The organism is Pseudomonas sp. GM_Psu_1, assembly GCF_026544185.1.
GTDB classification, from domain to species: domain Bacteria; phylum Pseudomonadota; class Gammaproteobacteria; order Pseudomonadales; family Pseudomonadaceae; genus Chryseomonas; species Chryseomonas oryzihabitans.
This window is the reverse complement of sequence record NZ_JALNUX010000006.1, coordinates 336,510-393,469: the sequence shown is the minus strand read 5'-3', so window position 1 is coordinate 393,469 and position 56,960 is coordinate 336,510. Positions and strand designations below refer to the sequence as shown.

Annotated in this window: 48 protein-coding genes and 1 tRNA gene (1 of these 49 only partly in view); 17 read left to right on the top strand and 32 right to left on the bottom strand. The window is 66.5% G+C overall.

The annotated features are described in order from the left end of the window. The 11 genes from OXS31_RS13520 to glnE form a co-directional block, all read right to left on the bottom strand. Positions 1-276: the 5' end (the start) of a glycosyltransferase gene (locus OXS31_RS13520; RefSeq protein ID WP_027598557.1), read on the bottom strand. It extends 684 nt beyond the left edge of the window; only the first 276 of its 960 coding nucleotides appear in the window; it begins with the start codon at positions 274-276; the stop codon falls past the left edge of the window. After that, entirely contained in the window at positions 273-1,406 is a 1,134-nt protein-coding gene (locus OXS31_RS13515; RefSeq protein WP_027598556.1) for a glycosyltransferase, read from the bottom strand. Before OXS31_RS13515 ends, OXS31_RS13520 begins: the two co-directional genes overlap by 4 nt. Further along, entirely contained in the window at positions 1,403-3,145 is a 1,743-nt protein-coding gene (locus OXS31_RS13510; protein WP_027603040.1) for a carbamoyltransferase, read from the bottom strand. Before OXS31_RS13510 ends, OXS31_RS13515 begins: the two co-directional genes overlap by 4 nt. Positions 3,146-3,331: 186 nt before the next feature. Then, positions 3,332-4,753: a lipopolysaccharide kinase InaA family protein gene (locus tag OXS31_RS13505; RefSeq protein WP_267399485.1), complete on the bottom strand. Its 1,422-nt coding sequence runs from the start codon at positions 4,751-4,753 to the stop codon at positions 3,332-3,334. Beyond that, positions 4,750-5,505: a lipopolysaccharide kinase InaA family protein gene (locus OXS31_RS13500; protein WP_044342185.1), complete on the bottom strand. Its 756-nt coding sequence runs from the start codon at positions 5,503-5,505 to the stop codon at positions 4,750-4,752. Before OXS31_RS13500 ends, OXS31_RS13505 begins: the two co-directional genes overlap by 4 nt. Beyond that, entirely contained in the window at positions 5,502-6,233 is a 732-nt protein-coding gene (locus OXS31_RS13495; protein ID WP_027598552.1) for a lipopolysaccharide kinase InaA family protein, read from the bottom strand. The genes OXS31_RS13500 and OXS31_RS13495 overlap by 4 nt, the downstream gene beginning before the upstream one ends. After that, complete coding sequence (gene rfaP, locus OXS31_RS13490) at positions 6,233-7,039, bottom strand: lipopolysaccharide core heptose(I) kinase RfaP (RefSeq protein ID WP_108582549.1); 807 nt, start codon at positions 7,037-7,039, stop codon at positions 6,233-6,235. Before rfaP ends, OXS31_RS13495 begins: the two co-directional genes overlap by 1 nt. Next, complete coding sequence (locus OXS31_RS13485) at positions 7,036-8,154, bottom strand: glycosyltransferase family 4 protein (protein WP_150340668.1); 1,119 nt, start codon at positions 8,152-8,154, stop codon at positions 7,036-7,038. Before OXS31_RS13485 ends, rfaP begins: the two co-directional genes overlap by 4 nt. After that, positions 8,151-9,158: a lipopolysaccharide heptosyltransferase I gene (gene waaC / locus OXS31_RS13480; protein WP_267399473.1), complete on the bottom strand. Its 1,008-nt coding sequence runs from the start codon at positions 9,156-9,158 to the stop codon at positions 8,151-8,153. The genes OXS31_RS13485 and waaC overlap by 4 nt, the downstream gene beginning before the upstream one ends. Continuing rightward, positions 9,159-10,193, bottom strand: coding sequence for a lipopolysaccharide heptosyltransferase II (gene waaF, locus OXS31_RS13475; protein WP_027598549.1), 1,035 nt, complete (start codon positions 10,191-10,193; stop codon positions 9,159-9,161). 113 nt (positions 10,194-10,306) lie between these two features. Further along, positions 10,307-13,267, bottom strand: coding sequence for a bifunctional [glutamate--ammonia ligase]-adenylyl-L-tyrosine phosphorylase/[glutamate--ammonia-ligase] adenylyltransferase (glnE, locus tag OXS31_RS13470; RefSeq protein ID WP_074585024.1), 2,961 nt, complete (start codon positions 13,265-13,267; stop codon positions 10,307-10,309). A gap of 329 nt (positions 13,268-13,596) precedes the next feature. On the opposite strand from glnE, the gene aceE reads away from it, so the two are divergent. The 4 genes from aceE (at position 13,597) to msrA (ending at position 21,881) form a co-directional block, all read left to right on the top strand. Continuing rightward, a complete protein-coding gene (gene aceE, locus OXS31_RS13465) occupies positions 13,597-16,239 on the top strand; it encodes a pyruvate dehydrogenase (acetyl-transferring), homodimeric type (RefSeq protein ID WP_027598547.1) in 2,643 nt (880 codons plus the stop codon). Positions 16,240-16,267: 28 nt separating this feature from the next. After that, positions 16,268-18,253, top strand: coding sequence for a dihydrolipoyllysine-residue acetyltransferase (gene aceF / locus OXS31_RS13460; RefSeq protein ID WP_027598546.1), 1,986 nt, complete (start codon positions 16,268-16,270; stop codon positions 18,251-18,253). Between the two features lie 281 nt (positions 18,254-18,534). After that, entirely contained in the window at positions 18,535-21,141 is a 2,607-nt protein-coding gene (locus OXS31_RS13455; RefSeq protein ID WP_267399465.1) for an EAL domain-containing protein, read from the top strand. 80 nt (positions 21,142-21,221) lie between these two features. After that, positions 21,222-21,881: a peptide-methionine (S)-S-oxide reductase MsrA gene (gene msrA / locus OXS31_RS13450; RefSeq protein WP_007161945.1), complete on the top strand. Its 660-nt coding sequence runs from the start codon at positions 21,222-21,224 to the stop codon at positions 21,879-21,881. A gap of 124 nt (positions 21,882-22,005) precedes the next feature. Here the strand turns inward: msrA and rlmJ are convergent, their stop codons facing one another. Continuing rightward, positions 22,006-22,842, bottom strand: coding sequence for a 23S rRNA (adenine(2030)-N(6))-methyltransferase RlmJ (rlmJ, locus tag OXS31_RS13445; protein ID WP_042136848.1), 837 nt, complete (start codon positions 22,840-22,842; stop codon positions 22,006-22,008). A gap of 129 nt (positions 22,843-22,971) precedes the next feature. Here rlmJ and OXS31_RS13440 point away from each other — a divergent pair, with 129 nt between their 5' ends. The 3 genes from OXS31_RS13440 (at position 22,972) to OXS31_RS13430 (ending at position 29,927) form a co-directional block, all read left to right on the top strand. Then, positions 22,972-24,711 (top strand): potassium/proton antiporter, encoded by a 1,740-nt coding sequence (locus OXS31_RS13440; protein WP_027598543.1) that lies wholly within the window; start codon positions 22,972-22,974, stop codon positions 24,709-24,711. Between the two features lie 241 nt (positions 24,712-24,952). Beyond that, a complete protein-coding gene (gene mscK / locus OXS31_RS13435; protein ID WP_267399461.1) occupies positions 24,953-28,297 on the top strand; it encodes a mechanosensitive channel MscK in 3,345 nt (1,114 codons plus the stop codon). A gap of 169 nt (positions 28,298-28,466) precedes the next feature. Then, a complete protein-coding gene (locus OXS31_RS13430; protein WP_267399459.1) occupies positions 28,467-29,927 on the top strand; it encodes a protein adenylyltransferase SelO in 1,461 nt (486 codons plus the stop codon). Between the two features lie 202 nt (positions 29,928-30,129). On the opposite strand, the gene pncB is transcribed toward OXS31_RS13430, so the two are convergent. The 10 genes from pncB to OXS31_RS13380 form a co-directional block, all read right to left on the bottom strand. After that, positions 30,130-31,332, bottom strand: a complete 1,203-nt coding sequence (gene pncB, locus OXS31_RS13425; protein WP_027598540.1) for a nicotinate phosphoribosyltransferase — start codon at positions 31,330-31,332, stop codon at positions 30,130-30,132. Positions 31,333-31,415: 83 nt separating this feature from the next. Beyond that, positions 31,416-31,634 (bottom strand): hypothetical protein, encoded by a 219-nt coding sequence (locus tag OXS31_RS13420; RefSeq protein WP_027598539.1) that lies wholly within the window; start codon positions 31,632-31,634, stop codon positions 31,416-31,418. After that, entirely contained in the window at positions 31,631-32,329 is a 699-nt protein-coding gene (locus OXS31_RS13415; protein ID WP_027598538.1) for a lipopolysaccharide kinase InaA family protein, read from the bottom strand. The genes OXS31_RS13420 and OXS31_RS13415 overlap by 4 nt, the downstream gene beginning before the upstream one ends. 28 nt (positions 32,330-32,357) lie before the next feature. Further along, positions 32,358-33,044, bottom strand: a complete 687-nt coding sequence (locus OXS31_RS13410; RefSeq protein WP_007161937.1) for a class I SAM-dependent methyltransferase — start codon at positions 33,042-33,044, stop codon at positions 32,358-32,360. A 91-nt stretch (positions 33,045-33,135) separates the two neighbouring features. Next, entirely contained in the window at positions 33,136-34,425 is a 1,290-nt protein-coding gene (locus OXS31_RS13405; protein WP_027598536.1) for a HAMP domain-containing sensor histidine kinase, read from the bottom strand. Positions 34,426-34,427: 2 nt separating this feature from the next. Further along, entirely contained in the window at positions 34,428-35,102 is a 675-nt protein-coding gene (locus tag OXS31_RS13400) for a response regulator transcription factor (protein WP_007161935.1), read from the bottom strand. Positions 35,103-35,299: 197 nt separating this feature from the next. Beyond that, on the bottom strand, positions 35,300-36,940 hold the full coding sequence (groL, locus tag OXS31_RS13395; RefSeq protein ID WP_027598535.1) for a chaperonin GroEL: 1,641 nt from the start codon (positions 36,938-36,940) through the stop codon (positions 35,300-35,302). 39 nt (positions 36,941-36,979) lie between these two features. Then, positions 36,980-37,273, bottom strand: coding sequence for a co-chaperone GroES (locus OXS31_RS13390; RefSeq protein WP_007161933.1), 294 nt, complete (start codon positions 37,271-37,273; stop codon positions 36,980-36,982). Between the two features lie 189 nt (positions 37,274-37,462). Then, entirely contained in the window at positions 37,463-37,930 is a 468-nt protein-coding gene (locus OXS31_RS13385; RefSeq protein WP_027598534.1) for an FxsA family protein, read from the bottom strand. Positions 37,931-38,081: 151 nt separating this feature from the next. Then, entirely contained in the window at positions 38,082-39,089 is a 1,008-nt protein-coding gene (locus OXS31_RS13380; RefSeq protein WP_027598533.1) for a DUF481 domain-containing protein, read from the bottom strand. Positions 39,090-39,329: 240 nt separating this feature from the next. Between OXS31_RS13380 and OXS31_RS13375 the strand changes: the two genes are divergently transcribed. Together OXS31_RS13375 and OXS31_RS13370 are read left to right on the top strand one after the other, a co-directional pair. After that, positions 39,330-39,668, top strand: a complete 339-nt coding sequence (locus OXS31_RS13375; RefSeq protein WP_007161930.1) for an MGMT family protein — start codon at positions 39,330-39,332, stop codon at positions 39,666-39,668. 28 nt (positions 39,669-39,696) lie between these two features. Further along, entirely contained in the window at positions 39,697-41,418 is a 1,722-nt protein-coding gene (locus tag OXS31_RS13370) for an AmpG family muropeptide MFS transporter (RefSeq protein ID WP_267399455.1), read from the top strand. Between the two features lie 33 nt (positions 41,419-41,451). On the opposite strand, the gene OXS31_RS13365 is transcribed toward OXS31_RS13370, so the two are convergent. Both OXS31_RS13365 and OXS31_RS13360 read right to left on the bottom strand, forming a co-directional pair. Beyond that, positions 41,452-42,324, bottom strand: coding sequence for a mechanosensitive ion channel family protein (locus tag OXS31_RS13365; RefSeq protein WP_044342171.1), 873 nt, complete (start codon positions 42,322-42,324; stop codon positions 41,452-41,454). 98 nt (positions 42,325-42,422) lie between these two features. Beyond that, positions 42,423-42,902: a YajQ family cyclic di-GMP-binding protein gene (locus OXS31_RS13360; RefSeq protein ID WP_017640080.1), complete on the bottom strand. Its 480-nt coding sequence runs from the start codon at positions 42,900-42,902 to the stop codon at positions 42,423-42,425. Positions 42,903-43,025: 123 nt separating this feature from the next. Here OXS31_RS13360 and OXS31_RS13355 point away from each other — a divergent pair, with 123 nt between their 5' ends. From OXS31_RS13355 to OXS31_RS13340, 4 genes are read left to right on the top strand one after another with little or no spacing between them, the layout of a single operon-like run. Then, positions 43,026-43,940: a putative 2-dehydropantoate 2-reductase gene (locus tag OXS31_RS13355; RefSeq protein WP_108582542.1), complete on the top strand. Its 915-nt coding sequence runs from the start codon at positions 43,026-43,028 to the stop codon at positions 43,938-43,940. A gap of 43 nt (positions 43,941-43,983) precedes the next feature. Continuing rightward, positions 43,984-46,005, top strand: a complete 2,022-nt coding sequence (locus OXS31_RS13350) for an ATP-binding protein (RefSeq protein WP_027598529.1) — start codon at positions 43,984-43,986, stop codon at positions 46,003-46,005. Between the two features lie 21 nt (positions 46,006-46,026). Further along, a complete protein-coding gene (locus OXS31_RS13345; RefSeq protein WP_027603025.1) occupies positions 46,027-46,587 on the top strand; it encodes a cob(I)yrinic acid a,c-diamide adenosyltransferase in 561 nt (186 codons plus the stop codon). Further along, positions 46,584-47,648 carry an ion transporter gene (locus tag OXS31_RS13340; RefSeq protein ID WP_267399442.1) on the top strand — a complete coding sequence of 355 codons (1,065 nt, stop codon included), beginning with the start codon at positions 46,584-46,586 and terminating at the stop codon, positions 47,646-47,648. The genes OXS31_RS13345 and OXS31_RS13340 overlap by 4 nt, the downstream gene beginning before the upstream one ends. On the opposite strand, the gene OXS31_RS13335 is transcribed toward OXS31_RS13340, so the two are convergent. From OXS31_RS13335 to OXS31_RS13325, 3 genes are all read right to left on the bottom strand, one after another. Beyond that, a complete protein-coding gene (locus OXS31_RS13335; RefSeq protein ID WP_074585017.1) occupies positions 47,629-48,483 on the bottom strand; it encodes an ATPase in 855 nt (284 codons plus the stop codon). The genes OXS31_RS13340 and OXS31_RS13335 overlap by 20 nt on opposite strands. Positions 48,484-48,655: 172 nt before the next feature. Continuing rightward, positions 48,656-49,600: an NAD(P)-dependent oxidoreductase gene (locus tag OXS31_RS13330; RefSeq protein ID WP_267399440.1), complete on the bottom strand. Its 945-nt coding sequence runs from the start codon at positions 49,598-49,600 to the stop codon at positions 48,656-48,658. Positions 49,601-49,681: 81 nt separating this feature from the next. Continuing rightward, complete coding sequence (locus OXS31_RS13325) at positions 49,682-50,569, bottom strand: LysR family transcriptional regulator ArgP (RefSeq protein WP_027598524.1); 888 nt, start codon at positions 50,567-50,569, stop codon at positions 49,682-49,684. A gap of 99 nt (positions 50,570-50,668) precedes the next feature. On the opposite strand from OXS31_RS13325, the gene OXS31_RS13320 reads away from it, so the two are divergent. Together OXS31_RS13320 and OXS31_RS13315 are read left to right on the top strand one after the other, a co-directional pair. Next, a complete protein-coding gene (locus OXS31_RS13320; protein WP_007161919.1) occupies positions 50,669-51,268 on the top strand; it encodes a LysE/ArgO family amino acid transporter in 600 nt (199 codons plus the stop codon). A gap of 62 nt (positions 51,269-51,330) precedes the next feature. Then, positions 51,331-52,296 carry a HAMP domain-containing protein gene (locus OXS31_RS13315; RefSeq protein ID WP_074585015.1) on the top strand — a complete coding sequence of 322 codons (966 nt, stop codon included), beginning with the start codon at positions 51,331-51,333 and terminating at the stop codon, positions 52,294-52,296. A 9-nt stretch (positions 52,297-52,305) separates the two neighbouring features. Here the strand turns inward: OXS31_RS13315 and OXS31_RS13310 are convergent, their stop codons facing one another. Then, positions 52,306-52,920, bottom strand: a complete 615-nt coding sequence (locus OXS31_RS13310) for a pseudouridine synthase (protein WP_144947352.1) — start codon at positions 52,918-52,920, stop codon at positions 52,306-52,308. 63 nt (positions 52,921-52,983) lie between these two features. Between OXS31_RS13310 and OXS31_RS13305 the strand changes: the two genes are divergently transcribed. After that, on the top strand, positions 52,984-54,015 hold the full coding sequence (locus tag OXS31_RS13305; protein ID WP_267399432.1) for an MBL fold metallo-hydrolase: 1,032 nt from the start codon (positions 52,984-52,986) through the stop codon (positions 54,013-54,015). Positions 54,016-54,017: 2 nt separating this feature from the next. Here the strand turns inward: OXS31_RS13305 and OXS31_RS13300 are convergent, their stop codons facing one another. The 4 genes from OXS31_RS13300 to OXS31_RS13285 all read right to left on the bottom strand — a co-directional run bounded on the left by OXS31_RS13300 (position 54,018) and on the right by OXS31_RS13285 (position 56,726). After that, positions 54,018-54,479: a hypothetical protein gene (locus OXS31_RS13300; RefSeq protein WP_027598520.1), complete on the bottom strand. Its 462-nt coding sequence runs from the start codon at positions 54,477-54,479 to the stop codon at positions 54,018-54,020. Beyond that, complete coding sequence (locus tag OXS31_RS13295; RefSeq protein ID WP_044342161.1) at positions 54,476-55,105, bottom strand: SatD family protein; 630 nt, start codon at positions 55,103-55,105, stop codon at positions 54,476-54,478. Before OXS31_RS13295 ends, OXS31_RS13300 begins: the two co-directional genes overlap by 4 nt. 211 nt (positions 55,106-55,316) lie before the next feature. Continuing rightward, positions 55,317-55,652, bottom strand: a complete 336-nt coding sequence (locus OXS31_RS13290) for a protealysin inhibitor emfourin (RefSeq protein ID WP_007161915.1) — start codon at positions 55,650-55,652, stop codon at positions 55,317-55,319. Positions 55,653-55,664: 12 nt separating this feature from the next. Further along, the gene (locus tag OXS31_RS13285) at positions 55,665-56,726 is read right to left on the bottom strand and encodes a M4 family metallopeptidase (RefSeq protein WP_044342159.1); all 1,062 of its coding nucleotides are present in this window, start codon (positions 56,724-56,726) and stop codon (positions 55,665-55,667) included. A gap of 134 nt (positions 56,727-56,860) precedes the next feature. Here OXS31_RS13285 and OXS31_RS13280 point away from each other — a divergent pair. Beyond that, positions 56,861-56,934: transfer RNA gene (locus tag OXS31_RS13280), tRNA-Gly, on the top strand. The last annotated feature ends 26 nt before the right edge of the window (positions 56,935-56,960 follow it).

Sequence of the window (56,960 nt, the reverse complement as noted above, 5' to 3'; positions counted from 1 at the left end):
GATGAAATTCTGGTAGGCGTCGTGTTCCAGCTCCACCAGATTGGGCAGGCTGCGAATGAAGGAGATCTGCTTGAGCTGCTTCTTGAACCTCAGAAACAGCAGGATGCGGTCGTATTGCTCGGGCTGGGGCACGGCGCGGCGGAAATAGCCGCGCAGATCGGCCTGTTCCTCGTCGCTCAGCCAGCGCAGGTCGCAGTCGCAATGGGCGGCGATGCTGGCATAGAAGTGGTCCAGCAGGATGCGTTGCTCCTTCTGGACCAGGAACAGGACTTTCACGGCGCCGGGGCCTTGAAGGCGGCGACCATCGGCAGCCGCCAGAAGTCGCGGCGCACGGCCTCGTCGGAGAAGCGTTCGGCCAGGCGCTCGCGCATGTGCTGCACGCAGGCGCGTCTCTGGCTCGGCGCCAGGCGGCCCAGATGCTGCAGACCCTGGCCCAGGGCCTCGGCGTCGCCCAGGGGAAAGAGAAAGCCCACGCCTTCGACGATCTCCCGGGCGCCGCCGCAGGAGGTGGCGATCAGGGGCACGCCGGCGGCCATGGCTTCCAGCAGGACCATGCCGAAGGGCTCGTGGTCGGAACTCAGGGCGAAGACGTCGAAGGCCTTGAAATAGCGCCGGGCGCCTTCCACCTGGCCAAGGAACAGCACCCGGTCGGCGATGGCCAGTTCGCGGGCCAGATCCTTGAGGTCTTCTTCCAGGCGACCCTTGCCGAGAATCGCCAGCAGGGCGTTGGCCGGCAGATTCGGCAGGGCGGCGGCGAAGCCGCGCAGCAGCGTGGCCTGATCCTTGTCCGGATGCAGGCGACCGACGTTGCCGACGATCCAGGCGTCATGGGGCAGCTTGAGCTCGGCGCGGGCCTGGTCGGCCGGCAGGAGTTCGCGCTCCACCGCCTCGACGTCCAGGCGGTTGTAGAGGGTCTCGATGCGCTCGGCGGGCCAGTCCTTGAGGCGCAGGCGCAATTCGTCGCGCACCGCGTCGGAGACGCCCAGCAGGGTCAGCCGCTTGCTCATCAGCTTGGCGAACAGCCGCCGGCCGAGCCGGTCGTAGTCGCCAAAGGCATGGTGCACGCCGATCACCGGCAGATTGGTGGCGAGGCAGGCGATCCAGATCGGCTTGAAGCGATGGGCGATGACGAAGCGGATGCCCCGCGAACGGACGATCTCACGCAGCGCCTGGATGGCGCCGAGCTTGAGTCCGCGGACGTCCCGGGAAGAGTACTCCAGGAACAGCACCTCGTCGCTGCCGCAGCCGGCCGCCACCTCGGCGTCGGCGGTGCCGGTGAGAAAGACCGTGGTGACGCGATAGCCGCTGCCCGCGAAGAGGCTGGCGGTCTGGCGGGCGCAGTCGAGGAAGGGACCGTCGTAGCCGTGACAGAACTGCAGCACCCGCGGTTCGGCGGAACGCGTCATACGCCAGCCCCCTCCTTGACCACCAGGATGTCTTCCATGATCAGGTACTGCAGATCCGAGCCGAAGAACATGTTCAGGGCGTCGGTGGGCGAGCAGACCATGGGTTCACCGCGGCGGTTGAGCGAGGTGTTGAGGGAGACGCCGTTGCCGGTGAGCTTTTCCAGCTCGACCATGAGGTCGTACCAGCGCGGATTGTGCCGGCGCTCCAGCACCTGGGCGCGGGAGGTGCCGTCTTCGTGGACCACCTCGGGTACCCGGCTCTTCCACTCTTCATTGACCTCGAAGGTAAAGGTCATGAAGGGCGAGGGATGGTCGACCTTGAGCATCTGCGGCGCCACGGTGTCGAGCATGGACGGGCAGAACGGCCGCCAGCGCTCGCGGAACTTGATCTGGGCGTTGATGCGATCGGCCACGCCCGGCACGCTGGGGCAGCCGATGATGGAGCGACCGCCCAGGGCGCGCGGACCGAATTCCAGGCGACCCTGGAACCAGGCCACCGGATTGCCGGCCACCATGATCTCGGCGATGCGCTGGGGCATGTCGTCGATCCGCTCCCACTTGGGTGCGTTGGGATGGCGGGCGCAGGCGGCGATGACGTCTTCGTTGCTGTAGCCGGGGCCGAGATAGACGTGCTCCATCTTCTCCACCGGCACGCCGCGGGCATGGGAGACGTAGGCGGCGGCGCCGACGGCGGTGCCGGCATCGCCCGAAGCCGGCTGGACGAACAGCTCCTTGACCTCGGGACGGGCGATGATCTTCTGGTTGAGCTTGACGTTGAGCGCGCAGCCGCCGGCAAAGGCAATCTTGCCGGTCTGACGGATGATGTCGCCCAGGTAGTAGTCCATCATCTCCAGCGCCAGCTTCTCGAACAGCGCCTGCATGCTGGCGGCATAGTGGATGTAGGGATCGTCGGCGATATCGCCTTCGCGCTTGGGCCCAAGCCACTCGATCAGCTTGGGCGAGAAGTAGTAGCCCTTGCCCTTTTCCTTGTAGCGGCGGAAACCGATGACGTTGGCGTAGTCGGTGTTGATGATCAGCTCGCCGTTCTCGAATTTCGCCAGGCGCGAGAAATCGTACTTGCTGGCATCGCCATAGGGCGCCATGCCCATGACCTTGAATTCGCCGTCGAGCATCTCGAAGCCGAGGAATTCGGTGAGGGCGCCATAGAGGCCACCCAGGGAGTCCGGGTCGTAGAACTCCTTGATCTTGTGGATCTTGCCGTTCTCGCCGTAGCCGAAGAAGGTGGTGGCGTACTCGCCCTTGCCGTCGATGCCGAGGATCGCGGTCTTTTCGCTGAAGCCCGAGCAGTGATAGGCACTGGAGGCGTGGGCCAGGTGGTGCTCGACGGCTTCCAGCTTGACCTTCTTGAGGTCGAAGCCGAGCTGCACCAGGCACCACTCGATGCGCTTCTGGTAGCGGTGATAGCGGCGATTGCCGAACAGGATGGCGTCCAGGGCGCGATCCGGCGCGTAGGCATAGCGCTTGGCGTAGTGCCAGCGGGCTTCGCCGAAGAGGCTGATGGGCGCATAGGGAATGGCCACCACGTCGACGTCGGCGGGGGTGATCCCGGCCTGTTCCAGGCAGAACTTGGCCGACTCGTAGGGCATGCGATTCTTGGCATGCTTGTCGCGTACGAAGCGTTCTTCTTCCACCGCGGCGATCAGCTTGCCGTCGATATAGAGCGCGGCGGAGGGATCGTGGCTGAGGGCGCCGGACAGGCCAAGGACGGTCAGGGACACAGGTAAAGCCTCTGTACAGGGCGAAGCCAGGGGAGTTCGCCGGGGTTTCGCGAGGCCGCTGCAGGCCCGCCTCGCCTCAAAAACGGCGAATTATAGCCGTTCAGGCAGGCCACGGGTAATGGCCGCACGCCGGAGCGGGGCTTAGCGCACGGCGATTCAGCCCCGGTACAGATGGCGGCGCTTCGCTCAAGCCGGCGGCAGGCGCTCGTCGAGCAACCGGTGCAGGGCGCTGTCGGCCGGCCAGTTGCGCAGCAAGCGGGCACGGTCGCGGGCATAGGCACTGGCATAGGCGCTGTCGCTGCCGTGGGCCTGCAGGGCGTCGAGGTCGATCACCAGCCAGCGGCCGTCGTGCCAGATCAGGTTGGTGCCCTTGAAGTCGCCATGACCGAGGCGCTCGCGGCGCAGGGCCTCGACCAGCGCCAGCAGGGCGTCCAGCTCGGCCGCGGGCGGGGCGGAATCCACATAGGGGGCGAAACGCTCCAGCAGATTGGGCCCGTCGACGAAGGGCGTCACCAGGTAGGCGCGCCCGCGCAGGCCGAGGAAGCGTAGCTCGCGCACGGCCAGGGGCTCGGGGGTGGGGATGCCGAGGAACAGCAGCCGATGGCCTTCGCGCCAGCTGTGCCAAGCCCGGCTCGGTCGCCAGAAGCGCGTGAGCCAGTGGCCGAAGCCCTTGATGTTGTATCTCTTGAGCACCAGGTCCTGGCCCTGCCACTGCAGCCGGGCCACGGTGGCGGCGCCGCCGTCCTTGAAGGTCGGCAGGCCGGCCAGGGCGGCATCGGGATCGGCCAGCAGGCCTTCCAGACGACTCAGCCAGGTACGGCGCACGGCGATCAGGCCGAAGGCGCTGCGGGTGACGGCGAACAGGGTGCACTCCCGACCGCTCTTCTTCAGGTAGTCGGCCAGGCGCCAGCGGCGGATCTCGGCGGTGCGCGCCAGCAGGGCGTCGAGGCGCAGGGCGTGCTCGGCATTGACCAGCAGGTAGTGGATCAGCAGTTCTTCCAGCTGGGCATCCAGGGCGGCCGGCAACTGGGCGAAGAACACCGCCAGATTCTCCTGCACCCGCGCCTGGGACAGCGGTTGGCCGACACTCTCGGCCTGGATGTCCGCCGCATCTATGACCAGGGCTGCGCCGTCCTTGACCAGCAGGTTGTCCAGGTGCAGATCGGCCTGCCAGAGACCCTGGGCATGTAGCTGCGCCAGGGTGGCGAGGGCGGCGCCTAGCAAAGCATCCTGAGCCGGCGACAAGGGCGGTTCGGTGGCGAGCGGCTGCCAGAGCTGCTCGACGCTGGGCGCCGCCTCAATGAAGTCGAACAGCAGCCAGGCGCCCTGCCCGCCTGCCTCGCCGCTGTCCAGCAGCGCGGGAGTCGGCGCCGCGGCGGCCGCCAGCAGGCGACAGCCCTCGCGCTCGCGGGCGAATTGCCGGCTCGCGCGCTCGCCGACCAGCAGCTTGGCCAGCACCCGCCGGCCCTGCCAGCGGGCTGCGCCGACATAGCGCTGACCGGGCAGCACCCTGAGCAGCGACAGCACTTCCAGTTCGCCACCGGGCAGTTCGATGCGCAGCGGCAGGGCTGGCGCGCGGCCGGCCCTGGCCAATTGCTCCAGGGTCATGCCTTGCGCTCCTTGTGGCGGCGACGCCCGGCCAGACGCTGGCTCCAGTCCCGCACGGCGGCGCTGTCCAGCGACTGGTCCAGATAGCTCGCCAGCAGGCGGGCGATGTCCGATTCACTCCATTGCGGCGCGCGGCGCAGCAGGGGTTCGAGATCGCGCAGGCGATCGCGCCGGCCGAACAGCAGCGGCCGGGTCTTTTCCAGATCGATCAGCCGCGCGACCAGGCCTTCGCCCTGGCGCTGCAGGAACAGATGCTTGGGATAGAAGCAGCCGTGCACCTGGCCGGCGCCGTGCAGCTGCCGGGCCAGTTCACCGACGGCGACCAGCACCGCCTGGCGCTCGTCCGGCGCCAGGTGCGGCCAGACCCGCAGCCAGCTGTCCAGATCGCGCCAGTCATCCAGCGCCCGGGTCAGCAGGATGGCGCGCCAGCCCTGGTCGTCGCGGCGCTCGCCGTAATAGGCCAGCTCCAGTGCCGGGATGCCGAGCTCGGCGTAGCGGCGGATGTTGCGACTCTCGCGGGCGAAGGTCGGCTCGCCCAGCGGGCGGGCCAGGGTCCGGGTCAGGTAGTCGCGCTGGCGCTTGAGGTAGTAGCCATGACCGGCGACGTCCAGGCGAAACACCTGGCTGAAGCCGCCGCGCCCCTGGTTGGGTTCATCCACCGCGGGCAGCTCCAGCGCCCACAGCGCCGCGAAGCTGTCCAGACCCTGGCCGGCCAGCACGGCCCGATCCTCGGCCGCCCATACCTCGTTCATTCCCGCCCCTTGAAATAGTCCAGCACCTCGCGGATGCGCCCCTTGTCGTTGTCGCTGAGGCGCGCGCGACCGCGGTATTGCAGATAGAACCTGAGGCGCTGGGTGCGCGACAGCTGGTACTTGGCCACCTTGTCCAGGCAGGCCAGGTCCTTGACGATGCGCCAGCGCAGCCAGTGGCCGACCCAGAAGGCGCCGGCCGGGCAATCGATGAAATAGAGCACGCCCTGGCCATCCACCAGCAGGTTGCGCCACTTGAGATCGTTATGGACGAAATGGTGGTCGTGCAGGGTGCGGGTGGCCGCGGCCAGCTGGCGGCTGACGTTGTCGACCCAGACCCGGTCGCGCAGGCGTGGATCCTCGCGCCGGGCCAGTTCGGCGAGATCCAGGGTGTCGGGAATCTCGCGGGTGATCATGGCGCCGCGGGTGAACCCCCGCGGCGAACGCTCCATCCCCCAGGCCACCACCGGCGCGGTGGCGATGCCCCACTTGGCGAAGCGCTTGAGATTCTGCCACTCGGCCTTGACCCGCGGCCGCCCGACATAGCGCCGTAGCCCCTTGCCAGCGCCGTGGTAGCGCTTGACGTAGTACCGGATGCCGTCGCGCTCGATGCGCACCACTTCCGACAGCGGATCGCTGGTCAGGCGTTCGCCGGTCAGGGCGAACACCGCGTCCAGGGTCGCGAATTCGGGCAGGTGGGCGACGCTGGAATCGATGCGCCAGTCAGCCATCAGAGCCGGTCCCCGTAGCGTTCCTTGCGCTCCAGCAAGGCGGCGGCCTTGCGTTCCAGCCGCGCCAGCAGCGGGGCCTCGTCGCGCAGGATCTCGCGCAGCGGGCGCTGGAAGTAGCCGCGCAGGAAGCGCAGGAAGTCGCGCCGCGTCAGGCCGATGCCCAGGGCGGAGAAATACAGTCCGGCCAGGTCCTTGTCGCGCCAGCGCCGGGGCACCTGGGCGCGGCACTGGGCACGGTGCAGGTCGATCAGCCAGAGTCGCAGAGTGGCCACGGTGACCGGCTGGGCGGTGTCGAGCAGGAAATGGCAGATGTAGCAGTCGCGATGATTGACGCCGGCCCGGTGCATGGCGCCGGTCATGCGCGCCACCTCGGCGATCAGCGCCCGCTTGAGCGCCGGCTCGGGCGGCTGGCGGACCCAGTCGAGACTGAAGTCTTCGAGACTGACAGTGGGCGCCAGCTCCTCGGTGATGATGAAGGAGTGCTGGGTCGCCGGATTGACGCCGCGCTCGCCAAAGGCCACGGCGGTCATGGTCGGCACGCCGACCTGGTGCAGCCGCTCGATGGCCTGCCATTCCTGGCGCGCACCCAGCACCGGCTGCTTGGCCTGCAGCAGATTCTTGGCGATCTCGCCCCAGCCGATGCCGCGGTGGATCTTGACGAAGTAGCCGCGCCCGGCCACCTCGGTGCGCAGGGTGCGGCGGCCGTCCAGTTCGCGATAGACCTGGCCCTGCAGGGCCTCCACGGCGACGAAGGGATCCTGGCCGGCCCAGAGGCTGGCGAAGGGCTCACGCAATTCCAGGGTCATGCCACCCCCAGGATGACATCGGCGGCGCGCTCGGGCAGCGAATAGAGATCGGCGCTGTCGGCGAAGGCCAGGCCGTTGCGACCCTGCACCGCGCGGCGCTCGGGATCGGCCAGCAATTCGGCCAGCATCCGGTCCAGGGTCTCCTGGGCGAAGGGCGACGGCACCACCTCGCCGGCGCGGGCCTCGTCGATGTAGTGGGCATAGCCGCAGACGTCGGTGACCAGCACCGGCAGTCCGGCGACCAGCGCCTCCAGGAGCACGGTGCCGGTGTTCTCGTTATAGGCCGGGTGGATCAGCAGATCGGCGCCGAGCAGGAAGCGCGGGATGTCGCTACGCCCCTTGAGGATCTGGACGCGATCGCTCACGCCCAGGGCCTTGGCCTGCAGCAGGAAGGGCTTGGGATCGTCCTGGCCGATGGCGAACAGCCGGGTGCGCTTGCGCAATTCCCTGGGCAGCGATGCCAGGGCGCGCAGACTGCGATCCAGGCCCTTGGTCTTGAAGCCGGAACCGATCTGCACCAGCAGCAGCTCGCCCTCCTCCAGCCCGAATTCGCGGCGGAAGTCGGCGCGGATCTCGGCGGCATTGGTCGGCGCGCGGCGGTCGGCGGCGATGCCCGGCGGCAAGAGATGGAAGCGCGGCGCCGGCGTGCCGTAGTGCTTGACGAACAGCGGCTGCTGCACCTCGGAGATCATCAGGATCTCGGTGGAGGACTCGGGCGCGAACACCGCCCGCTCGTATTCGGCGAAGTGGCGATAGCGACCCCACTGGCGATAGAGCGGGTTGCGCAGGGTCTGGGCCTTGTCCTCGAAACAGGGATCGGCGGCGTAATAGACGTCCAGCCCCGGCATCTTGTTGAAGCCGATCACCCGGTCGACCGGATCGCGGGCGAGGTCGGCCTGCAGCCAGGCGTGGAATTTCTCGTTGCGTCGGTGATTGAACAGGGCGCTGACCCGGGCCACCCGCACATCGAAGCCCTCCGGTACCGGGCCTTCCCAGATCAGGGTGTAGACGCGAATGGCATGGCCGCGGCGCTGGCACTCCTGGGCGATGCGCAGGAAGTCCCGCTGCAGGCCGCCAAAGGGAAAGTACTTGTAGAGCACGAAAGCCAGGGTCATGCGGGGAGGTCTTCCAACAGCAGGGTTTCCAGTTCCAGTTCGACCCGCTCCGGGGTCAGGGCGGCCAGACTCGCGGCAGGCTGATCGCGCGGCTCGTCGGTGCCATCCAGGCCCACGGCGCTCAGGTGCACCTGGGAGCGGCCATAGGCGCCGACCTTCTTCGGACTGGTCGGGCCATAGAGCGAAACGGTGGGCACGTCCAGGGCGGCCGCCAGGTGGCCAAGACCGGTATCCACCGCCACGCAGGCTCGGGCGCCGGCCAGCACCTTGGCCACCCCGGCGAGATTCAGGCGCGGCAGCACCTGGACGCCATCCAGGCCGTCGGCGATGCAATCGGCCCGGGCGTGCTCCGCCTCGTTGCCCCACAGCAGCCGCACCGGCCAGTCCAGCCGGCTCATGCGTTCGGCCAGTTCGCGCCAGTGGGCCTCGGGCCAGTGCTTGCTGACCCAGGTGGTGCCATGCAGGAACACCACATAGGGCGTCTCGTTGGGCCCGGCCAGGCGTTGCCGATCCAGGCCGTAGTCACCCACGCCGGCCGGCAGCGGATAGTCCAGCGCCTGGGCGAACAGCTGGCGGATCCGCTCCAGGGCATGCTGCCCCTTGGCCACGTGATAGCGTTCGTCATAGAAGCGGCTGGCCAGGGGCTCGCGCGCGGAAGTGCGGTCGAGACCGGCCACCGGCGCCTCGGCATAGCGGGTCAGCCAGGCGCTCTTGAGCAGGCCCTGGGCATCGATCACCCGGTCATAGCGCTGCTCGCGCACCCGACTCTTGAATTCGCCCCATTCGCCACTGGCCCAGGCGGAAAAGGGCTGCTTGCGCCAGCGCCGCAGGGCCACCGGGATCACCTGGCTCACCGCCGGGTGCCAGGCGGGAATCTCGGCGAAGCCTTCTTCCACCACCCAGTCGAAGCAGATGCCGGGGATGGCCCGGGCCGCATCGGTCAGCGCCGGCAGGGTATGGATGACATCGCCGAGCGACGAGGTCTTGACCAGCAGCACGCGCATCTAGCCCACCTCGACCGGATCGGCGACCAGACGGCCGAGAGCGTCCTGCACCAGGCTCGGCTGCAAGAGGCGCAGGCAGTCGTAGTGACCGAAGCGACAGGTGCGGTCGAAGCAGGGACTGCACTCCAGCCCCAGGCGCACCACCTCGACCTGACTGGCCAGTGGCGGCGTGAAGCCCGGCGAGGTGGAGCCATAGACCGCCACCAGCGGGCGATCCAGGGCCGCGGCCACGTGCATCAGCCCGGAATCGTTGCTGACCACGGCGCTCGCACAGGAGAGCAGGTCGATGGCCTCGGCCAGGGAGGTGCGCCCGGCGAGGTTGCAGACATCTTCTTCGAAGCCGGGGGTGACCCATTCGCGGATCTCTTCACCGCCCGGGGCATCCTTCTGCGAGCCGAACAGCCAGACCTGCCAGCCCTGGCGCAGCCGGGCATCGGCCACGGCGGCATAGTGCTCGGCCGGCCAGCGCTTGGCCTCGCCGAACTCGGCACCCGGACAGAGCGCCAGCACCGGCCGGTCCAGACTCAGGCCGAAGCGTTCCAGGGCGGCGTCGCGGCTGGCGGGATCGATGGCCAGGCGCGGCTCGGGATAGGGTTTGGGCAACTCGGCACCGGGCGCATGGGCCAGCGCCATGAAGCGCTCGATCATCAGCGGATAGCGGGCCTTGTCCAGGGTGCGGATATCGTTGAGCAGGCCGAATCTCATCTCGCCGCGCCAACCGGTGCGCTTGGGGATGCCGGCGAAATAGGGCACCAGCGCCGATTTCAGCGAGTTGGGCAGGAGGATCGCCTGGTCATAGCGACCGCGCAGCTGCTGGCCGATGCGCCGGCGGGTGGCCAACTCGAAGGCGCCATGGCCGAGGGGAAAGCTCAGGGCTTCGCGCACCTCGGGCATGCGCTCGAGCAGCGGGCGACTCCACTCAGGGGCGAGTACGTCGATCTGGCAGTCGGGGTGCTGGCGCTTGAGGCAGACGAAGAGGGTCTGCGCCATCACCATGTCGCCGACCCAACTGGGTCCGATGATCAGAATATTCATGCTGGAAGGCGATCGGCACCTAGCGGGTGGCCGACTCCCACTCCCTCAGGCCCGGCCTGATCGAAAGCTCGCGCACGGACATCGACATCTTGCCTCTCCTTACTGATGACGGCCTAAAAGGTGGCCGGATTGCCGGACGGCGTGTCCAGCCCCAGGCCGTGCCAGATACGGCGTACTTCGTCGCGCTCGGCGAGAAAGCCGTCGGCCGGCACCTTACCCGGCTGCTTCTGCAGCACCAGGCGGTGCAGCGCGGCGCGGTAGGCCTTGTAGGCTTCGCGCAGGGCAATGGCGTCCGTGGCCGGTACCAGACCAGCCGCTTCGAGGGATTCCAGGATGCGGATGTTGTCGGGAAAACGCAGCAATTCGGGATGCTGCCACGACCAGGCCAGAACGGCATATTGGACCATAAATTCGATATCGACGATACCGCCGGCATCCTGCTTGAGGTCGAACAGCTGCTCCGGCCGGCGTGCGTTCGGCCCCAGTCCGCCGGCGGTCAGCGCGGTGCCGAGGTTGTCGAGCATCTTGTCGCGCATGCCGGCCACGTCGGCCTGCAGGGTCGCCAGCTCCCGTTGCCGACCGAGGATGCGCGCGCGCACCGCGTCGAAGCGCTCGCCCAGCCGCGGGCAACCCGCTACCACCCGCGCCCGCACCAGGGCCTGATGTTCCCAGGTCCAGGCCTCGCTCTGCTGGTAGCGCTCGAAGGCCTCCAGCGAACTCACCAGCAGCCCCGCCGCGCCGGACGGCCGCAGGCGCATGTCCACCTCGTAGAGGGTGCCCACCGGGGTGGTGGTGGTGAGCAGATGGATGATCCGCTGACCGAGGCGATTGAAGAACTGGGCGCCATCCATGGGCTTGGCGCCATCGGTCTCGGCCAGGGGATCGGCGTCGTGGATGAACACCAGGTCGAGATCCGAACCGTGGCCGAGTTCGATGCCCCCGACCTTGCCATAGCCGACGATGACGAAATCCGGCTGGCAGGGCGAGCCGTCGCGCCGCTGCGGCGTGCCATGGCGCTGCACCAGCTGGCGCCAGGCCAGGCCGAACACCTCTTCGAGGATCACCTCGGCCAGCCAGGTGAGATAGTCGCTGACCTTCATCAGCGGCAGGCTGCCGGCGATCTCCGCCGCCGCCACCCGCAGGCTGTGGGCGCGCTTGAAGTGGCGCAGCACGTCCATCTGCTGCTCCAGGTCCTCTTCGGGCAGGCGCATCAGGCGCTCGCGCAACTCGGCGGCCAGTTCCGGCTTCTGCGGCGGATGATAGAGCCGCCCCTCGTTGAGCAACTCGTCGAGCAGCGCCGGATAGCGGGCGATCTGCTCGGCCACCCAGGCACTGGCGCCACAGAGTTCCAGCAGCCGCGCCAGGGCCGGCGGATTCTCGCTGAGCAGGACCAGGTAGGCCGAGCGACGCGCCACCGCCTCCACCAGCGGCAGCACCCGCTCCAGCGCCCGATCGGGTTGCTCGTCGGCGCTGACCGCATCCAGCAGCCTCGGCATGAAGGCATCCAGGCGTTCGCGACCGGCGCGCTGCATGGCGCGCACCTGACCACTGGCGCGCAGACTGGCCAGCAATTCCAGCGCCTGCTCCGGCGCCTGGAAGCCCGCCTCGCGCAGTCGCGCCTGGGACTCCTCGGGGTCGAGCAGGTCCTCCCACAGCGGCAGCCAGCTGTCTTCCAGTTCGGCGCTCTGGGTCTCCTCCTCGGGATCGGCGATGGTCTGCTGGAAGTGCCAGTCGATGCGGCTGCGCCAGGCGTCGAGCGCGGCGCTGAATTCATCCCAGTCGGCATGGCCCATGAGAAAGGCCACCCGCGCCCGGCCCTGGGGATCCACCGGCAGGGTCTGGGTCTGCTGGTCGGCGATGGCCTGCAGCCCGTGCTCCACATAGCGCAGGAAGCAATAGCCCTCGCGCAACTCGGCTTCGGCCGCGGCCGGCAGATAGTCGCGCTCGCGCAGACTGGTCAGCACCCTGAGCAGCGGTCGCTGCTGCAGCGCCGGATCGCGTCCGCCGTGGATCAGCTGATAGGCCTGCGCGATGAATTCCACTTCGCGGATGCCACCCGCGCCCAGCTTGACGTTGTCGGTCATGCCGCGCCGGCGCACCTCCTGGCGGATCAGCTGCTTCATGCTGCGCAGGGCTTCGATGGCGGAGAAATCCAGATAGCGCCGATAGACGAAGGGCCGCAGCAGGGTCAGCAGCTCGGCGCCGCTGGCCTGGTCGCCACCGACCACCCGCGCCTTGATCATGGCGTAGCGTTCCCAGTCGCGCCCCTGGTCCTGGTAATAGAGCTCCATGGCGGCAAAGCTCAGCACCAGGGCACCGGCGCTGCCATAGGGCCGCAGGCGCATGTCGACGCGAAAGACGAAGCCGTCCACGGTGACGGCGTCCAGCGCCTTGATCAGGCGCTGCCCGAGGCGGGTGAAGAATTCCTGGTTGTCCTGCTCGCGCCGCGCGCCGCGGGTCTCCCCGGCCTCGCCATAGGCGAAGATCAGGTCGATGTCGGAGGACAGATTGAGCTCTCCCGCGCCCAGCTTGCCCATGCCCAGCACCACCAGCTGCTGCGGCTGGCCGCTGTGGCGTCCGGTCGGCACGCCGAACTGGCTGCACTGCTGGGCGTACAGCCAGGCGCAGGCCTGGTCGATGCAGGCATCGGCCAGGTCGCTGAGGTCGCGACAGGTCTCCACCAGATCGGCGCGGCGGGTCAGGTCGCGCCAGACGATGCGCACCTGCTGCAGCATGCGGAAGCGCCGCAGCCGCCGTCCCAGTTCGGCTTCGTCCGGGCAGTCGGCCAGGGCGTCGCGCAGGCGCTGCGCCATGGCCCCCGGCGCCAGCGACAGCGCAAGGTCGCCGCTGTCGACCAGCGCCAGGCAAGGCTCGGGCAACCGGCAGAATTGCTCGACGACGAAGTCACTGAGGGCAGCCACCCGTCGCCAGTCGGCGCGTTGCGCCGCGGACCAGTTCGCCTGGCGGGCCGCCGCCTCGGGCAGCGTGGCCAGGGCATCGGCCAGACGCCGGTCGGCGAGCTCGGCACATGCGACGAGAGTCGGAGGCAGATCGGGACGAAGGAGGGGTATCATGGGCAGTCCTGCGCAGGGACGGTCGAATCCCGCCACCCTGCCGCGAACCCCCTGCCAGGGACATTCCGACGGACCACCTGGTCCGAGCGGGAACCGTTTTCACGTCCGCGGTTCGGAGTTCGCGAGCCCTCGAGCAGCGCGTTCGACAAACGTCGAATTGTTTTTTATCGCATTACAGCTCGGAGCTGAAACGGATTTGAATTTGTAGTAAAACTACACGCCGATCGGAACCGTCCGGTCATAAATCCAAGAATTTTCGCTGCCCCCAAGAGGCCGGCGGCGACCCTGAGGCGACCGATTTTGGAAGCCTTTCCGCCCTGGAGCAAGCCATGCAAGATCTCGATCCCGTCGAAACCCAGGAATGGCTGGACGCCCTGGAGTCCGTCCTCGACCACGAAGGCGAGGAGCGCGTTCATTATCTGATGACCCGCATGGGCGAACTGGCTACCCGCAGTGGTACCCAGCTGCCCTACTCCATCAATACCCCCTATCGCAACACCATTCCAGTGACCAAGGAAGCCCATATGCCGGGCGACCTGTTCATGGAGCGACGCATCCGCTCGCTGGTTCGCTGGAACGCCCTGGCGATGGTCATGCGCGCCAACCTCAAGGATCCGGATCTGGGTGGCCACATCTCCACCTTCGCCTCCAGCGCCACCCTCTATGACATCGGCTTCAACTATTTCTGGAAGGCGCCCAACGAAGAGCACGGCGGCGACCTGATCTACTATCAGGGCCATGCCTCCCCCGGCGTCTACGCCCGTGCCTTCCTGGAAGGCCGCCTGTCCGAAGACCAGATGAACAACTTCCGCCAGGAAGTGGACGGCAAGGGGCTGTCGAGCTACCCGCACCCGCACCTGATGCCCGACTTCTGGCAGTTCCCGACCGTCTCCATGGGTCTGGGTCCGATCACCGCCATCTACCAGGCCCGCTTCATGAAGTACCTGGAGAACCGCGGCTACATCCCCGCCGGCAAGCAGAAGGTCTGGTGCTTCATCGGCGACGGCGAGTGCGACGAGCCGGAAACCCTGGGCGCCATCTCCCTGGCCGGCCGCGAGAACCTCGACAACCTGATCTTCGTCATCAACTGCAACCTGCAGCGCCTCGACGGCCCGGTCCGCGGCAACGGCAAGATCGTCCAGGAACTGGAAGGCATCTTCCGCGGCGCCGACTGGAACGTCACCAAGGTCCTCTGGGGCCGCATGTGGGATCCGCTGTTCGCCCGCGACACCGAAGGCCGCATGCAGCAGCGCATGGACGCCGTGGTCGATGGTGAATACCAGAACTACAAGGCGAAAGACGGTGCCTATGTGCGCAAGCACTTCTTCGGCGCCAACCCCGAGCTGCTGAAGATGGTCGAGGACCTGTCCGACGACGAGATCTGGAAGCTCAACCGTGGCGGTCACGACCCCTACAAGGTCTATGCGGCCTACCACCAGGCGGTCAACCACAAGGGCCAGCCCACCGTCATCCTGGCCAAGACCATCAAGGGCTACGGCACCGGTGCGGGCGAAGCCAAGAACACCGCGCACAACACCAAGAAGGTCGATGTGGAGTCGCTGAAGAAATTCCGCGATCGCTTCGACATCCCGCTGAACGACTCCCAGCTCAGCGAGCTGCCCTTCTATCGTCCGGCCGACGACAGCGCCGAGATGAAGTACCTGATGAGTCGTCGCGAATCCCTGGGCGGTCACCTGCCCCAGCGTCGCGCCCGCAGCATCAGCATCCCCACGCCGCCCCTGGACACCCTGAAGGCGGTACTGGACGGCTCCGGCGATCGCGAGATCTCCACCACCATGGCCTTCGGCCGCATCCTGTCGCAACTGGTCAAGGACAAGGACCTGGGCAAGCGCATCGTGCCCATCCTCGCCGACGAGGCCCGTACCTTCGGCATGGAAGGCATGTTCCGCCAGCTGGGCATCTACTCGCCCCACGGCCAGCTCTATGAGCCGGTCGACCGCGACCAGGTGATGTACTACCGCGAGGAGAAGGACGGCCAGATCCTCCAGGAAGGCCTCAACGAGGCCGGCGCCATGTCCTCCTTCATCGCCGCCGGTACCGCCTACAGCAACTACAACCAGCCCATGCTGCCGGTCTACATCTTCTATTCGATGTTCGGCTTCCAGCGCATCGGCGACCTGGCCTGGGCGGCGGGCGATGCCCAGACCCGCGGCTTCCTGCTGGGCGGCACCTCCGGCCGCACCACCCTGAACGGTGAAGGCCTGCAGCACGAGGACGGTCACAGCCACATCCTGGCCGGCACCATCCCCAACTGCCGCAGCTACGATCCCACCTATGCCTACGAGCTGGCGGTGATCATGCGCGAAGGCATCCATCAGATGATGGAACTGCAGCAGAGCGTCTTCTACTACATCACCGTGATGAACGAGAACTACCAGCAGCCGGCCATGCCCGCAGGTGTCGAGGACGGCATCATCAAGGGCATGTACCTGCTGGAAGAAGAAAAGGGCGACTTCAAGCACCGCGTCCAGCTCTTGGGCTCGGGCACCATCCTCAACGAGGTCCGCGCTGCCGCGAGCCTGCTGCGCGAGATGGGCGTCGGCGCCGACATCTGGAGCGTCACCAGCTTCAACGAACTGCGCCGTGAAGGCCTGGCCGTGGATCGCTGGAACCGCCTGCACCCGCTGGAAGAGCGCCGCCTGACCTATGTCGAGCAGTGCCTGGGCGAGCGCCAGGGTCCGGTCATCGCCTCCACCGACTACATGAAGCTGTTCGCCGACCAGATTCGCCAGTGGGTCCCCACCGAATTCCAGGTGCTGGGTACCGACGGCTTCGGTCGCAGCGACAGCCGCAAGAAGCTGCGTGATCACTTCGAGGTCGACCGCCGCTGGGTCGCCGTCGCCGCTCTGCAGGCGCTGGCCAACCAAGGCAAGCTGGAACGCAAGGTCGTGGCCGATGCCATCACCAAGTTCGGCATCGACACCGAGAAGCGCAATCCCCTGGATTGCTGATGCGGCACACGGATAAGAGGAAACAACTGTGAGCGAGACCATCCGCGTACCCGACATCGGCAGTGGCGACGGCGAAGTCATCGAGCTGCTGGTAAAGGTCGGCGATACCGTCGAGGCCGAACAGAGCCTGGTGGTGCTGGAGTCCGACAAGGCCAGCATGGAGATCCCGGCCCCCAAGGCCGGCAAGATCGCCGCCCTGCACATCAAGGTCGGCGACACCCTCAAGACCGGTGACCTGCTGATCGACCTGGAAGGCGAGGACGCCGCCACCGGCAGCGAACCCGCCGCCGAACCCAAGGCCGAGTCCAAACAGACCCAGGTCGAGGAAAGCGAAACCCCGACGCCGGCCGGCGACGAGGACGCCTCGGCGTCCGCCGGCGAAGGCGAAGCCCAGGAGATCCATGTCCCCGACATCGGCTCCAGCGGCAAGGCCAGCATCATCGAGGTGGCGGTCAAGCCCGGCGACACCATCGCCGCCGAGCAGACGCTGATCACCCTGGAATCCGACAAGGCCAGCATGGAAATCCCCTCCCCCGCCGCCGGCGTGGTGGAGAGCGTTTCCGTCAAGGTCGGCGACGAAGTGGGCACCGGCGATCTGATCCTGGTGCTCAAGGGCGCCGCCAATGCTAAGCCGAGCAAGAGCGTCGAATCCAAGGCCGGCGACAAGCCCGCCAAGGAAGCCGCCGAGCCCGAGCTGCACGAGGAAGCCGCCGCCGAGCCGGCCGGTGAATCGGTCGAAGAGATCAAGGTCCCCGACATCGGCTCTACCGGCAGCGCCAACGTCATCGAGGTGCTGGTCAAGGCCGGTGACCAGGTCAAGGCCGAGCAGTCGCTGATCGTGCTGGAGTCCGACAAGGCCAGCATGGAAATCCCGGCGCCCAAGGCGGGCGTGGTGGAAAGCGTTGCCATCAAGGTCAACGACCAGGCCAAGACCGGCGATCTGATCCTGACCCTGAAGGTGGCCGGTGCCGCGCCCAAGCAGGCGGCCAAGCCGGCTGCCGGCAACACCGCCAGCGCGCCGGCTGCCGAGAAGAAGGCCGAGGCGCCGGCCAAGGCCGCCGCTCCCGCCAGCGCCCCTGCCGCCGGCAAGGGCAAGAAGGTCCATGCCGGCCCGGCCGTGCGCATGGTCGCCCGCGAGTTCGGTGTCGATCTGGGCGAGGTCACCCCGACCGGTCCCAAGGGTCGCATCCTCAAGGAAGACGTCCAGGCCTACGTCAAGGATCAGCTGCAGAAGAGCAAGGCGGCTCCGGCCGCGGCTGCCGGCGCCACCGGTGGTGCCGGCATCCCGCCGATCCCCACCGTGGACTTCAGCAAGTTCGGCGAGATCGAAGAGGTGCCGATGACGCGCCTGATGCAGGTCGGTGCCAACAACCTGCATCGCAGCTGGCTGAACGTGCCCCACGTGACCCAGTTCGACCAGTCCGACGTGACCGATCTGGAGGCCTTCCGGGTCGGCCAGAAAGCCGTGGCGGAAAAGGCCGGCGTCAAGCTGACCATCCTGCCGTTCCTGCTCAAGGCCTGCGCCCATGTGCTCAAGGAACTGCCGGACTTCAATGCCTCCCTGGCCCCCAGCGGCAAGGCGGTGATCCGCAAGAAGTACGTGCACATCGGCTTCGCCGTGGACACCCCGGACGGCCTGCTGGTCCCGGTCATCCGCAACGTCGACCAGAAGAGCCTCCTGCAACTCGCCGCCGAAGCCGCCCAACTGGCGGAAAAGGCGCGGACCAAGAAGCTCAGCGGCGACGACATGCAGGGCGCCTGCTTCACCATCTCCAGCCTGGGTCACATCGGCGGTACCGGCTTCACGCCGATCGTCAATGCCCCGGAAGTGGCGATCCTCGGCGTGTCCAAGGCCAGCATGCAGCCGGTCTGGGACGGCAAGGCCTTCCAGCCGCGCCTGATGCTGCCGCTGTCGCTGTCCTACGATCACCGCGTGATCAACGGGGCGGCCGCCGCGCGCTTCACCAAGCGCCTGGGCGATCTGCTGGCGGAAATCCGCGGTCTGCTGCTGTAAACCGCCACAGGACGGTAACGGAAGGCCGTTACCGTCCCCTGGTGTAGTTCAGAAACCCCGCTCACGCGGGGTTTTTGCTGTCAGATCAACCGAAAGATCCAGGAAAAAGGTAGGATGAGCGCCCCGAGCGCCGCCCCTTGCATGCGCCGGGCCCTATCGGGCAACCTGACAGCCATACCAGCGTGCTGGCGAGGCGGAAAGGAAAAAGGATTAATGATTTGTCTGTCCTTTCCGATAAACCTAGGACATCTTTCCGTCTTCACAAGGACGCGGACCCTCGCATGAGTATTCACTCCGATGCTGCCGATGCCGCGGTAGCCGATCAGGCGGGCGCGCTCAGCGCTCCTGCCCGATTGGGCTTGCTGCGTTTCGAGCGTCTGAATGAAGCCTCCTGGGCGATGCTCTATCTCGATTCCCGCTGCGAAGCCAGCCTCGGCCTGCCCGCCCAGGCGCTGTGCTCGCTCATCGATGCCCCCTATGCCAGCCTGATGGAGCCCAGCGTCCGTCATCGGCTGCACGAAGACATCCAGCTGCAACTGGCCGAACACGGCAGCTATCAGGTGCGCTACCTGTTCCACTCCCCCACGGCGCCCTGCCAGGTCGTCGAGGTCGGCGAGAGCCTGCAGCGCCATGGTCGCCCGCTGCTGCGCGGCTATCTGCTGCGGGTGATGAACGACGACGCCCTGGCCGGCGAATGGGAAGCCCATAATGTGGCCCTGCGCTCGACCCTGGCCCTCCTGCAGGACAGCCAGGATCACAGCCAGCAACGCCTGGCGATGGCCCAGGCGCGGCAGACCCTGTTGCTCGAATTGTCCCGCCTAGCCCTGCGCCAGGCGCCGGTGGACGACGACCTGGTGCAGCTGCTGCGCGCCCAGGGCCCGGCCGCCTTTGCCGTGGACGAACTCAGCCTGTGGCGCTACGAGGGCAATGGCCTCGTCACCCTGTGCAAGGAAGAACGCCTGCCGACCCTGTGCAGCGACCACCGGCGCCGGTTGCGCGAGCAGGGCGTGATCGAAGACGCCAGCCAGGTGCTGCACCCGTCCCACAGCGGAGGCGGAACGGCGCTGGACGTGGCACTGCTGCACGACGGTCAACTGACCGGTTTGCTCTGCCTGCGACGGGACCGAGCGGCCACCTGGGAAGCCGAGGACGTCACCTTCGCTCGCAGCCTGGCGGAATGCCTGGCCGCCCTGCTCCAGCAACCGCAGCGCCCGTCCAAGCTCGCCCACCCCCTGACCCGGGTGATGGAAGCCAGCAACGATGCCTTCCTGCTGCTGGATGCCAGCGGTTGCCTGGAGCACGCCACCGACAGCTTCGCGCGGATCACCGGCTATCCCATCGGCAAGCTCCAGGGGCTGCACGTCGAATCCCTGCCCGCCCTGGAAAACTGGGGCGAGCTGCTCTACGAAGCCTGGCAACGCCTGGCGCACCAGGACAGCTGGCAGGGCGAACTGCGCTGCTATCGCCGGGACGGCGAGAGCTACTGGGGCCAGCTGTCGCTCTCCAAGATCAAGCAGCCCAATGGCGATCTGCAGGGCTATCTGGGCATCTTCCAGGACACCAGCAAGACCCGCTTCGCCCAGCAGCACAACGACGAATTGGTGTTTCGCGACAGCCTCACCGGGCTGGCCAATCGCAGCCACTTCATCGCCCGCCTGGAAGCCCGCCTGGAGCAGTCCAATCCCAATCGCGAACACTCGCTGCTGCTGGTGGACGTCGACAACTTCAAGAGGGTCAACGACAGCCTGGGGCATCGTATCGGCGACCAGCTGCTGGTGGGTCTGGCCCGGCGCCTGCGCAGCGCCCTGGGCACGGGCGCGCTGATCGCCCGCATCGCCAGCAACGAATTCGCCGTGCTACTCGAAGGCATGGACGCGGTCGCCGCCGACAGCCTGGCCCGCGACACCCTGGTGGCCCTGGATCCGCCGCTCTATGTGGAAGGCCACCCGACCCTGATCAGCTGCTCGATCGGCCTGACCACCGCGCGACCGCACGAAACCGATCCGCAGACCCTGATCAAGCACGCCGGCCTCGCCCTGCACCGAGCCAAGGCCACCGGCGGCCATCAGGTCCAGGTGTTCACCGAGGCGCTGATCGCCGAGGCCAGCAACAAGCTGTTCGTGCAGAACAACCTGCGCCGGGCCTTGGAGCAGAACGAACTGCTGGTGCACTACCAGCCCAAGGTCTGCCTGAAACGCGCCAAGTTGCTGGGACTGGAGGCCCTGATCCGCTGGCAGCACCCGGAAAAGGGCATGATCCGCCCGGATCAGTTCATCAGCATCGCCGAGGAAACCGGGCTCATCGTGCCCATCGGCAAATGGATCATCCGCGAGGTCTGCCGCCAGCTGCACCGCCTCGACGCCGCCGGCTTCGACGATCTGCAGATCGCCATCAACCTGTCGCCCAAGCAGTTCACCGATCCCGACCTGGTGCAGTCCTTCGTCACCATCCTCGACGAGGAGGGCATCGCGCCCAAGCGTCTGGAGCTGGAACTGACCGAAAGCCTCCTGCTGGATGCCACCGACGCCACCCGCAACACCCTCGAAGCCCTCAAGCACCTGGGCATGAGCCTGGCGATGGACGACTTCGGCACCGGCTATTCGTCGCTCAGCTACTTGAAAAAATTCCCCATCGACGTCATCAAGATCGACAGGAGTTTCATCAAGGACATCCCGGACAACCAGGACGACATGGAAATCACCTCCGCGGTGATCGCCATGGCCCACAACCTGCGGCTGCAGGTGGTTGCCGAGGGCATCGAGACGACCGAACAGCTGGCTTTCCTGCGCCACCATCGCTGCGATATCGGCCAGGGCTATCTGTTCGACAAGCCCATCCCGGCCGACCAGCTCGACGCCGCCCTGGCGCGTTACCTGCCGACGCGCTGACCCGCCGCGCGGACTGACCCCGCTGCCGCGATTTTGCGTACACTGAGCCTTTCGCCTGGCCCTTTCCCACGAGGTATCCCATGGTCCTGCGTTCCGAAATCCTGACCAAGAAGACCCATCTGCCCGCCGCCGAGCAGGCACTGCCCGGCCGCGAGACGGCCATGGCCGTGCCCGCGGCCCACTATGTCAACGGCAATCCGTTGCAAGGCCCCTTCCCCGCCGGGCTGCAGAGTCTGGTGGTGGGCATGGGCTGCTTCTGGGGCGTCGAGCGGCGCTTCTGGCAACAACCCGGTGTCTGGACCACCGCGGCCGGCTATGCCGGCGGCCATACCCCCAACCCCACCTACGAAGAGGTCTGCTCCGGCCTGACCGGTCATACCGAGGTGGTGCTGGTGGTGTTCGATCCGGCCCAGACCTCGCTGGAGGCGCTGCTGAAGATCTTCTGGGAAGCCCACGATCCGACCCAGGGCATGCGCCAGGGCAACGACGTCGGCACCCAGTATCGCTCGGCCCTGTATTACGCCGACGACAGCCAGCGGGAAGCCTTCGAAGCCAGCCAGGCCGCCTTCCAGGCGCAGTTGGCCGAGGCCGGCTATGGCGAGATCACCACAGAGATCGCCCCGCTGCCGCCCTTCTACTACGCCGAGGCCTATCACCAGCAATACCTGGCGAAGAATCCCAACGGCTACTGCGGCCTGGCCGGTACCGGTGTCTGCCTGCCGCCCAGCCTCGCGGTCTGATCCCGAGCCGCTGCGGCGGCTTTCTCTGTTGGGCTGCGGCGGTAGCGCCGCCTCAACCCAACCTGCGCCAGGCTCTTCCCGTAGGTTGGGTTGAGCCCAGCGAAGCCCAACGGTCCCGGCCTCGCTATTCCGCGATCAGCCAGTCCAGTCGCCAGCTGCCTTCACCCTGGGCCAGGTGCTCGGCCAGCCAGGGCAGCAACTCGCGCAATTCTTCCTCCAGCCCCCACGGCGGGTTGACGATGGCCAGCCCCGAGCCATTGAGCCGGGTGGGGTCGTCCGCCGCGCGGATCAGCAATTCGACGTTGAGCAACTTGGGCGCGCCGCTGGCCTGCAGCCCGGCATGGAAGCGCCTCAATTGGCGGCGATCCTTGATCGGATACCAGAGCGCGATCACCGTCTGGCGCATGCGGCCGACGGCCTCCGCGACCGCCTTGGCGCAGCGCTCCAGCTCGTCGGTTTTCTCGAACGGCGGATCGATCAGCAGCAGGGCCCGGCGCTCCGGCACCGGCAGCAGCGCCCTGGGCAGCAGCCAGCCATCCTTCTGGTGCACCGCCACCCGGCGATCTCCAGCCATGTTTTCCTTGAGCAGGCGACCGTCCTCGGGGTGCAGCTCATTGAGCAGCAGTCGATCCTGAGGGCGCAGCGCCTGGCGCATCAATTCGGGCGAACCCGGGTAGTAGCGCAGCGCGCCATCGGGATTGAGCGCCGCCACCGCTTCGCGATAGCCGACAAAGGCCGCCGGCGCGGATTCCAGGGCCCACAGACGTCCGATGCCTTCGCGCCATTCGTCGGTACGGCTGGCCTGGTCGCCGGCCAGGTCATAGCGACCCACGCCGGAATGGCTGTCCAGATAGACGAAGGGCGTCTCCTTGCGCGCCAGCAGCGCGGCCAGGCGCAACAGGGTGGCGTGCTTGAAGACATCGGCGTGATTGCCGGCGTGGAAGGCGTGTCGGTAATTCATGGGATACTCCAGCGTCAGCCCTACAGTGTACCGCCTTCCTCGGACACCCGCGGCGTCGCGCTTTGACACCCCGGCCACCCAGCGGGTTAAATCCCCTGGTTCTTCAATTCTTTACCCCAGGAGTCACGCTTGGACGCTGTCACCATCAACAGCTTGTTCTTGATCGGTGCGGTGCTGATCGGCCTGTCGATTCTGGTCAGCTCGATTTCCTCGCGGGTCGGCATCCCGATCCTGGTGATCTTCCTGGTGGTCGGCATGTTCGCCGGCGTCGACGGCCCCGGTCACATCGCCTTCGACAACTATCCGATGGCCTACCTGGTGGGCAACCTGGCGCTGGCAGTGATCCTGCTCGACGGCGGCATGCGCACCCGGGTGTCGAGCTTCCGCGTGGCGCTCTGGCCGGCACTGTCGCTGGCCACCGTGGGGGTGATGATCACCACCGGCCTGACCGGGGTCGCCGCCGCCTGGCTGTTCGACCTCAGCCTGCTGCAGGGCCTGCTGATCGGCGCCATCGTCGGCTCCACCGATGCTGCGGCGGTGTTTTCCCTGCTCGGTGGCCGCGGTCTCAACGAACGGGTCACCGCGACCCTGGAAATCGAATCCGGCAGCAACGACCCCATGGCGGTGTTTCTCACCGTCACCCTGATCGAGATGCTCGCCAGCGGCCAGAGCGGTTTCAGCTGGAGTCTGCTGGGCCATTTCGTCAGCGAATTCGCCATCGGCGGGGTGATCGGCCTCGGCGGGGGCTGGCTGCTGCTGCAACTGATCAACCGCATCCACCTCGCCGACGGCCTCTATCCGCTGCTGGCCATCAGCGGTGGCCTGCTGATCTTCGCCCTGACCAACGCCGCCCATGGCAGCGGCATTCTCGCCGTCTACCTGGCCGGTCTGCTGATGGGCAATCTGCCGATCCGCAGCCGACACGGCATGCTGCACATGCTCGATGGCATGGCCTGGCTGGCGCAGATCGGCATGTTCCTGGTGCTGGGCCTGCTGGTGGAGCCGCACAATCTGCTGCCCATCGCCCTGCCCGCCCTGGGCCTGGCCCTGTGGATGATCCTGGTCGCCCGCCCGCTGTCGGTGGCCATCGGCCTGCTGCCCTTCCGCGCCTTCCATGACCGGGAAAAGGCCTTTATCGCCTGGGTCGGGCTGCGCGGCGCAGTTCCCATCATCCTGGCGGTGTTCCCGATGATGGCCGGGCTGCCCCAGGCCCAGCTGTTCTTCAACGTGGCCTTCTTCATCGTGCTGGTGTCGCTGCTGGTGCAGGGCTCCAGTCTGCCGCTGGCGGCCAAGCTGCTCAAGGTGACGGTGCCGCCGGAACCGGCGCCCTTCTCCCGCGCCGGGTTGCAGGTCCATCCGACCAGCGAGTGGGAGCTGTTCATCTATCGTCTGGGCGCCGAGAAGTGGTGCATCGGCGCCGCCCTGCGCGAGCTGAAGATGCCCGAGGGCACCCGTATCGCCGCGCTGTTCCGCGGCGAGACCCTGCTCCACCCCTCCGGCAGTACCACCCTGGAAGCCGGCGACATCCTCTGCGTGGTCGGCCACGAACACGATCTGCCGGCCCTGGGTCGGCTGTTCAGTCAGGCGCCGCAGCAGACCCAGAGATTCTTCGGCGACTTCGTCCTCGAAGCCGACGCCGAACTCAGCGCCGTGGCTGCGCTCTACGGCCTGCAACTGGGCGAGGTGGACGGCAACCAGCGCCTCGGCAGCTTCATCACCCACGAGATCGGCGGCGAACCCATCGTTGGCGACCTGGTGGAATGGAACGGCCTGGTGTGGATCGTTGCGGCCATCGAGAACAAGCGCGTGCGCAAGGTCGGCGTGAAGTTTCCCGAAGGGCGCAACAGCGGGCCGGCGCTCTTTCTTTAACGGTGTAGAAGCTGTTCACGATCTCGCGAGCTAGCGACAAACCAGGCGAAAAGGCCTGAGGAAGCGGAGTTTACTCAAGGTAAATGAGCATTCCGAAGGCCTTTTCAACGCAGTTTGGCCGACGCGCAGCAGATCGTGGACGGCTTCTTACGAACAGGGTTCGCGGCTTGAGGGACGTTACCTTGCACCCCAGGCAGCCTGGCTTTAACCTCGCGCCTTTCCACTGCCCGACGCCTGCCGCATGCACCGCCTGTCCGCTCTGCTTCGCGCCGCCGCCCTCTGCGGCTGCCTGTTTACCCTTCCCGCCGTCGCTCAGGATTCCGGGCCGCCGGATGCCCAGCAGGTGCAGCAGAATCTGAACGGCCTGGCCGATCGCAAGCTGCCCGCCCCCGAGCAGAGCGCCGCCCAGGACAGCCTGCAGCAGACCCTCAAGCTGCTCGACCAGCGCGACCAGTACGTCAAGCAGCTGGCCGATCTGCGCCAGCAACTGGCCCAGGCGCCGCAGCAGACCAAGGACGCCCAGCGGCAACTGGCACGGCTGCGCGCCGAACCGATCAAGCCGGCCGAACAGCGCTATGCCGGCGCCACACCCCAGGCCCTGGAGCAGCGCCTGAGCGAGACCAGCCTGGCGCTCAACAGCGTGCAGGACGACCTCAATGCGGCCAACAGTCTGGTGATCAACGCCCAGACCCGTCCCGAGCGCGCCCAGGTGGACATCGCCAATCTGCAGACGCGCCTGCAGCAGATCGCCGATCTGCTCAAGGCCGGACGCGAGAATGCCAAGCCCCTCACCGCCGAGCGGCGCGGGCAGTTGCTGGCGGAACAGGCGGCCGCCAATGCGCAGATCCAGCTGCTGCGCCAGGAATTGGCCGGCAACAGCGTGCTGCAGGATCTGGGCGCCATCCGCCGCGAACTCTTCACCGAGCAGGTCAAGCGCTACGAGCAGGAGACCCTGGACCTGCAGACGCTGATCAGCGGCAAGCGCCGCCAGCAATCGGAAAAGACCCTGGCCGAAGCCTCGCGCGAATCGGAAAAGACCGCCGGGGACGATGTGCTGTCCCAGGAGACCGGGCTCAATCTGCAACTGTCCGACTACCTACTGCGCGCCACCGATCGCCTCAACGACCTCAATCGCCGCAATCTCGAGTCGCGCCAGCAGCTGGATCAGCTCAAGCAGACCACCGAGAACATGGAACAACAGATCGGCGTGCTCAAGGGCAGCGTGCTGCTGTCCAAGCTGCTCTATCAGCAGCGGGCGGCGCTGCCATCGGTCAAGGTCAACAAGGACCTCACCGACGACATCGCCGATCTGCGCCTCTATCAGTTCGAACTCAATCAGCAGCGCGCCCAGATCGCCAATCCGGAAGGCTATGTCGACAATCTGCTGGCCCAGCAGCCGCCGGAAAAGGTCACCCCGCAGCTGCGTCAGCAACTGCTCGACCTGCTCAAGACCCGCAGCGAATTGCAGGAGCGTCTCAACACCGAGCTCAATGCCCTGCTCAGCGAATCCATCGATCTGCAGCTCAACCAGAACCAGCTGCGCAGCACCATCACCAGCCTGCGCGGCACCCTCGACGAGCAGATGTTCTGGATTCCCAGCAACAAGCCGCTGGACTGGAACTGGGTCAAGACCGCGCCCCGCAAGCTGCTGCAGCAACTGCGCGACGTGCCCTGGGGCTCAAGCCTGCACGAACTCTATGTCGGTCTGGCCGAGCGGCCGCTGCTGCTGCTGCCGCTGGTACTGGCTTTCGCCACCCTGATCTGGCAACGCCCGCGCATCCATGGGCGGGTCAACAAGCTCAACCAGGACATCGGCCACTATCAGCGGGACAGCCAGCTGCATACGCCCCAGGCCATCCTGCTCACCATCCTGCTGGGCCTGCCGGCGAGTCTGGTGCTCTGGCTGGGCGGCGTGGCCCTGGAGGGTGACGAACGCGGGGTCAACGCCGCCATCGGCGCGGCGCTGCTGGAGATCGCCGCCGGCTGGCTGGTGTTCTACACGGTGTATCGCCTGCTGGCCTCCGGCGGAGTGGCCGAGACCCACTTCCGCTGGGCGCGGCCCCAGGCGCAGTCGCTGCGCCGGCTGGTCAGACGGGTGGGTCTGCTGGCCCTGGCGCTGATGGCGGTGGTGGCCATCGCCGAGCGCCAGCTCGCCGGCCTCGCCGACGACGTCCTCGGCATCCTCATCGTGCTGGTCGCCTATGCCAGCCTGGCCTGGATGCTCGGTCGCTCCCTGCTCAATGCCACCGCCCGCGAGCGCCTGCCGTTCTTCCGCCTGCTGCTCGGCCTGATGATCACCGCCATTCCGGCCGTGCTGTTCTTCGCCGTGCTCTTTGGCTACTACTACACCGCGCTCAAGCTCACCGATCGGCTGGTGGACACCCTCTATGTGCTGATGGCCTGGATCATCCTCGAAGCCACCCTGGCCCGCGGCCTGAGCGTGGCTGCGCGGCGCCTGGCCTACCAGCGCGCCATCCAGAAGCGCCAGGCGCAGCAGGAAGACGCCGAGGGCGTCGAGGTGGTGCAGGAGCCGACCCTGGACATGGAACAGGTCAACCAGCAGTCCTCGCGCCTGCTGCGCCTGACCCTGCTGCTGGCCTTCCTCGGCGTGCTCTACCTGGTCTGGGCCGATGTGGTGGCGGTGTTCTCCTACCTGGACAACGTCACCCTCTACCAGTACACCAGCGGTACCGGCGCCGCCGCCACCCAGGTACCCCTGACGCTGCGGGTGTTCATCATCGCCCTGGTGATCGCCGGTCTCACCGTCGCCCTGGCGCGCAACCTGCCGGGCCTGCTGGAGGTGCTGGTGCTGTCGCGGCTGAATCTGGCACAGGGCAGCGCCTACGCCACCACCACCCTGCTCTCCTACGTCATCGTCGGCTTCGGCACCGTGACCACCCTGGCGACCCTGGGGGTGAGCTGGGACAAGCTGCAGTGGCTTGCCACCGCCCTCTCGGTCGGTCTGGGTTTCGGCTTGCAGGAGATCTTCGGTAACTTCATCTCCGGCCTGATCATCCTCTTCGAGCGCCCGGTGCGCGTCGGTGATCTCATCACCATCGGCAACGTGACCGGTACGGTGAACAAGATCCGCATCCGCGCCACCCATATCACCGACGCCGACCGCAAGTCGGTGGTGGTGCCGAACAAGACCTTCGTCACCAGCCAGCTGATCAACTGGACGCTGACCGACACCGTCACCCGTATCGTGCTGACCTTCGGCGTCAATCGCGGCAGTGACCTGGCCCAGGCGCAACAGCTGATCATGCAGGCGGTCAAGGAGAATGCGCGGGTGCTCCACGACCCCGAACCCTCGCTGTTCGTCACCCACTACGGCGCCACCACCCTGGATCACGAACTGCGCATCTATGTCCGGGAACTGGGCGATCGCAGCGCCGCCACCGATGAGCTGATCCGCCGGGTCGACCAGCTGCTGCGCGACGCCGGCATCAACCTGCTGTCCACGCCGCAGATGGAGATCACCCTGAAGAATCGACACGGAGCGGAGAAACAACTGGGCAAAAAGCCTCTCCTACCTGAAGGGGATGCCCAGCAGGAGGCCGCGGATCCCAAGCCATCCAAGGCCTGACGGCCACTAGGAGCCTGTCCATAATCTGCTGCGCGTCGGCCAAACGGCGTTGAAAATGGCTTCGGAATGCTCATTTACCCTGCGTAAACTCCGCTTCCTCAGCCCTTTTCGCCTTGTTTGGCTCTAGCTCGCGAGATTATGGAAAGGCTCTACAGCCCCTGGGATACCCATGAAACAGCTGCTCGACCTGACCTTCGACAACAGATTCGCCCGCCTGGGCGATGACTTCTCCACCCGTATCGACCCCCGGCCGCTGGACGATCCGCGGCTGGTGGTCGCTTCGTCCGCCGCCCTGGCCCTGCTGGACCTGGATCCGGCGGTGGCCGAGACGCCCGAGTTCACCCAGGTGTTCGCCGGGGCCCAGCTCTGGGACAGCGCCGAGCCCCGGGCAATGGTCTATTCCGGCCATCAGTTCGGTTCCTACAACCCCCGCCTCGGCGATGGCCGCGGCCTGCTGCTGGGCGAGGTGGTCAACGACCGCGGCGAGCACTGGGATCTGCACCTCAAGGGCGCCGGCCTCACGCCCTTCTCGCGCATGGGCGACGGCCGCGCCGTGCTGCGCTCATCGATCCGCGAATTCCTCGCCTCCGAGGCCCTGCACGCCTTGGGCATCCCGACCACCCGCGCGCTGTGCGTGATCGGCTCCAGCACCCAGGTGGTGCGCGAGCGGCTGGAAACCGGCGCCACCCTGTTGCGCATGGCCCCCAGCCATGTGCGCTTCGGCCACTTCGAATACTTCTACTACACCCGCCAGCACTCGCTGCTGGAGCAACTGGGCGAACACGTCCTGGCCGCGCACTTCCCCGACCTGCTGGGCACCCCGGAACCCTGGGCGGCGCTGTTTCGCGAGGTGGTCGAACGCAACGCCCGGCTGATCGCCTACTGGCAGGCCTATGGCTTCTGCCACGGGGTGATGAACACCGACAACTTCTCGATCCTGGGTCTCACCTTCGACTTCGGCCCCTTCGCCTTTCTCGACGACTTCGACGCCCAGTTCATCTGCAACCACTCCGATCACACGGGGCGCTACTCCTATAGCAACCAGGTGCCCATCGCCCATTGGAACCTGGCGGCCCTGGCCCAGGCATTGACACCCAAGGTGGCGGTCGAGACGCTGCAGGAGAGCATCGCGCTCTTCCTGCCGCTGTATCAGGCGCATTACCTCGACCTGATGCGCCGGCGTCTGGGTCTGCAGGAAGCGCACGACGAAGACCAGGAACTGGTCGAACGCCTGCTGGCCCTGATGCAGCAGGGCGGTGTGGACTATCACCTGTTCTTCCGCCAGCTGGGCGAAGACGAACCCGCCGCGGCGCTGGCCCGGGTGCGCGAGGACTTCATCGACCTGCGCGGCTTCGACGACTGGAGCCAGGCCTATCGCGCCCGCCTGGACGCCGAAGGCGGCGCGGCGGCCGAGCGCACCACCCGCATGAACGCGGTCAATCCGCTGTATGTGCTGCGCAACTACCTGGCCCAGCAGGCGATCGAGCAGGCCGAAGCGGGCGACTACAGCGAGGTGCGCCTGCTACACGAGGTGCTGTCACGCCCCTTCGAAGCCCAGCCGGGACGCGAACGCTTCGCCCAGCGGCCGCCGGACTGGGGCAAGCACCTGGAGATCAGCTGCTCGTCCTGAGAGCCTGTTTATAACCTGCTGCGCGTCGGCCAAACTGCGTTGAAAAGGCTCTGGAAGGCCAGCCCCGTCGGAATGCTCATTTACCACTCGTAAACTCGCGCGCGAGCCCGGTCCGCTTCCTCAAGCCTTTTTGCGGGGCCGCCCAGGCCTTGTTTGTCTCTAGCTCGCGAGATTATAAAAAGGCTCTGAGAGCTAACCGTATCTAGGCGCCGTTGACCTGGAAGACGTGCCGCAGATAGTGCAGGAAGTCCGGCTCGCCGCCCTGGGCCTTGCCCGGGGCGTCGGAGATCTTCGCCACCGGCTGGCCGTTGCAGCGACTCATCTTGAGCACCATGTTCATCGGCTGTACTCCCGGGATGTCGCAGGTGAAATGGGTGCCGATGCCAAAGCTCACGTTGATCCGCTCGCGCAGGGCCCGGAACAGGGCGAGGGCCTTTTCCAGATTGAGCGAATCGGAAAACACCAGGGTCTTGGTCAGGGGGTCGATGCCCAGCTGCTGATAGTGGGCGATGGCCTTTTCCGCCCACTGCAGGGGATCGCCGCTGTCATGGCGCAGGCCGTCGAACAGCTTGGCGAAGTAGAGATCGAAATCGCGCAGGAAGGCCTCCATGGTGATGGTGTCGGTCAGGGCGATGCCGAGTTGTCCGCGATACTCCCGTACCCAGCAGTCGAGGGCGGCGATCTGGCTGTCGATCAGCCGCGGACCCAGTTGCTGGTGCGCCATCAGCCACTCGTGGGCCATGGTACCCAGGGGCGCGACGCCCAGCTTCCAGGCCAAGTGGACGTTACTGGTGCCGACGAAGCGACCGGGGAAGTCGTCCCTGAGGCTGCGCACCACCATCTCCTGCACGCCATAGGAGAAGCGCCGCCGGGTGCCGAAGTCGGCCATCTTGAATTCGGCCAGCTCGTCGGCGCCCGCCTCCCGGGCCAGCCAGTCGAACTTGCGATAGAGCTGATCCCGGGCCACCTGCAGCGGCAGGTCGGCATGGCGCTGGCGATTGCGCACCTCGCTGATCAGCGCCAGGATCGGCACCTCGAACAGGATCAGGTGCAGCCAGGGGCCTTTCAGGGTCAGGGTGAAGCGCCCCTCCTCCTCACCGAGGAACACATAGGAGGGATTGAAACGGAACAGTCGCAGGAAGCGGATAAAGTCAGGGGTGATGAAGGGGATGCGCTCGAGAAAGGCCAGCTGGCTGTCGCTGATGGCGACATCGGCCAGGGCATCGATCTCGGCCTGAATGGCCGCGTGGTAGGGACGCAGGTCTTCGTCGTTGCGACAGCGAAAGGCCCACTCGACTTCCGCATTGGGATAGTTGTGCAGGACGGCCTGCATCATGGTGAGCTTGTAGAAGTCGGTGTCCAGCAGGCTCTGCACGGCCTGCTCGGAAAAACTATCGGCCATCATTGGCGGGGGCTCGGCAGCTAGAAGTCAGACGACAGGATGCCCAACTTGCCGAGGAAGCGAAAGGCGCTTGACCGCCCGGGGGCCTAGCGGTTGTGGGTCTGGGTCATGCCGAAGAGAAACAGCAGCAGGTCCTGGCTACCGGTGCTGGAGGTGGTCAGGCTGCGGGCGACCGGTGTCTGGCAGTAGTCCAGACCCTCGCTGCCCACCACTGCAGCTGCCGGCCGTAGCCAGCTCGCATAGGCCAGGGTAGTGACCCCGCAGAAAGCCGCGATCAGCAAACCTCGAGTAATTTGTGAAGTCATGGCTCCAACCCTCTGATCTTCCGTCCCAACGCCTGTTGGTAAACGTAGAGGAGAGTTCGCCATTGCGCAGCATTCCACGACGAATGGCGGCGCAATTGCAGCATATCCCGACGAGCGGCCGTGTCTATGCCGAGGCGCTGGCGACATTTCTCCAGATCGAGCAGGGCCACCGAGAATTCCTTGCCCTGGGGACCGGCTCGTTCGGCGACGAAGATGTGCTTGGGATAGAGGCAACCGTGCTGCCAGCGATGCCGGTGCATGCGCGCCAGCACCTCACCGAGGGTGGCCAGGAACCGCTCGTGCTCGGCCTCGCTGAGCGCCTTGCCACCGCCTTCGGCATACCAGTGATCGAGGTCCTGGTAGCCTTCCAGGGCCGCGCTCACCAGCAGGGCGCGCCAGCCGCCCTGGGCATGCTGGGCAGCGCAGAACAGCAATTCGGGAACCTGGATGCCCAGATCGCGAAAGGCGATCAGCGCATCGCGCTCGCGCAGGGCGGTGGGACGCCCCAGGGGGTGACGCAGGCTGCGATAGAGGTGGCCGACCTGGCGCTTGACGTAGGCCAGGGTACCGTCAGGGAGTTGCAGGCGCTGGACACCGCTTTCGCCACCACGGCGGACGTTGGGCGCTTCCACCCAGTCGCCCGCGGTATTCCACCAGCGATCGAAACGCTCTTCGCCTTGCGTCACGGCTCCCATCGGCTGCCTCTCTTATTCTGAAATAGCTTCAATTGGCCTTGCGCAGGACGTAGACCCGCCACATGGCATAGCCCGGCAGGAAGTCCAGGGCCCGGTCGACGACGAAGCCGGCCTGGGCGACTTCCGCCTCGAACTGGCTGCGCTCGACGATGAATCTGTTCTGATAACCGCCGCGGTCGCGGCCCTGAGCCTTGCGACGACGTTCCAGTGCCTGACGCCGCCAGGCCTTGAAGTTGCCGTCCACCCACAGCGACAGGATGACGCTGTCGCGGGTCACCCGGTGGAACTCCTGCAGCAGGGCCAGACGGTCCGCCGATTCGCCCACATGGTGAAACAAACGCATACAGAAGATGCAATCTACAGAATTGTCGGACAGGTCGATAGCGAAAGCCGACGTCTGTAGCGTCTTCACCCGGGCCACGACGTCCGCGGGCTGCTGTTCACGGGCGGTGGCCAGCATGTTTTCCGAGTAGTCGGCACCGATGATCAAGCGATTGCGCTTCTCCGCCAGCAGCGGCCAGAAGCGGCCGGCGCCACTGGGCAGATCCAGCACCAGATTGGGTTGGCCGGCGATGCTCAGGGCCTGCCGGGCGAGCTGCTGGTCGCGCCAGTTGGACAGGCGCCGGGCCAGGCCGTCCTGATGCTTCAGAAAATACTGGCGGGCGTGGTCGGCGTCGTACTTTTGCGAAAAGGGCAGGTCGATGGGCGCTTTCACGGAGGCGGCTCCTGAGGGAGTGGAGAAGTGCCGCCACCCTACCCAGGCCGCTGTCAAACCGCGGTCAAGGCGTTGTGAAAATTCTGTAACCTCAGTCCGCTAGGCTGTCGCTGCCCAGCGCTATCTCGAAGCGACAGCCACCCGCCGCGCTGTCACCCAGGGTCACGGTCCAGCCTTGCAGCTGGCAGATCCTGCGGACCAGCGACAGCCCCAGTCCGAGGCCTTCGCCACGCCCCTCGGCGCCCCGCACGAAGGGCTGGAACATCGCCTCGCGCTGCTCCTCGGGAATGCCCACGCCGCTGTCTTCCACCACGAAGCCGTCCGCTCCGACCTGCAGGCCGATATAGCCCCGCTCGGTATAGTGCAGCGCATTGCGCAGCAGATTGCTCATCACCGAGCGCAGGAAGGGCTCGTGCCAGAGCGCCTGGTCGGCCTCCGGCGCCACGCTCAGCCGCCACTGCAGGCCCTTGGCTTCAACCGCCGCCTGCCATTCCTGCGTCTGGCGCCGCGCCACCTGGGCCAGGGTGGCACGCGGCGCCTGGGTGTCGTTGTCGCCCTGATTGCGCGCCAGGGCGAGAAAGGTCTGGACCAGCTCCTGCATCTCCCGCGCCGCGCGGGTCATGCGCTCCAGCGGCCCCTTCGCCCGGGCTGGCAGGTCCGGCGTGGCCTCGAGCAATTCGCAGGAGGAATTGATCACCATCAGCGGGGTGCGCAACTCGTGGCTGACGTCGCTGGTGAACAGCCGCTCCCGGGCCAGGGCGGCGCGCAGGCGATTCAGGGCGTCGTCGAAGGCGCCGGCCAACTCGCCGACCTCGTCCTTGGCATAGTCCGGCGCCAGGGGCGGCGTCACATCGAGCAGTTGATCACGCCGGCGCACCTGACGCGCCAGCCGCACCACCGGGGCGATCACCCGCCGCGACAGCGCCCAGCCCAGCAGCCAGGCCAGAGCCACGCTGATCAGGAAGCCGACCAGCACCACCTTGTAGAGCAGCCGTTCGCGCGCCTCGAAGTCGCTCTGGTTCTGCAGCAGGACGAAGTGATTGCCCTCCAGCTCGGCCACATAGGCATAGAAGTACTGCTGGTCCTCCTCCACCTCGCTGAAGCCGGCCGGCAACTCGCGCAGGTGGGCAGGCAACTGCGCCACCTCGGCGAGGGGCACGAAATACAGGCGCATGTCCGGGTCCAGCACCGGCTGGCCGCCGCGTTTCATGTCGCGCTGCACCATGCGCTCCAGTTCGTTGCGCAGGTCGGTGGAGATCAGCCGCTCTTCCACGGTGTGCACCACCGCGACGATGCCCAGGGAAAACACCCCGCCGACCAGGAAGGTCATCAGCACGAAGGCGATGACGATCCGCCGTGACAGGCTCAGGTGGTATTCCATGGCTACTCCTGCTCGACCAGTTTGTAGCCCACCCCGTGAATGGTGCGCAGCAGCGGCTGCTCGAAGGGCTTGTCGATCACCTGGCGCAACTGGTGGACGTGGCTGCGCAGGCTGTCGCTGTCGGGGTAGTCCTCGCCCCATACCGCCTCTTCCAGCACCTCGCGCCGCACCACGTGGGGCGACTTCTGCATCAGCAGGGCGAGGATCTTGAGGCCGATGGGATTGAGCTTGAGCGGCTTGCCGGCGCGACTGACCTCCAGGGTGTCCAGGTCATAGCTGAGATCGGCGACCTGCAGCTGGCGGCGTCCGCCGCCCTTGGCCCGGCGCATCACCGCCTCGACGCGAGCGGCCAGTTCGGACAGGGCGAAGGGCTTGACCAGATAGTCGTCGGCGCCGGAGCGAAAGCCTTCCAGGCGATCATCGAGCTGATCGCGAGCGGTGAGCATGATCACCGGGGTGTCGCGGCGGGCATCCTGGCGCAACCGCTGGCAGAGGGTGTAGCCATCGATGCCGGGCAGCATGATGTCGAGGATCAGCAGATCATAGTGCTCGGTCGCGGCCAGGTGCAGGCCGGACAAGCCATCCTGGGCGCAATCCACGCTGTAGCCCTTGAGGCTGAGGTAATCCAGCAGGTTGCTGAGGATGTCCTTGTTGTCTTCTACCACCAGGATACGCATGTCGCTGACCTCATTGCCCGAGTCCGCTGCGGGCCTCGTTGTCGTCTGTTCGGCACAGAGCCTAACCGGCCCCGGCGACCGCGACCAGCGCAGCGGCGGCGCGCTGGGTGGGAGCATCGAGGATCACCGGCCATAAAAAACCCCGGTGTCCGCGAGGAGCACCGGGGTTCGGCTCGGCCCTAGGGCCGGAGCGGTTCTTACATCATGCCGCCCATGCCACCCATGCCGCCCATGTCGGGCATGGCCGGGGCTGCGTCGTCTTTCGGCAGCTCAGCCACGATGGCTTCGGTGGTGATCAGCAGACCGGCGATGGAGGAAGCGGCCTGCAGCGCGCTGCGGGTCACCTTGGCCGGGTCGATGATGCCGAATTCCAGCATGTCGCCGTATTCGCCGGTAGCGGCGTTGTAGCCATAGTTGCCGCTGCCCTGCTTGACCTTGTCCAGCACGACGGAGGCTTCGTCACCGGCGTTGGTCACGATCTGGCGCAGGGGCGCTTCGACGGCGCGACGCAGGATGTTGATACCGGCGTTCTGCTCTTCGTTGATGCCTTTCAGGTCTTTCAGAGCTTCCAGGGCACGCACCAGGGCGACACCGCCGCCAGGCACCACGCCTTCTTCCACCGCAGCACGGGTCGCGTGCAGGGCGTCTTCAACGCGGGCCTTCTTCTCTTTCATCTCGACTTCGGTGGCAGCGCCAACCTTGATCACGGCAACACCGCCAGCCAGCTTGGCCAGACGCTCTTGCAGCTTCTCCTTGTCGTAGTCGGAAGAGGTTTCTTCAACCTGGGCACGGATCTGCTTGATACGGGCCTGGATGTCGGCTTCGACGCCAGCGCCGTCGATGACGGTGGTGTTTTCCTTGTTCAGGACCACACGCTTGGCTTGACCCAGGTGCTCCAGGGTGGTGCTTTCCAGGCTCAGGCCGACTTCTTCGGAGATGACGGTACCGCCGGTCAGGATGGCGATGTCCTGTAGCATGGCCTTGCGACGATCACCGAAGCCGGGCGCCTTGACGGCAGCGACCTTGACGATACCGCGCATGTTGTTGACCACCAGAGTGGCCAGGGCTTCGCCTTCGACGTCTTCGGCGACGATCAGCAGCGGGCGACCGGCCTTGGCGACGGATTCCAGCACCGGCAGCAGTTCGCGGATGTTGGAGATCTTCTTGTCGACCAGCAGCAGCAGCGGGCTGTCCAGCTCGGCCGACATGGTGTCGGGCTTGTTGATGAAGTAGGGCGACAGGTAGCCACGGTCGAACTGCATGCCTTCGACGACGGACAGTTCGTTTTCCAGGCCCGAGCCTTCTTCGACGGTGATGACGCCTTCTTTACCGACCTTCTCCATGGCTTCGGCGATGATGTTGCCGATGCTGTCGTCGGAGTTGGCGGAGATGGTGCCTACCTGGGCGATGGCCTTGCTGTCGGCGCAGGGTTTGGACAGGTTCTTCAGCTCGGCGACGACGGCCGCGGTGGCCTTGTCGATGCCGCGCTTCAGATCCATCGGGTTCAGGCCGGCGGCCACGGACTTCAGGCCTTCGGTGACGATGGCCTGGGCCAGCACGGTGGCGGTGGTGGTGCCGTCACCGGCAGCGTCGTTGGCCTTGGAGGCCACGTCTTTCACCAGCTGGGCGCCGATGTTCTCGATCTTGTCCTTGAGCTCGATCTCCTTGGCGACGGAAACGCCGTCCTTGGTGATCAGGGGAGCACCGAAGCTACGCTCCAGCACTACGTTGCGGCCTTTCGGGCCGAGGGTGGCCTTGACGGCGTCGGCCAGGGTGTTGACACCGGTCAGCAGCTTCTTGCGCGCGGAGTCACCGAATTTGACGTCTTTTGCAGCCATGTTCTGTTTCCTCTAAGAAATTCGAAAAGTGAGCGGGGATCAGCCTTCGATGACGGCCAGGATTTCGGACTCAGCCATCACCAGCAGTTCTTCGCCATCGACCTTGATGGCGTTGCTGCCGGAATAGGGACCGAAAACCACCTTGTCACCCACTTTCACCGCCGGAGCACGGACATCACCGTTGTCCAGCACGCGTCCAGTGCCTACGGCAACCACTTCACCGCGGTTCGGCTTTTCGGCAGCCGAGCCCGGCAGCACGATGCCGCCAGCGGATTTGGTCTCTTCTTCGCTGCGACGAATCACAACGCGATCATGCAGAGGACGAAGCGCCATTGTCGTATCTCCCAAAGTTCTAAGTGTTTCCAGCGCCGATGACTGCATCGGCAGTTTGTTTTTACCGGCTGCGCCGGGTGCGCCCCGTGCATGACAGGACGCGAAACCTGCTCGCCTTGCGGCGACAACCTTGCGGTGTCCGCTACATGAGGTTGTCGCCAGGCATTTCAAGGGCGGGGGGCAAAATTTTTAGTGCTTTTGCTCGTCGCGGTGCACCACTTCACCTTCGATGACCTCGGGGCGATGGGGCGCGGCCTGACCGGAGCCCGGCTGATGGCCCTGGTAGCCCTGGGCACCGGGGTTGCGCCGGGTCACCCGGCCGATCACCGCGCCCAGCAAGGCCTTGCGGGTCACCGGCAGGAGGCAGACGAGCGCCAGGACATCGCTGATGAAGCCCGGAAAGATCAGCAGGGCGCCGGCGATCGCCAGGGTCAGACCCTGGATGACCTCCTGCTCCGGCATCTGCCCCTGGGCCAGGCGCATGCGGATGCGCCAGAGGGTGGTGAAGCCGGCGACGCGCAGCAGGGCGACGCCGACCAGAAAGCTCAGCAACAGCAGGGCGAAGGTGGCGAGCACGCCGATTTCGCTGCCGATCTTGATGAGTACGGCCAGTTCCACAAAGGGGAACAGCAAGAAGAGTAAGGCGGTCACGCGCATCTCGGGTCCTTCACGGTGGAAGCCGGTTGAAAGTCAGGAGATGGAGGCGGCCGAGCCGATTTCAAGGTGGCCGCCCGACGCCGCCCGGAAACGCAAAGGCCGCGAAAATCGCGGCCTTGACGGATTGGCGCCTGCCTAGGGAAACATGACGTTACCAGGACACGCCGACACCGGCGGTGTACTCGGTCTGGTTGACGTTGCCCTCGGCACCGCTGGTCAGTTCCTTGGACGCCTTAAGGTTCAGCGACGCCCAGTTGGTCACCTTGTATCTCAGGCCGACATCGCCGTCGAAGGTGAAGTTGGCGGTGTTGTCCAGCGGCCGGCCCAGTTCACCATTGGTGAAGAACTGGATGGTCTGGCCGTACAGGTAGCGGTTGTAGTCCCACTTCACGCTCGCCGAGAGGAACTGGTCGGAGCCGCCGTCCGAGTACTCGTAACGGTTGTGGTTGAGCAGGCCGGTAAGGGAGAAGGCACCCAGTTCGTTGTCCCAGAACTGGTAACCGGGACCGGTACCCAGGGTGCGCTGCTTGGCCAGGTCCTGGATCCAGTCGCGCTTGTATTCGGCGCGGCCCTGCCAGAAGAATTTCTCGTCGAAGAAACGATCCAGGGCGTACTGCAGACCGTACTTGCTGGTCGAGACCACGTCGTCGGTCTTGTAGCGGTCATAGCTGCCGTTGGCGTTGTGCCGCCACATGCCGTGCCGCGCCTGGGTCTTGAAGTCGATGTCGTACTTTTCGCTGTCCTGGGACGAGCTGATGTAGTCCAAGCCGGCGTCGATGTTGCCCTTCCAGGCGAAGTCACGCAGGAAGGGACGCGGCGGCACGATCTGGGTGATGCTGGCCAGGGGCACGGTCTGCTGGCCATCGGCGGTGCTGACCACCACCTGACCGTCGTCGGCCGGCTTGAGGCTTTCCACCGGGAAATCGGGTTCGTACTTGCCGCGCTGGACGATGACGGGCTTGTCACGCTGCAGGGTCTTGATCTTGTCCCAGGACAGGGGAATGTTGCCGCCGTATTCGGTCTGCAGGAGCAGCTTCTTGCTGTCGAGCAGCTTGATGGTTCCGGTCAGGCGGTCGCCGTTCTTCAGCCAGACGGTATCGGCATGGGCGAAGGAGGCGAGTGACAACAGCGCGAGCGAGGAGAGCAATCGAAAACGCATGGGCACCAGGACACCTTTGGGTGGACTTGGGTGGAAAGGTAACGAAACGAGAGGGGCGCGATTATCCGGGTGCCGGAGACCCGCGCAACCGTTCCTGGGTAAAAGTTAGGCAAGTTTCCGCAAATACTGCCCAAAGGTCGGACGTCTTGGGAGAATGTGGCAGCTCGACACGTTTCAGCACCACCGTAACCAAACTTTTCGGCACACTGGCACTCTTCTCCCCCGGAGCAGCAGGGCGTCATGAGCGCATCCCCTCCCCTCGAACCCCGGCGTCAGGCCGTCTTCCTGGCGCTGGCCGCCATTCCCGCGGGACGGGTGGTCAGCTATGGCCAGCTGGCGGAGCTCGCCGGCCTCGGTCGCGGCGCGCGCTGGGTGGGCTGGGTGCTGGGACGCCTGCCCGAGGGTAGTGCCCTGCCCTGGCACCGGGTGATCGCCGCGGACGGCCGCCCGAGCCTGACCCGCGACAGCCCCTCCGGCCGGGAGCAACGCGAGCGTTTGCGGGCCGAGGGCGTGCTGCTGCACGAGGACCGGGTGGACATGCGTCGGTACCGGTGGAATCCAGCTGAGAGTGTCGAGTAGAGTGCGCGTTTTTTCCGAGCCCAAGGGCATGTTTGCACGTTTCTGGCGTGAAGCCGTCACCACCTACAAATCCAGGGCCTGCCTGGCCCTGCTGCTGCTGGGCTTCGCCGCGGGCCTGCCGGCCATGCTGGTGTTTTCCACCCTGTCGGTCTGGCTGCGCGAAGCGGGCGTGAGTCGCGAGACCATCGGCTACGCCAGCTGGATCGGCCTGGCCTATGCCTTCAAGTGGGTCTGGTCGCCCATGCTCGACCTCTGGAAGCTGCCGCTGATCGGCAAGCTCGGCCGTCGCCGCTCCTGGCTGGTGCTGTCGCAGATCCTGGTGGGTCTGGGGCTGATCGGCATGGCGCTGTGCAATCCGCAGCAGCACCTGGAGCAGTTGATCGCCCTGGCGGTGCTGGTGGCCTTCGCCTCGGCCACCCAGGACATCGCCGTAGACGCCTATCGCCTGGAGATCGCCGACGACGACCGCCAGGCGGCCCTCGCCGCCTGCTACATGACCGGCTATCGAATCGCCGCCCTGCTGGCCAGCGCCGGGGCGCTGTTTCTTGCCGAGGAGCTGGGCTCGTCCCGCCTGGGCTACAGCCAGAACGCCTGGGCCACCACCTATATGCTGTTCGCCCTGCTGGTCCTGCCCGGCCTGGTCACCAGCCTGTTGATCCGCGAGCCCGAGCCGGTGGCGCCCATGGCCATGGCGGAATCGCGCTTCGGCTTCAATCACCAGCTGGTGGCGGTCGCCCTGCTGCTGGTGATGCTGGTCTCCATCCCCGCCGCCATCAATGCCGCCATCGCCCAGGCCTGGCCGCGCGCCCTGCTCTACAGCCTGTTCATCGTCGGCTGCCTGTCGCCCTGGGGGCGCTATTGCTCCAAGCCGCTGAGCGATCTCATGCGGCGCATGCGCGAACCGCTGCGACTGCGCGATGCGGCCAATGCCGAAGAGCTGCCGCGCTTCGACTTCGTCCACCAGATGGTCTCGGTGATCCTGCTGATCGTGCTCATCGTCGCCGTCACGGGTGGCCTGTCGGCGCTGGCCGGCGGCTACTGGCCGCGCGGCCTGATGTACGGCCTGATCGCCTGGCTCTGCCTCACCGCGCCGGGGCGCCGGCTGATGGCACCGGTGCTGACGCCCATCACCGAATTCATCCAGCGTTACCAGTGGCAGGCGCTGCTGCTGCTCGGCCTGATCTCCACCTATCGGCTGTCGGACACGGTCATGGGCGTGATGGCCAGCGTCTTCTATATCGACGTGGGCTATAGCAAGGAAACCATCGCCGGGGTCAGCAAGATCTTCGGGGTGTTCATGACCCTGTTCGGCGCGGGCCTGGGCGGCGTGCTGATCACCCGGGTGGGGATCCTGCCGATCCTCTTTCTCGGCGGCGCCGCCTCGGCGCTAACCAATCTGCTGTTCGTGGTGATCGCCTCCACCGGCGCCAACGTGCCGCTGCTGATCGCCACCATCTGCGCCGACAACGTCAGTGGCGGCATGGCCACCTCGGCCTTTGTCGCCTACCTGTCGAGTTTGACCAACCTCAGATTCTCGGCCACCCAGTACGCCATGCTCAGCTCGCTGATGCTGCTGTTGCCGCGGCTCTTGGGCGGCTACTCGGGAGCCATGGTCGAGTACGTCGGCTACAGCTCGTTCTTCTCGCTGACCGCCCTGATGGGGGTGCCGACGCTGCTGCTGATCGCGGTGCTCTGGCTGCGCCAGCGGCGGACCGCGATACCCAGCGGTCCTTCCGGCAGCGGCCACTGAGAACGGGGCGGCCCGCGGCCACCCCGGCCTGCCCTAGGCTTCGCCGCGCGCGGCCGCGGTGGCGCGCTCGTCGCCCTTGTCGTCGATCACCTTGACCACCCGGCTGGGCAGCGCGATGTCGATGCCTTCGGCCCGCAGGCGATCGCGGATCTGCTCGTTGAAGGTGAACTGGGTGCCCCAGAAATCGCTGTTGGCGGTCCAGCAGCGCAGCGACACGGTGATGAAGGTGTCGCCCAGGCCGGCCACCACGATGGCGGGCGGCGGCGTCTCCAGCACCCGCGGATCCTTGGCCATGTCGGCCAGCACCTGCTTGGCCTTCTGCAGATCGGCGTCGTAGCCGACCTTGACGTCGAAGACGATCTGCCGGGTCGCCTGGCGCGACTGGTTGGTGATGATGCCGTTGGACAGGTTGCCGTTGGGCACGGTGACGGTGCGGTTGTCGCCGGTGCGCAGCACGGTGTGGAAGATCTGGATCGAATCCACGGTGCCCTGCACACCCTGGGCCTCGATGTAGTCGCCGATCTTGAACGGCCGGAACAGCAGGATCAGCACCCCGCCGGCGAAGTTGGCCAGGCTGCCCTGCAGCGACAGGCCGATGGCCAGGCTGGCGGCGCCGAGGGCGGCGACGAAGGAGGTGGTGGCGATGCCGATCATGGAGGCGACGCTGATCACCAGCATGACCTTGAGACCGATGTTGACCAGGGTCACCACGAAGGTTTCCAGGGCCTGGTCCATGTGCCGCGCGGTGAACAGCGCGGCCAGTCGCCCGGTCAGGCGATTGATGATCCACCAGCCGATCCACAGGGTGATCAGGGCCAGTACCACCTTGCCGCAATATTGCAGGATCACCGGTAGCCAGGCCATGAAGGCCGTCAGCAGGTGATCGGTCTGGGCACTCAAATCCATCGTCTACCTCTCCACGCACAAGAAAAAAGTCGGGCGCGGCCTGAATGGCGGCGCCCTATGTGCGACGGACGGTAGCCCGAGAGGTTCCGAAACGCGGCTCAGTCGCGGAAGTTGTCGAACTGCAGCGGCATGCCCAGGGACTGGCCGCGCAGCAGGGCGATGACCTCCTGCAATTCGTCGCGTTTCTTGCCGGTGACGCGCACCTGTTCGCCCTGGATGGCGGCCTGGACCTTGATCTTGCTGTCCTTGATCAGGGCGACGATCTTCTTCGCCAGCTCCTTGTCGATGCCCTCGCGCAGGGTGGTCTCCTGCTTCACGGTCTTGCCGGAGGCATAGGCGTCCTTGACCTCCAGGCACTGGACGTCGATCTTGCGCTTGGCCAGGTTGACCTTGAGGATCTCCAGCATCTGCTCGAGCTGGAAATCGGCGTCGGCGGTCAGGGTGACGGTAAGGTCCTTGGCCTCGAAGCTGCCCTTGCCGCGCAGGTCGTACCGGCGCTCGAGCTCCTTCATGGCGTTGTCCACGGCGTTGGTGACTTCGTGCTTGTCCAGCTCCGATACGACGTCGAAGGAAGGCATGGATTTTCTCCTCGGTTGGGGTGGGGCAGCCTTGACGCTGCAGCCTGACCGACCATTATAACGACTGGCCCTCTTCCTCAGGAATCCGACCATGCGCAAGGAATCGACACTGGAGTCACAGCTGTGAGCTGGCACGTGCTGGGCGCCGGCAGTCTCGGTGGACTCTGGGCCGCGCGGCTGTTTCGCGGTGGCGAGCCGGTCCGGCTGATCCTGCGCGATCGCACGCGCCTGGCGCAGTATCGCGCCCGCGGCGGCCTGCAACTCAGCGAAGGCGACACCACCAGCCTCTATCCGCTGCCGGCCGAGACGCCCGAGGCCGGCAATCCGATCCGCCGGCTGATCCTCGCCTGCAAGAGCTACGACGCCGAAGAGGCCATCGCCAGCGTCGCCGCGCGCCTGGAACCGGAAGCCGAGATCCTGCTGCTGCAGAACGGCCTGGGCAGCCAGGACGCCGTGGCCGCCCGGGTCCCGCGGGCGCGCTGCCTGAGAGCCAGCACCACCGAGGGGGCCTATCGCGAGACCGACTTCCATGTGGTCGCGGCCGGTGCCGGGCAGATCTGGATCGGTGACCAGCTCGGCAGCCATACCCCGCCGCCCTGGCTGGATACCCTCGCCGAGCTGGGTTTCCCGGTGCGCTGGACCGACGACATCGACGCCCGCCTGTGGCGCAAGCTGGCGATCAACTGCGCCATCAATCCGCTGACCGTGCTCTATCGCTGCCGCAACGGCGAACTGCGCCAGCATCTGCCGGAGGTCACGGCGCTCTGCGACGAACTGGCGGCGCTGCTGGAAGCCATGGGCCTTGCCCCGGCGGCTCAGGGGCTACAACAGGAGGTCGAGGCGGTGATCGCCGCCACCGCCCACAACAGATCCTCCATGCTGCAGGACGTGGAGCGCGGCCAGCGCACCGAGGTGAGCTACCTGCTCGGCCACGCCCTGCCGATCGCCGGACGGCTGCGCCTGCCGGTGCCGCACCTGACCGAGCTGCAGCAGCGCCTGCAGGTCCGGCTCGCGGAGCGTGGATTGCCCGTCGATTAGCAGCGGGCTACCCTGCCCGCTTCCCTGTTGCCACGGCTGCGCCATGATCCTCGCCAAACGCCTGAAGAATCTCCCGGTCGGCCGCAAGTTGCTGGCTGCCCTGCTGGTGATGATGATCGCGGTGCTGGTGGTGGCCAATGTGACCTTTATCAGCGCCGCCTACTGGATCTCCCAGGAGAGCGTGGCACCCCAGGCGCTGCAGACCCTGGGCCGGCTGTTCGCCAGCCCGGTGCTCAGCCGCGAGGTGCTGGCCTCGCCGGCGGCGGCCGAGGTGCAGCTGCGCCAGCTCGACGGCTATGCGCCGCTGCGCCTGGCCGCGGTCTACGACAGCCAGGGCCAGCGCCTGGCCGAATTGCACAATGGCGATCGCCTGCAGGTGCCGGCGCGCTTCGAAGAGCTGCAGACCTGGCGCCTGCGCGAATTCCGCACCAATCTGCTGGTGGAGCTGCCGCGTCCCGAGGGCGCTCCCGGGCATCTGCTGCTGGTGGCCAGCAGCGAACTGCCGGGGGCCTTCTACCGCGGCACCCTGACCGCCAGTCTGGCGATCCTGACCTTCAGTATCCTGCTCTGGCTGGTGGTGGCGCGGCAGATCAAGAGACTCATCACCCTGCCGATCCGCGAACTGGAAGAACTCTCGCGCCAGGTGACCCGCGAGGAGAACTATTCGCTGCGCGCCAGCAAGGGCAGCGAAGACGAACTGGGCCGCCTGGCGGAATCCTTCAACACCATGCTCGGCCGCATCCAGGGCCGCGAGCAGCAACTCAAGCGCGCCCGCGACGACGCCCAGTACGCGGTGCTGCAGGCCCAGAGCCTGGCCGAGGAGACCCGCCGCTCCAACCGCAAGCTGGAGCTGGAGGTGCAGGTCCGCGGCAAGATCGAGAAGAAGCTCACCGGCTTCCAGAACTACCTCAACAGCATCATCGACTCCATGCCCTCGGCACTGATCGCCGTGGACGAGCAGTTCTACGTCACCCAGTGGAACCAGGAGGCCACCCACCTCTCCGGCACCCAGCTGGACGAGGCCCTGAACCAGCCGGTGTTCCTGGCCTTTCCTTCGCTCAAGCCGTTCCTGCCGCAACTGAGTCGCACCGCCGAATTGCTGCGGGTGGAAAAGGTGGAACGGGTGACCTGGGCGCTGACCGATACCCCGCGCCACTACACCCTGACCTTCTACCCGCTGATGGGCGGCGCCGGGCGTGGCGTGGTGATCCGCATCGACGACATCACCCAGCGCCTGAACATGGAAGAGATGATGGTGCAGTCGGAAAAGATGCTCTCGGTGGGCGGCCTCGCCGCCGGCATGGCCCACGAGATCAACAATCCGCTGGGCGCCATCCTGCACAACGTGCAGAACATCCGCCGGCGGCTGTCGCCGGAGTTGCCGAAGAACGTCGAGCAGGCCGCCGAATCCGGTGTCGAGCTCAATGCGGTGAACTGCTACCTGGAGAGCCGGCAGATCCCGCGGCTGCTCGACGGCATCCACCAGGCCGGCAGCCGCGCGGCCAAGATCGTCAGCCACATGCTGGCCTTCAGTCGCCGCAGCAATCGCAAGATGGAAGCCAGCGAATTGCCGCCGCTGATCGATCAGGCCATCGAGATCGCAGGCAACGACTTCGACCTGGCCGAGGGCTTCGACTTCCGCACCCTGTCGATCATCCGCGAATTCGATCCGGCGCTGGGACCGGTGCCGGTGATCGGCAACGAACTGGAGCAGGTGCTGCTCAACCTGCTGAAGAACGCCGCCCAGGCCATCCACCTGCGCGACGACGAGGAAGAAGGCGAATACGGCCGCATCACCTTGCGCACCAAGCTGCGCGGCGGCTGGGCCGAGATCCAGGTGGAAGACAACGGCATCGGCATCCCCGAGGACATCTGCAAGCGCATCTTCGAGCCCTTCTTCACCACCAAGGAAGTGGGCCAGGGCACCGGTCTGGGCCTGTCGGTGTCGTATTTCATCATCACCAACAACCACAAGGGGCAGATGGAGGTGCACTCCACGCCCGGCGTAGGGACCTGCTTCACCCTGCGCCTGCCCCTCGTCCAGGCCGACTTCGACGCGGCCTAGGACCTCATCAGGAGCTGCGCCATGGGTTTTCGCCTCACCGAGATCTACACCCGCCAGGGCGACGCCGGCGACACCGGCCTGGCCGACGGCAGCCGGGTACCCAAGGACCATCCGCGCATCGAGGCCATCGGCGCGGTGGATGAGCTCAACAGTGCCCTGGGTCTGCTGCTCGCCGAGCTGGCCGAGGACGCCCGCCTGGCCGAGGTGAGCGAGCTTCTGGCGCCCTGTCAGCACCGCCTGTTCGACCTCGGTGGCGAACTGGCCATGCCCAGCTATCGCGCCCTGCAACCGGTGGAGATCGAACGCCTGGAGGGCGCCATCGATCGGTGGAACGCCGAGCTGGGGCCGTTGGAGAATTTCATCCTGCCCGGCGGCTCGCGCGCCGTGGCCCAGGCCCATGTCTGCCGCACCCTGGCGCGCAGCGCCGAGCGCCGCTGCCGCAGCCTGCATGCGGTGGAGCCGCTGGAGGGCCAGGGCTTGCCCTATCTCAATCGCCTGTCCGACCTGCTGTTCGTCGCCGCCCGCATCGTCGCCCGGCGCCAGGGGGTGAGCGAGGTGCTCTGGCAGGCCGCGCGGCCATGAGCGCGCCGGCCGCGCCCGCCGCGCCACCGCCGCGCCGCCACGAGGGGCTGCTGGCGCTCTGGGACGGCCTGATCCTGATCCTGGTCTGCGTGAACCTGGCGCTGATCCTGTTCGACAGCCTCTATGCCCTGGGACCGCTCAACCAGGCCCTGGCTGCGGTGTTGCCCGGCTTCCACGCCTTCTATGGCGAACGCATCCACGCCCACTTCACCCGCATCGACCTGGTGTTCGTCGCCTTCTTCATCGCCGACGTGCTGCTCGGCTGGCTGGTGGCGGTGATCGAACGCCGCCACGCGCGCTGGTACCACTACCCCTTCATCCACTGGTACGACGTGCTCGGCTGCATCCCCCTGGGCGGCTTCCGCCTGCTGCGGGCGCTGCGCATCGTCTCGCTGCTGCTGCGCCTGCAACGCCTGAGGCTGATCGACATGCGCGGCTGGCGGCCCTATCGGCTGTTCAACCACTACTACCAGCTGCTCATGGAAGACCTGTCGGATCGGGTGATGATCAAGATCTGCGGCGAACTGCAGGACGAACTCACCACCCGCGACGACTTCTCCCAGAGCGTGATCGACCGCGTCATCCGCCCGCGCAAGCAGCGGCTGATCGACGGCATGGCGCTGCGCATTCAGACCATGGTGGAACAGGGCTACAGCCAGAATCGCGCCACCCTGGAGCGCCTGGTCGGCGACGTGGTGCAGCGCGCCCTGGACGAGAATCCCGACCTGGCCCGGCTCAAGCGGCTACCCATGGGCGAGCGCCTGGCCGACACCCTGGACGGGGTGCTTACCGACATCGTCAACGGCCTGGTCAGGGAGGCGGCGGCCAGCCTGCGCACCCGCGACTTCCGCGCCCTGGCCAGTCGCCTGGCCGATCACGGCTTCGATCAGAGTCTGCCCAGCGGCGCTCAGGACAATGCCCTGGACGAGGTGCTGGTGGAGATCCTCGAGGTGTTCAAGCAGAAGGTCCTGCAGCGCCGGCTCGATCAACTCGATGGCGAGCTCTGGCCGCAGGAATGGCAGCGCAGCGAGATCGATCCGATCAACGCGCCCCGGCGCTGATCTGCTGCTGCAGATTCTGCACCTGGGTCTGCAGGGTGGTGATGTTGCGAGTGGTCTGCAGGCGGAAGGCATCGAATTCCTTGCTGTCCGGGCCCACCGGGCGGGCGTCCAGCTCGCTGCGCAGCACCAGCAGGTCCTGCTGCATCTCGCCCAGGGCCTGATTCTGGGCACTGGGCTTCTTCAGCGCGGCGATGTCGGCCTGCAGCGCCTTGTTCTGCGCGGTAAGGCTGGCGACCTGCTCGGTCAGGCTGGCGGTCTGCGCCAGGCCGTTCTTCAGCGCGGTCTGCTCATCGGCCAGGGCCTTGAGGCGGGTATCCACCTCGCCACTGCCGGTCTGCACCGTCTGGACCGCGGTGGAGAGATTCTGCAGACGGTTGTCCTGGGCCTGCTGGTTGTCCGTCACCCCCTGCTGCTGGCGAGTGAGTTCGGCGACCTTGGTCTGCAAGGTCTTGACCTGCAGCAGCAGCGCCTCGCGACTGGTGGTACCGGAGGATTCGCTTTCCACCAGCTTGCCGGAGATGTCCCTCAGGCGACCCTGGGCGTCTTCGCTGATGCGCGCGAAGTTTTCCTGGGTGGCCACTACCTGCTCCTGCATCAGCACCAGTTGCTGATGACTCCACCAGGCGACCCCGGCCAGGGCCAGAGTCAGGGCCGCGACCAGCACCCACAGCGGCGCGGTGGACGGGCCACGGCGTACCGCGCGCGCATGACCGGCCGTGGGCTCGCGATAGACCTCCTCGGCTTCGACCGACCGGCGACCCGCGGGACGGCGATCGTCACGCTCCGGCGTCAGACTCGGGACGTTATCCATTTCATCGAGAAGATCGTTGCGCATGGCAGACCTGTGAGCAAAGGCAGGAAGACGAAATCGCGGCCAGTATAACGGCCGTCGGCGCCGACGCGAGGCCGTGCGCAGACGGATTCACCCCGGGAGCGTGCGCCGAAACGCAGTCTGCGCCGATAGCAAAGCGCCAGCATGCCATATCCCGAGTGCCTTTGGTGCGGTACTAGACCGGGCCGCTGCGGGCCTGGGGCGCCCGCGGGCGATATTCTTCCAGGGCGTTCCAAGAGCTGGCCTCGGGCAGGTAGCCGAAGGCCTCCTGGGCGGCGCGGATGTCCAGGGTGAAGGGGCTGTCGAGCAGCTCGGGCCAGCGCGACTCGTGACCCGGGGTGCGCAGGCGGGCATAGAGACGCCGGGGATCGAAGGCCTTGCGCTCGACCACCGGCGGCAGCTCGAAGCGCCGCAGCAGGAAGTTGATCGCATCCCAGCACACCAGCGGCTGGCCATCGCTGAGGTTGAAGACCTTGCCCTGGGTGGCGGCCGGTTGCCTGAGCAGCAAGGTCACCAGGGCCTTGCGCAGATTGCCGGCGCTGGTGAAGTCCCAGCGATTGAGGCCGTTGCCGCTGCGGCCCAGCTGCCTGGCCTTGGCCCTTTCCAGCAACCAGCGCGCCCAGTCGCGATCGGCCAGGCCGAGCACCTGGGCCGGCCGCAACACCGTGACCTGGGGGCCGAATTCGCCGGCGGCCAGGGCCAGGCGCTCCAGTTGCAGACGGCGCTGGGCCTCGCGGCTGGCGGGCTTGGCCGGCACCTGGTCTTCCTTGAGCGCTTCGCCGCCCCGCTCGTAGACGCGGGCGGACGAGACATAGACGAATTGCGCGACCTGCTGCTGCAGGGCGGCTTCGATCAGCACCTGGCCGTGGTCGAGATCGGCTGCGCTCGGCACGCCGGCCACATCGGTACAGTGGGCGATGGCATCGATGTCGTCGCACAGCGCCACCACCTGCGCGGGCTGGTCGAGCAAGGCCGGGTGATAGTCGGCGCCGCGCTCGACCAGGGCGTCCAGGGTCGCGCCGGGGCGGCCGTGCACCCGCACCAGTTGGCCGCGGTCGAGCAGGTCGCAGGCCAGGCCCGCACCGAGCGGCTCGCTGGCGCCCGTAATCAAGATACGCATGTCGCTGGGATTCCCGAAGCTGTCCGCGGTCGCCCGGGGCGACCCATCCGCCAGTGTAACCAAAGCCTTCGATAGACGCCGCTAGTCGCGCACCAGCCACTGGCCGGCGACCTGTTCGAGGTGCCGGGTCAGGGCCTGCAAGGCGGCGCCGCCATTGCGCCAGTGATGCCAGAACAGCGGCACGTCCACCCAGTGACCGGGCGCCAGATCCACCAGCGCGCCCCGCGCCCGGGCGGTCGCACTCTGGATATCCGGCAGGAGACCCCAGCCGATGCCACCCAGGGTCATCTGCAGAAAGCCCTCGGCGGAAGGACAGAGGTGGTAGTCGAAGGTCTGGGTGACGCCGAGCTGCTCCAGATAGCGATGCTGCAGGCGATCATCCGGGCCGAAGACGATGGCCGGCGCCCGTGCCAGGGCCTGGGGATCCGGCAATGCGGCCAGTTGCCGAGCGCGGAATTCCGGACTGGCCAGGGCCCGGTAGCGCATGGCGCCCAGGGCGCTGACCCGTGCGCCGGCCAGCGGCTGGCCGTTGGCGCAGAGGCAGGCCGCCACCTCGCCGGCGCGCATCCGTCGGAGCACCACGTCCTGGTCTTCCACCACCAGATCCAGCAACACCCGCTGTGCCCGGACCCAGGGGCCGACCGCCAGCGGCCACCAGTTGGCCAGGCTGTCGGCGTTAAGGGCGATGCGCAGGCGCTGCGGCGCCTCTTCGGCCAGACCCGGCACCTCGCTGCCCAGATCGGCTTCCAGTAGCCGCACCTGCTGGATATGGCGCAACAGCCGCAGACCCGGCGCCGTCGGCTGCGGGGGTGTCTCCCGCACCAGCACCGCCTGGCCGACCCGGGCTTCGAGCAGCTTGATGCGCTGGGACACCGCCGATTGCGACAGCCCCAGGCGCCGCGCCGCCCGCTCGAAACCGCCCTCTTCCACCACCACTGCCAGGGCTTCCAGCAACTTGTAGTCGATCATCGATTCAGCTAATGCTGCATAAGGAATATTGGTTTTTCTTATACACCTGGACGCGGCAAGGTGGCAGCCAATCCAGCACGACAGGGCACCACTTCCGCAATGAACAGCTACGTCACCGGCCTCCTGACCATGGCCAGTCTCATCATGGCGCTGGGCGCGCAGAACACCTATCTGCTGGCCCAGGGGCTGCGCCGCGAGCACCATCTGGCCATCGCCGCCTTCTGCCTTACCTGCGACGTGATTCTGGTGGCCGCCGGGGTACTGGGCCTGGCCGCGCTGATCCAGCACAGTCCGTTGCTGGTGGATATCCTGCGCTGGGGCGGCGCGGCCTTTCTGCTCTGGTATGGCGCCCAGGCATTGCGTCGGGCCTGGCGGCCGGCAGCCATGGGCACCCTGGCCGCGGCGGAGCCACGCAGCAGGCGGCAGGCGCTGCTCGCCGCCGCGGCGGTCTCGCTGCTCAATCCCCATGTCTATCTGGACACGGTGCTGCTGGTGGGCTCCCTGGGCAGCCAGCAGGCCGCGCCCCTGGCCTATGTGTTCGGCGCGGCCACGGCCTCTATGCTGTGGTTCTTCGGCCTCGCCCTAGGCGCCGCCTGGGCCGCGCCCTACCTGGCCCGCCCAGGGGTGTGGCGGTTGATCGATCTGCTGGTGGCCGGGGTGATGTTCGCCGTCGCCGCCCAGTTGCTGGTCTCGACCTGAGGCTGGCCTTCCCCGGGCGAGCGCCCTAAGCTGCGGCTCTGCGTTTCCTGTCGAGAGTCCTCATGCCCTTCGCCCGCTCGCTCCGCAGTCAGAGCCTGCTCCTGTTCGGCGGCAGTCTGCTGCTGATGCTGCTGATCGCCCTGGCCGGCTTCGGCCTGCTCTCCCGCGAGTTGCATCGCTACCAGCACCTGATCGAAGGCCCGCTGGAGCGCCTGGTGGAGATTGACGACACCCACCTGATCTTCAAGATCCAGGTCCAGGAGTGGAAGAATTTTCTTCTGCGCGGCGGCGATGCCACGACGGCCGAGCGCTACTGGCAGGCCTTCCTGACCCGCGAGGCGGAGGTCGACCGGCGTCTGCAGCAACTGACCGGCAGCGTCGATCCCGATCTGCAACCGCGGCTCCAGGCGCTGCGGGCCCAGCACCAACGCCTGGGCGAGCGCTATCGCGCCGGCCAGGCCGCCTATCTCGCCCATGATCGCGATCCGCGTCGCGGCGATGCCGAGGTCCGTGGTATCGACCGCGAGACCGCCGAGGGCTTCGCCGCCCTGGTCGACGACCTGCACGGACGCACCGCCGCGCAGATCGCCGCCATCCGCGCCGAGGCGCAGCGCGACATCCTGCTCGCCGGCCTCGCCCTGCTGCTCTGTGGCGGCAGCCTGCTGTTCCTCGGGATACGGCTGGTGGAGCGGCGGCTGGTGGATCCGCTGGTGGCCTGCGCCCGGCAACTGGGGCTGCTGGCGCGCGGGCGTTTCGGCGAGCGCCTGCCCGGCGGCCGCGATGACGAAATGGGGCGCCTGGTCCTCAGCACCAATCTCTTGCGCGACGCCGCCGTGCAGCACACCCACGACCTGCGCCACCAGGCCGGCGAGGTGGGCGCCCTGAGCGCGCTGCTGGCCAATCAGCTGGTGACCGAGCCGGGACAGCCGCCGCGAGAGGTCGATCCGCAGGTGCTCAAGGACGTCAGCCGCCGTCTCGCCGACATCGCCGGCGATTTAAAGGAGGCCGCCAGCCAGCGGCAGGACTGAGCTCCGCCGCTAGAGCTGCGCCGGCACCTCGCGCCACGCGCCCGGCGCCAGATCGTCCAGCGTCCAGGGGCCGATGCGGACGCGCACCAGGCGCAGGGTCGGCAGGCCCACCGCGGCGGTCATGCGCCGCACCTGGCGATTGCGCCCTTCGCGAATGGTCAGCTCGATCCAGGCGGTCGGCACGCTCTTGCGAAAGCGCACCGGCGGATCGCGCTCCCAGAGCGCTGGCGGCTCTGCCAGCAGGCGGGCCTCGGCCGGCAGCGTGGGGCCGTCATTGAGTTCGACGCCCTGGCGCAGGCGCTGCAGCTGCTCTTCTCCAGGTGTGCCCTCCACCTGGGCCCAGTAGGTCTTGGGCAGCTTGTGCCGGGGATCGGCGATGCGCGCCTGCAACTGGCCATCGTTGGTCAGCAGAAGCAGGCCTTCGCTGTCACGATCCAGGCGGCCAGCGGGATAGACGCCCGGTACCTCGACATAGGCCTTCAGGGTCGCGCGGCCGTCGGCGTCGGCGAACTGGGTGAGCACATCGAAGGGCTTGTTGAGCAGCAGCAACCGCGGTGTGACCGGCGGTGCCTTGGCCTGGCGACGCGGACGCTGGCCGGGGGTGGAGCGGGTATTTCGCGACATGGGGATCGACGGCGGCTAGCCAAAGGGTAATCTGGACCGCCCAGTCTATTCGTCCGAGGTCCCATGCGCATCTTTCGTCCGCTGTGGCTGATCCACCTGCTGACCCTGGCCGGTTGCGCCTCCTCCGCCTACGAGGGTCCGCGCTCCGATCACTTCGACGGCGAGCGCTTTCACAACCTGGCGCCGCGCGAAGACAAGAGCCTCTGGACCCTGCTGAAATGGCAGTTCACCCGCACCCGTCCCGAGTGGGCCTGGCAGGAAGGGCCGGCCGTACCGACGCGACCAGTGGCCCGGGTCGAGGGTGGCGAATTGCGGGTGACCTTCGTCAATCATGCCACCCTGCTGATCCAGCATCAGGGTCTCAACATCCTCGCCGATCCGGTGTGGTCGGAGCGGGTCAGTCCCTTCAGCTTCATCGGTCCGCGACGCTATCACGCGCCGGGCGTGGCCCTGGACGACCTGCCGCCGCTGGACCTGATCTTCGTCAGCCACAGTCACTACGACCACATGGACCTGGCGACGCTGCGGCGCCTGGCCGAGCGCGCGCCCCTGACGCCGGTGGTGACGCCCCTCGGCAATGCCGAGCTGATCCGCCGCGAGACCGGTTTCGTCACCGTCAGCGAGCTGGACTGGTGGCAGAGCCTGCCGCTCAAGGACGGCGTGCGCCTGCACCTGGTGCCGGGCCAGCACTGGTCGGCGCGCAGTCGCTTCGACACCAACCGCCGGTTGTGGGGCGGCTTCGTACTGGAAGCGCCGAACGGACCGGTCTATTTCGCCGGTGATACCGGCTGGGGCCCGCACTTCGCGCAGATCCGCGAACGCCTGGGCGCGCCACGCTTCGCCGCCCTGCCCATCGGCGCCTATGAACCGCGCTGGTTCATGCGGGACAGCCATCTGAATCCCGACGATGCGGTACGTGCTCATCAGGCGCTGGGCGCCGTCAGCAGCCTGGGCATCCACTTCGGCACCTTTTCCCTGAGCGACGAAGAACAGTTCGCCCCGCCCCGCGACCTGGCCCACGCCCGCGCCCTGCATGGCCTGGCGGACGAGGCGTTCCGGACACTGGCACCGGGCGAGATCTGGTCGGTGCCCTGAGGTCAGCCGCCGACCTTTGCTGCTTCGATCAAAGGTGGCAAGGAGGAGGCGCTGAGCCAATCCATCAGGGTGGCTCTCATACCGACTCCCCAATGCTGGTCATAAAGCATCCAGGCCCCGGTAATCACGATGGCCCAGAGAATGCTGAACAGCGAGCCGACCAGAAAGTATTCGGCAAAGTCCCGCTGATCCAGCTCCTTGAAGCGAGCGACGGTCTTTAGCGCTATCACCGCCGCGAGGATTTCCCAGCTGTTGCTTAGCAGTCCCGCAGCCAACACCAGACGTTCGAGCCAGCCGATGAGGCGTCCCGCGGAAAAGGCGCCATCGCTGGACGCGCCTGGCATTCTTGGCCGTGTCATGCGGATGAGCATCCTGCGACACAAGACATTGCCAAGCTCGGTCAACAGGGCCAAGGCGAAGAGCGTATAGGCCAGTGCATGCAATCCTTGCAACAACCCGTTCATTGCTCAGCCTCCCTGCGATCCAGATCCGCCAGTACGTCCAGCACGGCATTCCACTGTTGGCTATAGGCGTCGAAGTGACCGGAGGTGCGTACCTTGTAGATGCTATGGACCGATACCTGACGCTGCTCTGCCAGCTCCGCGGGTAACTGTCCGTTCAACAGTGCCGCGATGTCGCTCAATTGACGTTGCGTCCAACCCTTCTCGATAACCGTCAAGCCAACCCCTAGTGCATCGAGAGTGGTCTCCAACAGCGGCTCCTGAGGCAGCGAGAAACCATAGCGGCAGAGCGCGCGCTTTTCGTTTAGCTTGTGCCGACTGCGGCTAAGACCCGGCCCCATCATGTTCCAGGCCTGCTGCGGATTCACAGCCGTTTCTATCCGGGCCAGCCCCAGCACGAAACGGCAATCGATACCACGCTGCAGGAGATCCAGCCTGATGTCACGCAACAGCCGAGCGCCGGCATTCAGGGACGTCACCAAACCCTGAAATTCGTCTCCAAGGGTGATGGTCAACGGTGATGCCAGGACGTCGGCATAACGCCTGTTGCACTGCACGACCGCTTCATTGAAAGCCTTGTGTAACTGCGCGATATCGGCAGCGTGCTCGCTATGCACCAGGTCGCCCATTACCACCGCGAGTGTCCTGGCAGTTATTTCCTGTTTTGGGGTCATTTTTCGCGATGTAACCATAAAAGGGTCAATCGCTTCTTTTTACCCAAAAACGGTGCGACTCGCCTAGCGCTAAATGTCATCAGTAATCAGCAGGGCAAGAGACAAAAGCAGCCAGGACGCTTGAGGATGCCCTCAACACCTCGCTGCTCCCGCCCATTAATTCAGGTTATTCCACCAGCCCCTTGTCCCAGAGTCGTACCAACTCGCTGGGCGCGCGGTCCTCGGGAATCAGCAGGGTCAGTTCGTCCTGCTGCTCGGCGGGCTGGGGACGGAAGCGCAATTCCACCTTGAAGTAGCGCTGATCGCCCCGCCCGACCTGGGTCGGTTCGCCGGATTCCGGCAGGCAGCGTTCCAGCACCGAGCAGATGCGCCCGCGCTGGGCGCTGTCGTACTGGCCGAATTCGATCTCCCGCGGCTTGCTCAGCGCGTGCAGGGGCGCGAAGCCGCCCTGTCGCGAGAGTCGCACCACGGTGTCCTTGCCCAGCGGGGGAAGTTCGCGCATTGCCCTGCTCCTCTAGATGAGAGTGACGCCCACGCCAGCCCAGGCCTCTTCGACCGCACGCACCTCCGCCGACTCGGCGCCGAAACGGCGACCGGCATTGGAGACGGTCAGACGGGCGAAGGCGGCGAAATCCGCATCGTTGGCCAGGCGACTGTCGCACAGAGTGTCGTACCAGATCGGCCCGGCCTTTTCCCAGGCGTAGCCACCTAGGGCCATCGCCGCCAGATAGAAGGCCCGGTTGGGAATGCCCGAGTTGAGGTGGACACCGCCGTTGTCTTCGCGGGTCTCGATGTAGTCGCGCATATGCCCGGGCTGGGGGTCCTTGCCCAGGGTCGGATCGTCGTAGGCGGTACCCGGCTCGGCCATGGACCTCAGGCCCTTGCCGTTGATCTTCTTGGTCAGCAGCCCGGCGCCGATGATCCAGTCCGCCTCGGCGGCGGTCTGCTTGAGTTCGTACTGCTTGACCAGGATGCCGAAGACGTCGGAGACCGATTCGTTGAGCGCGCCGGACTGATTGAAGTACACCAGGCCCGCCTCGCTCTCGGTGACGCCATGCACCAGTTCGTGGGCGATGACGTCCAGGGCGATGGTGAAGCGGTTGAAGATCTCGCCGTCGCCATCGCCGAACACCATCTGCTCGCCGTTCCAGAAGGCGTTCTGGTAGTCCTGGCCATAGTGGACGGTGCCGGCCAGTGGCAGGCCCTGGCCATCGATGGAATTGCGCCCGAACACCTCGTTGAAGAATTTGAAGGTGGCACCCAGGTAGTCGTAGGCCTCGTCCACCGCCACATCGCTCAGTGCCGGCTGCCCCTCCTGGCGCACCAGACGCCCGGGCAGCTGCATGGCGTTGCCGGCATCGAAGATGCTGCGCTGCGGACTGGCGTCATCGGTACGCGGCAGCGGCCCGACCGGTGCCTGGCGCACGCCGGGGCGACCGGGATTGTGCAACAGACTCTGGACGTGACTCAGGGTGGTCAGGGCGCAGGAACGCTGGTGTTCGTCGCCGTGATCGATGATGCGGCCAAGAATGTAGGGGGGAATCACCCCCTGGTAGGTGCCCGGGTTACGAGACATGCGCGCCCTCCTCCTCTGGGGGACAGAGTCCCCGATCACCGCAGCGTGCGGTCCGTGTTTCTTGGACCACGAAACGACCAGACGGCTCCCGCCTCTTCACCCGGAGGCAGGCTTCTGGTACAAAGGCACCCCACGCGGGCGTCGTATAATGGCATTACCTGAGCTTCCCAAGCTCATGACGAGGGTTCGATTCCCTTCGCCCGCTCCAGATTCCAGACGGCCTCCAATCAGTCC

Bases quoted from the DNA above. Each gene is read 5' to 3' on its own strand.
- OXS31_RS13295 (WP_044342161.1), bottom strand. From the start codon at position 55,105: ATGGGCGACCTGGTGCATAGCGAGCACGCTGCCGATATCGCGCAGTTA.
- OXS31_RS13300 (WP_027598520.1), bottom strand. From the start codon at position 54,479: ATGAACGGGTTGTTGCAAGGATTGCATGCACTGGCCTATACGCTCTTC.
- OXS31_RS13290 (WP_007161915.1), bottom strand. From the start codon at position 55,652: ATGCGCGAACTTCCCCCGCTGGGCAAGGACACCGTGGTGCGACTCTCG.
- OXS31_RS13500 (WP_044342185.1), bottom strand. From the start codon at position 5,505: ATGAACGAGGTATGGGCGGCCGAGGATCGGGCCGTGCTGGCCGGCCAG.
- rfaP (WP_108582549.1), bottom strand. From the start codon at position 7,039: ATGACCCTGGAATTGCGTGAGCCCTTCGCCAGCCTCTGGGCCGGCCAG.
- msrA (WP_007161945.1), top strand. From the start codon at position 21,222: ATGGTCCTGCGTTCCGAAATCCTGACCAAGAAGACCCATCTGCCCGCC.
- OXS31_RS13365 (WP_044342171.1), bottom strand. From the start codon at position 42,324: ATGGATTTGAGTGCCCAGACCGATCACCTGCTGACGGCCTTCATGGCC.
- OXS31_RS13360 (WP_017640080.1), bottom strand. From the start codon at position 42,902: ATGCCTTCCTTCGACGTCGTATCGGAGCTGGACAAGCACGAAGTCACC.
- OXS31_RS13390 (WP_007161933.1), bottom strand. From the start codon at position 37,273: ATGGCGCTTCGTCCTCTGCATGATCGCGTTGTGATTCGTCGCAGCGAA.
- OXS31_RS13350 (WP_027598529.1), top strand. From the start codon at position 43,984: ATGATCCTCGCCAAACGCCTGAAGAATCTCCCGGTCGGCCGCAAGTTG.
- OXS31_RS13335 (WP_074585017.1), bottom strand. From the start codon at position 48,483: ATGCGCAACGATCTTCTCGATGAAATGGATAACGTCCCGAGTCTGACG.
- OXS31_RS13370 (WP_267399455.1), top strand. From the start codon at position 39,697: ATGTTTGCACGTTTCTGGCGTGAAGCCGTCACCACCTACAAATCCAGG.
- OXS31_RS13340 (WP_267399442.1), top strand. From the start codon at position 46,584: ATGAGCGCGCCGGCCGCGCCCGCCGCGCCACCGCCGCGCCGCCACGAG.
- OXS31_RS13315 (WP_074585015.1), top strand. From the start codon at position 51,331: ATGCCCTTCGCCCGCTCGCTCCGCAGTCAGAGCCTGCTCCTGTTCGGC.
- pncB (WP_027598540.1), bottom strand. From the start codon at position 31,332: ATGATGGCCGATAGTTTTTCCGAGCAGGCCGTGCAGAGCCTGCTGGAC.
- OXS31_RS13415 (WP_027598538.1), bottom strand. From the start codon at position 32,329: ATGGGAGCCGTGACGCAAGGCGAAGAGCGTTTCGATCGCTGGTGGAAT.
- glnE (WP_074585024.1), bottom strand. From the start codon at position 13,267: ATGATACCCCTCCTTCGTCCCGATCTGCCTCCGACTCTCGTCGCATGT.
- OXS31_RS13495 (WP_027598552.1), bottom strand. From the start codon at position 6,233: ATGGCTGACTGGCGCATCGATTCCAGCGTCGCCCACCTGCCCGAATTC.
- OXS31_RS13400 (WP_007161935.1), bottom strand. From the start codon at position 35,102: ATGCGTATCCTGGTGGTAGAAGACAACAAGGACATCCTCAGCAACCTG.
- aceE (WP_027598547.1), top strand. From the start codon at position 13,597: ATGCAAGATCTCGATCCCGTCGAAACCCAGGAATGGCTGGACGCCCTG.
- OXS31_RS13310 (WP_144947352.1), bottom strand. From the start codon at position 52,920: ATGTCGCGAAATACCCGCTCCACCCCCGGCCAGCGTCCGCGTCGCCAG.
- OXS31_RS13375 (WP_007161930.1), top strand. From the start codon at position 39,330: ATGAGCGCATCCCCTCCCCTCGAACCCCGGCGTCAGGCCGTCTTCCTG.
- OXS31_RS13385 (WP_027598534.1), bottom strand. From the start codon at position 37,930: ATGCGCGTGACCGCCTTACTCTTCTTGCTGTTCCCCTTTGTGGAACTG.
- OXS31_RS13405 (WP_027598536.1), bottom strand. From the start codon at position 34,425: ATGGAATACCACCTGAGCCTGTCACGGCGGATCGTCATCGCCTTCGTG.
- groL (WP_027598535.1), bottom strand. From the start codon at position 36,940: ATGGCTGCAAAAGACGTCAAATTCGGTGACTCCGCGCGCAAGAAGCTG.
- OXS31_RS13305 (WP_267399432.1), top strand. From the start codon at position 52,984: ATGCGCATCTTTCGTCCGCTGTGGCTGATCCACCTGCTGACCCTGGCC.
- OXS31_RS13485 (WP_150340668.1), bottom strand. From the start codon at position 8,154: ATGACCCTGGCTTTCGTGCTCTACAAGTACTTTCCCTTTGGCGGCCTG.
- waaF (WP_027598549.1), bottom strand. From the start codon at position 10,193: ATGAATATTCTGATCATCGGACCCAGTTGGGTCGGCGACATGGTGATG.
- waaC (WP_267399473.1), bottom strand. From the start codon at position 9,158: ATGCGCGTGCTGCTGGTCAAGACCTCGTCGCTCGGCGATGTCATCCAT.
- OXS31_RS13420 (WP_027598539.1), bottom strand. From the start codon at position 31,634: ATGACTTCACAAATTACTCGAGGTTTGCTGATCGCGGCTTTCTGCGGG.
- OXS31_RS13455 (WP_267399465.1), top strand. From the start codon at position 18,535: ATGAGTATTCACTCCGATGCTGCCGATGCCGCGGTAGCCGATCAGGCG.
- OXS31_RS13505 (WP_267399485.1), bottom strand. From the start codon at position 4,753: ATGACCCTGGAGCAATTGGCCAGGGCCGGCCGCGCGCCAGCCCTGCCG.
- OXS31_RS13380 (WP_027598533.1), bottom strand. From the start codon at position 39,089: ATGCGTTTTCGATTGCTCTCCTCGCTCGCGCTGTTGTCACTCGCCTCC.
- OXS31_RS13325 (WP_027598524.1), bottom strand. From the start codon at position 50,569: ATGATCGACTACAAGTTGCTGGAAGCCCTGGCAGTGGTGGTGGAAGAG.
- OXS31_RS13320 (WP_007161919.1), top strand. From the start codon at position 50,669: ATGAACAGCTACGTCACCGGCCTCCTGACCATGGCCAGTCTCATCATG.
- rlmJ (WP_042136848.1), bottom strand. From the start codon at position 22,842: ATGAATTACCGACACGCCTTCCACGCCGGCAATCACGCCGATGTCTTC.
- OXS31_RS13330 (WP_267399440.1), bottom strand. From the start codon at position 49,600: ATGCGTATCTTGATTACGGGCGCCAGCGAGCCGCTCGGTGCGGGCCTG.
- OXS31_RS13285 (WP_044342159.1), bottom strand. From the start codon at position 56,726: ATGTCTCGTAACCCGGGCACCTACCAGGGGGTGATTCCCCCCTACATT.
- mscK (WP_267399461.1), top strand. From the start codon at position 24,953: ATGCACCGCCTGTCCGCTCTGCTTCGCGCCGCCGCCCTCTGCGGCTGC.
- OXS31_RS13345 (WP_027603025.1), top strand. From the start codon at position 46,027: ATGGGTTTTCGCCTCACCGAGATCTACACCCGCCAGGGCGACGCCGGC.
- OXS31_RS13430 (WP_267399459.1), top strand. From the start codon at position 28,467: ATGAAACAGCTGCTCGACCTGACCTTCGACAACAGATTCGCCCGCCTG.
- OXS31_RS13515 (WP_027598556.1), bottom strand. From the start codon at position 1,406: ATGACGCGTTCCGCCGAACCGCGGGTGCTGCAGTTCTGTCACGGCTAC.